Consider the following 57,671-nt stretch of genomic DNA (forward strand, 5'->3'; position numbering starts at 1 on the left):
CACCTAGCGAAGCTAGGCTAGGGGTGTGGGAGGACTTTTTCTATTTCTTTTATAAAGATGACAAAACACATCAAAACCATTTAAAACAAAAAAGCTTGTAGAAAAACATAGGTTTCTCTACAAGCTGGCTGTCCTGTAAAGGACAGCCATTTTGTATATTACAAACTCTCGCCATTCGTTTCGATCACTTTTTTATACCAGTAAAAGCTTTTCTTTCTCGTTCTTGCAAACGTGCCGTTTCCTTCATTGTCACGGTCGACATAAATATAGCCGTAGCGTTTTTTCATTTCGGCGGTGGACGCGCTGACCAGGTCGATCGGGCCCCATGATGTGTAGCCGATTAAGTCGACGCCGTCTGCGATCGCTTCTCTTACTTCTTTTATATGATCGCGCAAATAGTTGATTCTGTAGTCATCTTGAATCGAACCGTCTTCTTCGACGACATCGACGGCCCCGAGCCCGTTTTCAACAATGAAAAGCGGCTTTTGATAGCGGTCGTACAATGTATTCAGTGTAATCCGGATTCCTTTAGGATCGATCTGCCAGCCCCATTCGGACGATTCAAGGTACGGGTTTTTAACTCCTCCGAGTAAGTTGCCTCCCGTTTTTGCCAAGTCTTCCGGATTCGTGCTCGCAACCATTGACATGTAGTAGCTGAAACCGATATAGTCGACGGTGTTTTCCTTCAGTATGTCTTCATCACCTTCAGCCATTTCAATCGCAATTCCGTTTTCCTTAAAGTAGCGCTTCATATAGCCCGGATAAACTCCGCGTGCCTGTACGTCCGAGAAAAACAGCGTTCTTCTCTCATTCTCCATCGCGGCGAGCACATCTTCCGGTTTTGGCGTCATCGGATATGTCGTCGTTGCGGCAATCATACAGCCGATTTTAGCGTCCGGAATGATGTCGTGCCCAGCTTTAACGGCAAGGGCGCTTGCGACAAATAGATGATGCGCCGCTTGGTACATCGCGTTTAACTTGTTTTCGCCTTCTTCAAATACAAGGCCACCGCCTGTAAACGGCGCATGCAGGACCATGTTGATTTCATTGAACGTCATCCAATATTTCACTTTGTCTTTATAGCGGGTGAAAACCGTTTTCGCATAATGTTCATAACACTCGATCACTTTCCGGTTTTTCCAGCCGCCGTATTTTTTAATCAGACCGAGCGGCATTTCGTAGTGGGAAATCGTCACGACTGGCTCAATATTGTATTTTAATAGCTCATCAAAGAGGCGATCATAAAATTCGAGTCCCTCTTCATTCGGTTCAGCTTCATCGCCGTTAGGAAAAATCCGCGTCCAGGCAATCGATGTCCGAAACGCTTTAAATCCCATTTCGGCGAAAAGAGCGATATCTTCTTTGTAGCGGTGGTAAAAATCGATGCCTTCGTGATACAGGTTCAATGACTCCATCGACTCATCGAATGGATACATGACGCCGTTCGGCGACACATCGGCTGTCGAGAGCCCCTTGCCGCCGACATGATAGGCGCCTTCCACTTGGTTTGCGGCAACTGCTCCGCCCCATAAAAAACCATCAGGAAATTTTTTCGTTTGTTCAGTCATATCATTTCACCTCATCCAAATTTGTCGAGCTTTCCTCTCTCTACGCCAGCGCGATCAGCGCTTCCTCAATGTCAACGCTTTCATCTGATTTCAAAGGCTTGATCGACTGGTACCGGTCCGTATTCGTGATGATAACCGGCGTGATCAACTGATAGCCCGCATCCTTAATCGCATCCATATCAAATGAGACAAGCTGGTCTCCCGGCTTTACAGCGTCGCCTTTATTGACATGCACGGTAAAGTGCTCGCCGTTTAATTTCACCGTGTCAATTCCGATATGGATAATAATTTCCGCCCCATTGTCGCTTGTGATGCCGAGGGCGTGCTTCGTTTGAAAAACGGTTGTGATCGTGCCTGATACAGGCGACACCACTTTACCTTCTTCTGGCTCGATGGCGACGCCTTTTCCCATGACTTCTCCTGAAAATGTCGCATCATCCACTTCACTCAATGCTTTGACTTCGCCTTTCAGCGGGCTTTGAATAATTTCTCCCGCGCCCGCTTCAGATGGAGATGGAGCGGCCGCCGGTTCATCGGCTTCATCTGAAGGAATGTCTTCAAATCCCAATACAAAAGCAAACGCTGTTGCGGCAAAGAACGCGATGACGACTCCGATCACGGCCTGTATAAAAGTCGGGCCGATAAACGTCGTAATTCCCGGCAAACCGACGTTTCCGCCAATAATATATGCTGCTACGCCGGTGATGCCGTAGAATGCACCTCCGACAGCGGCGCCGAGAAGCGCAGAGACAAACGGCTTTTTCAGCCTCATGTTGACACCGTACATCGCCGGCTCTGTAATCCCCATCAAAGCCGTGATGCTTGTCGTCAGTGACAATGATTTGAATTTCTTATTTCTGGATCGCAGGAATACGGCAAATGACGCGCCAGCCTGCCCCATATTCGCCAAGAACATCGCAGGTATCAAATAATCGTAGCCGTTTTGCGTAATGTTGTTGAACATAACCGGAATGAAAGCATAGTGCATTCCTGTCATGACGATCAAAGAAAACGTTCCGGCTAAAAGAACCATCATGATTAAACCGGCATTTTCAAATAAACCGTTTACACCGACAGACAGATAGTTCCCTGCAATCGCACCGAGCGGACCGACTGTAATTAATGTGACAGGCACGACAATCAGCAGCGTCAGTGTCGGTACAAAAATCAGCTTCAACGAAGTCGGGGTGACTCTGTCAATCCATTTCTCAACGTAAGATGCAATCCAAATCGCGAGCAGGATCGGAATGACAGTTGACGAATAAGTGGCAGCGGTTACAGGCAATCCGACAAAGGAAATGCTTTTCCCTGAACCGAGAAGCGCTGTCAGATCGGGATGCAGAATCGCCGCTCCGATCGCCGCCGCAACATAAGGATTGCTGCCGAATTTTCTCGCTGCGCTGACCGCCAGCAAAATCGGCAGGAAGTAAAATGCTCCGTCGCCGATGGCCGATAAAATGGTGTGGACCTGGCTGTTTTCACTCATCCAGCCGAACGTGACGGCGATCGCAATGATCCCCTTGATCATACCAGCTCCGGCGATCGCCGGGAGAATCGGCGTAAATACGCCTGATATCACATCAAAGATGGCGGACAGCACGTTTTTCTTTTTGCCGGCTTGCTGCTCGCCCGCTTTTTCATCGCTGAGTCCGCTGTTGGCAATGATCGCTTTGTACACCTTAGGGACATCATTTCCAATGATGATTTGAAACTGCTGGCCGCTGATGTTGGTGCCCATTACAGCCGGCAGACTTTCCAGTTTCGCGCGGTCTGCCTTCGCATTGTCATAAAGGTTGAAACGCAGTCTTGTCATGCAGTGAATCACGCTCTGTACGTTCTCTTCACCGCCCACGAGTTGTAAAATGTCCTTCGATACTTTATTATAATCCATATGAGTACCTCCTCTTTTGGGGGAATCTGCCGGACTGAAGGTGGCCGCCTTCACCCGGCTTTTTTATTGACTTGCTGCCGCAATGAATCCTCGGAATCTCACATCACCTCCTCATTTTGGGTATAAAAAAAACCTAAATTACGCCGGCTTGACCGGGACGATGTCCCTGAAAGCTGTACGCAACTTAGGTTTTGCCTGCAAAAGCAGTAACAATCCTTAAGAAACTTGCTGATATTAGTTTGTAACTATACTGTAGCACCTGTTTTTGTTCATGTCAACGCTTTCATTACAAATGTCTCATAAAAACCAGAATACATGAAAACTAAAAACTAAGACTTTATACCTTTATTTCTATGTTTTCTAGCTTTCGCCGCCTTTTTCATAAGCAATGCGGGGTTTCGCCTTGCTTTCCTTCGCGCTGCCGGCTCTGCAACTGCGTCTTTCGGTTCTTGCTGCTTATGAAGAATGAATCCGGCAGCCATGAACGGAATCCCTGATAAGTTTGTGAAAATGTTTTTAATGCCCATCGCTAAAATAAAAGATCCCCATGGGGAAAACGGATCTTTTTTGATTTTCACGTAAGCGGTGATTTCCAGGGCAATAAAAATGACCGACTGTGCTAATATCACAATCAACAAGCCCAAAATGAACAAGAGGCCCAAATTAAATAATGTGCCTGAGTAGATCATCAATTTCAGCGTGGCTACGAAAGTTCCAGCCTCCATATATCCGTCCGTGACATTTGGATTCCAAACGGCATAAGCGTCAAGCTGATGTTTGAAATGAAAAAACAAAAATAATATAAACAACCAATAGATGCTATGTAAGCTAATGCCTAATAAAATGAGTCTGTTTGCTGCTTTGTTTTGCAATGTTGTTCCTTCTTTCGTTTATGGTTGAAGAGAATGAACCGTCTCTTCCTGCTTTGGCTGAAACGCCTTTAATTCGTTGCTGTCCAGGTCTTCCTGTAATAAGCAAACTTTTTGAATCTGCCTGTTTTGATAATGGTGAAAATAGTAGCTGCACGTCTCGCTGCACACCACCGCCGTATATTGGGTGTAATCGTCTTCGCCATTGTCGGTCATGACAATCCCTTTGGGAATATTCATATTGGAGAGAATATGAAACGCGGCAGAGACGCCTTCTGTTTCGTCAGACACGGGCTTCATGTGCTCTTTCAAAACTGCTGCCCTGACAAAACGGGATGGCGGTGTAAAGTCTCCCGGCAATCCGGACAGCCCGGAACCTTGGCCAAAAGCCGACAGCGTCAGGTCTCCCATCTTTTTCGCGGCAAACTGTCCCGGCTGAAGACCGATAAAGTTGCGCAAATTGGTCAAATGCCAAGGGAAATCCGGACTGTTCGTCAGCACGCCGACCGGATTATCATGAATTTGAATGCCGCCTGCCGCCGGTTCAACAACGATGCTCGCACCGGAGCGGTCCGTTAATAGCCAATGAAGCGGCGTCACTGTACTGAGCAAGCTGACCTCTCTCTCAACAATGTTGACGGAAACAGCCGCTTTTTTCACTTCCTCCAAATCGCCGCATTCCGACAGCACCCATGTCACAAATTCGTGCGGCGCAAGATTGCGGCAGTGCTCTTTAGTCTCGCTTTCATACACAGCATAACCCGGGAAATAAAGCGCCGCGCAAGACAATCCTTTTTCATTCACACCATCGGCAAACAGCGCATTCTTGAGCCTTCTGCCCATCCCGATAAACGCATACCGGCCGGCATGCTCGCTGCCGTCTGCTTCACTTTTCCATTTGTAGCGACGCGGATGCAACAGCACTTCCCCGTTAAGCTCAAAATCAAAATCCATCGTCCTCGCCAATAAATGCTCCCGACCCGCAGTCGTCAACGTGATACTTGTACACATTGCGTCTCATCCTTTTTGTTTGATATTACACTTCGTGAACTATTTTTATGTTATCGAATTGGAAAAGATTCGTCAAAATGAAAGGGGTTATGATAAAAATGACCTCCAAAACAGAGGTCACTTTTAATCACATCATTTACTCCCCCAAACCGCATCTCCCTCACGAGACAACGCACTAAACGTCATCACCTTCCGCTCAGAAGCCGCATCCCACTGGCGCAAAAATACACCGTCATATGTTTTTCCGTCGAGCTTGAGTTCGATTTTGTTGTCTCCCGTGTTCTTCCACGTTCCGTCTACTGCGCCGGTTATTTTGCCATTTTGATTTAAGCGAATTTCTTTCGATTCTTTAATATCTGCGGAGATGTCTTTGCCATGACGCACCAATTCGTAGGCGCCAATCACATCTGATGTTTTCACCTTGTCGAGCTTCTCTCCGGCATAGCGGTGAGGGGCGGCAACCGGCCAGCCTTGTTTGTTCATCAACAGTTGGTGGACGCGGACTTCGTGCTCCTCGCCCCGTCCCGGGAAGCGGGTGTGAAAGATTAAATAGGATTTGCCGCTTTTTTCATCGTAAAGGGCCGAGTTATGGCCCGGCGACACATAGCCGTTTTGATTGCTAAATGAGAAATTTCCCATCAGTTTGACACCGTACGGTTCGATTGAACGATCGTCAAAAAACGTTCCTTCTTTGCCGCGGACGTCAATCATCGCATGGCCTTCTGCGTCGTAATAAGGGCCGTCAGGATTTTTTGAGCGTGCGACGCGAATGTTGTACTCGCCGTCAGTGGCAAGCCCTCCGAAGGACATGTACAGGTAGTAATACTGTGTTTCAGGATTGTAGAGAATGTATGCGCCTTCAATCCGGCTGTGATTGCCGCCGATCAGCTTTTTGCCGTACCCCTGTCCCGGAAGCGGAAATCCGGTTTTCTTGTCCATTTCTAAAATAAAAATTCCCCCGGAATAGGAGCCATACACCATCCACAGCTTTCCGTTTTGATCAAAGAATGTGTGGGGATCGACGACATTTGGGTGCTTTGTCGCGTCATAAGGCGTCCCGTCATTGCTGATCCCGTCCATTCCCGACTTCAGGAAAATGCCTTTATTTTTGTACGGTCCTTCAATGTCGTCCGCGACAGCAAGCCCGAGGGCAGATCTCGGAGAATCCCCGCGGCAGGCATTGTAATACATATAAAACTTGCCGTCCTCAAGCTGGGTGACATCAGGCGCCCACAACGTATCAGATTCAGCCCATTCAAAGGTTTCTTTTAATTCTTCATATACGTTCGGAATCAAAGGATTCCCGTTATGGACACTCGAGGAAATTTGCGTCCATTTCATGAGGTCCGTCGATTTGGCCGAAGCTAAATGGGAGCCGAAGACATAGTATGTGCCATTCGCTTTAATAATCGATGGATCATGAACCGTCACTTCTGAAAATACAGGTTTTTGAGTTTGTGCGGAAGCTTGGTTTGGAGTGAAACAGGCAGCCATGATGAAAAGCAATGCAAGGACTTGGATGAAACACTTTTTCATATTCATTTGTTCTCCTTTCTTTTAAAACGCTTTCATTTTTTGACAGTCCATCATATGCTGCTTATCCAAGGTTTATTACGAACAAAAAAGCTCCCGACAAAGTCGGCAGCCTGAGTTTATTACCTCGCTTTATGCACTTTCAGCAATTTCCCTTTCACAGTCGTGTTCTTCATCGCCTCTAAGACGAGCGGACCTTTGCCGTTTAAAATTTCAACGAATGAACCTTGCTCTTGTATCGTGATAATCCCAATATCCTCAGCGGAGACGCCGTCAATTTTAGCAATCGTTCCGACGAAATCAACGGCTCTCAGTTTCTTCTTTTTTCCTCCGTTAAAGTAGAGCCTCATGATTTCTTTATTTAATGGTTCGCTCTTGTCCTGTTTAAGCTCCGGCTTCCTATTGATTTTCTTTTGAAACGCCGCTTTTGCCCGTGCAATTTCTCCTTTTGACGGCGCCTCAATCATAGGAATGGAAAAACCGATATAGTCTTCAATGTCAGCGATCATCCTTTTTTCACGCGGACTGGCAAGCGTAATCGCTTTTCCCCGGCTGCCGGCTCGGCCTGTTCTGCCGGTACGATGCACATAGCTTTCTTGATCTAATGGCAGCTCATAGTTGATGACATGTGTGATGTTCTCAATGTCGATGCCCCTTGCCGCCACATCTGTCGCGATTAAATAGCGAAACGCTCCCCGTCTAAAGCGGTTCATCACGGCAAAACGGTCCTCCTGAGGCATACCTCCGTGAATTTTCGAGCACGGATAACCCAAACCGGCTAAGCGCCGCTGCAACTCATTCACTTGCTCCTGTGTGCGGCAAAAGACGATGCAGCTGTCCGGGTTTTCAACAATGATCAGATCCACTAAAAGCGAAAATGGATCATTTTGATTTACAATGATCAGTTGATGCTCGATGTCTGCAGTTGTCATACCGCCTGCTTTAATCTCGATTTTCAAAGGGTCTTTCATATACTGAAGAGATAGCTGCTCCACATCCTCCGGAAAAGTTGCGGAAAACAGCATCGTCAGCCGTTCTTCAGGCAAATGGCGGATGATTGCTCCCACTTGATCGATAAATCCCATATTCAGCATTTCATCGGCCTCATCGATGACAAGGTATTTCAGTTTTTCTAATGGAAAGGTTCCTTTTTCAATGTGATCCAATACGCGGCCCGGCGTCCCGACAACGATATGGCATTTTTGCTTGAGCTCCGTTTTTTGCCGTTCAAAGGACGACTTCCCGTAAACAGCCGCTGCTTTTATTCTTTTATAGCGGCCGATGTTCGTCAAATCCTCCTTTACCTGAGCGGCAAGCTCGCGCGTCGGTGTCAAAATCAAGGCTTGCGGTTTGTTCTCTTCCCATTCGGTCAACTCGCAAAGCGGAATTCCGAACGCGGCCGTCTTCCCGCTCCCCGTCCGCGATTTCACAACAACATCCCGCTTTTTAAGCGCCGCGGGAATCACCTCGCTCTGCACCTCGGTCGGGTGCTTATACCCTAAATGATCGAGCGCTTTCGTAATATCGCCGCTTAATGCATATTCTTTAAAACTGGCTTTGCTCATGTATGGACTCCTTTTGGTCATATGATTTCCAGTGAATGATGGTGTTATGAATGTGATTATACGCGAATCATGACTGATTTCAAAAAGACATGAAAAAGAGGCTGCAATCAGTGCAGCCCTAAGAAACACCCTACAGTATCAATTGTTTTCAAAAATTAATCCGATCATAGTAAGCTCCCACAGCAAAACAGCGATGAAAATGACGCCCAGTAGACGCTGTAATACAAAAGGGAGGCGGGCTAAAACGATTTGGACTTCGTAATTTAAAGAGGAAACCAGAATGGCTACATATCGAAAAAAGTCGGTGATCAGCCCATTTGATTCGTCATATACGTTGACTTCATATAGCTTAATGATTAATGTTGGTACAAACAAAGAAACAAATGCAAACACCATGTTAATTGTTAAATATATGATAAGCGCAGAATTCGGATACGGTATATCCCCTGACATCGCAAATCCAAAAAATAAACTAAAAATAGAAAAAACAAATATACCTATTGGGATATTGGTCTTTCTTATAGCCCTTGAAGGAGGGCGCGTAACTGTCTTTTTTGTTTGAAAACCATATACCAACGAAAGTAAAATGATAAACAGCTCGGCAGTGCAAACAAACATAAAGAACATAACATTGGCGTCTTTTTCCCAATAAGGTTTATTCAACAACAATAAAGCAGTTAACAACAAAAGAATAAAATTGCTTCTCAGCCAAAGGAATCGGCTTTTTTCAAAAGAGAATTTAAACAGAAACCCCTTGTCCTCTAAATCAAAAAATTCATTCATTGTATCCACTATTTTCTCAAAATATTCATTTACAGCAACAGGCTGAAGATAAAGTGAACCGTTTTTTTTAATATTTTCATAACCTAAATGCCAAATGAAATTATCGTTTCTTAATAAAAACACAACTTGATCTAATCTCGACTGTCTTGTAATCGAGTCACTTTCAAAAAACGAAATATTATCCAGCTCTTGATCATTTGCCAAAAAGTCAAAAGAAAATTGGCTACTAGTCGGATTTGTTTTCGGATCTTCCGCCATTCTCTTGATGACTTCAGCTTCCACCTCATGAAACTCATCAAACGAATCTTCATCCATTTGAAATATGTCACACTCTGGTTTTTTATTACTATATGAATGATAAAATGTTTTCAACATTTCTAAAAACGGCTCTCTGCTTTTTAAAATTGAGATGCTATGATTTTGTTTCTCGATTTCTTCTACAACCATTTCATCTTTTTGGACATGATGAATGATCATCTCCTTTTTTCGATGAGTACAACGAACTTTTCGTTTTGATTGTACAAGGAGATGAATTATGCTTTCTAATCCTTCTTTCAAGTTGGATTCTGTATCATCATCCCAATGTCCTTTTTGCTTTAAAAGGTTTTCGGCGTGAATAGAGAATGGTTCAATGTCTTTTTCATCTCGAATCAGCTGCTGTTCATGAATAATGTCCTCAGCAGCTTTTTCATATCTGCATAATAGCAATGCAGCAACGAGTTCTTGTGTTGTTAAAGTAATTTTAGAATCTAACATTGATCTCCCTTTTGGATCGGGTTCACCTCGTTTTTCAGAAAATAAACGTCTGCACGTTACTATTCGCTTATTCCACAGTATTTCGGTTAGGTATATTGTTGCTCTCCGATTGAATCTAACGTTCTTATAAATCAGACCTTTTTCATATTACAATATCATCCAAAATAGGTAAATAGGATAATGGGCTTGGTTTTCTTGGATTTTCTTGAATTGATCCATTCAAGCTTCTCACAATGTTCTTTGAGGTGCTTAGTTCAAATGACCTTCTTCAAATCTTGCCATTAAACAAACAGCACACACCCAAGGTTTTCTCAAAATATCCGTTTTTAAAAACCGCCGGATTTTCCGGCGGTTCCCTTTTAACTGCTCCATTTCTTGAATTTTTTGAAATATATACAAAAGGAAATGATTCCGCCAATTATGCCTGTCAAAATTGCCAATATGAATGAAATAAACAACAAACCCAAATACCCCCATCCCAGCGCTTCATCCTGGGAAGGTTCGCCCGTCACAAAAGATTGCATGTAAAAATGCGACAGTATGGCGTATAGGATAAATGAGCATATACCTATAAGGATAAAGATTAAAACACTAATACCAGAAGATACTAGAATACGTTTGGCCACGTTTAAAAAAACCTCCTATTTATCTATACCTTTCCGTCCATGTAAAAAGATGACACCTAAGACGTATTCATGCTACAAGAAAGATTAAAATAGGTAAATGAGAAAAAAAGCCCATAAAAACAGCACACACCCAAGGGTATGTGCTGTTTCTGCATGTTCTTCTATTCCGTAATCACCGTATGCACCAGCTTCGGCGCTTCGGCTTTCTCAGCGATTTGAATGTTGTCGTAGACTTTTGCGATGACGTCATCGACATTTTCGCGGTTTGCGTATAGGGTAACCAATGGTTCGCCTTTTTCGACTGCGTCGCCGACTTTTTTGCGAAGCATGATGCCGACGGCGAGGTCGATTTTATCTTCTTTTGTTGCGCGGCCGGCGCCCAGCAGCATGGCCGCGACGCCGATTTGATCGGCGACGATTTCAGATACGACGCCAGCTTCTTTGGCAGGAACGTCGATTTTGTAGGTAGCCTGAGGCAACTTTTCGGGGTTATCCGCGACAGAGCTGTCGCCGCCTTGGTTCTGAAGGAAATCCTTGAATTTTTGCAGCGCTTTTCCGTTTTTCATTACATCGATCAGTTTCTCTCTTGCTTCGTCAAGGGTCTCTGCCTTTTTGGCGAGAACGACCATTTGGCTGCCCAATGTTAAGACAAGCTCAGTCAAGTCTTCCGGACCTTCCCCTTTTAATGTATCGATCGCCTCTTTCACCTCAAGGGCATTTCCGATGGCAAACCCCAGCGGCTGGGACATGTCGGAGATGACAGCCATCGTTTGGCGGCCGACATTGTTTCCGATGCGGACCATCGCTTTCGCAAGGTTGACGGCGTCTTCATCGGTTTTCATAAAGGCGCCGGCGCCTGTTTTGACGTCAAGGACAATCGCGTCCGCCCCTGCGGCGATTTTCTTACTCATAATCGAGCTGGCAATCAGCGGGATCGAATTGACCGTGCCTGTCACATCGCGAAGGGCGTACAGTTTTTTGTCAGCAGGCGTCAAGTTTCCGCTTTGGCCGATGACAGCAACCTTGTCGCGGTTGACAAGTTCGATGAATTCGTCTTTAGAAAGTTCCACGTGAAACCCTTTGATCGCTTCGAGCTTGTCAATTGTTCCCCCTGTGTGTCCAAGGCCGCGGCCCGACATTTTGGCGACCGGGACGTCGAGAGCCGCAACAAGCGGCGCAAGTACGAGCGTCGTCGTGTCGCCGACGCCTCCTGTTGAGTGTTTGTCGACTTTGATACCTTCAATCGCGGAAAGGTCAATCGTTTCGCCAGAGTTTACCATTGCCATTGTAAGGTCGGCCCGTTCTCTGTCCGTCATGTCCTGAAAATAGATGGCCATCGCCAGAGCACTCGCCTGATAGTCTGGAATGCTTCCGTCTGTGTAGCCTTTAATGAAAAATTGAATTTCTTCTGTTGTCAATTCTTCTCCATTTTGTTTTTTAGTGATGATATCAACCATTCTCATTGTGATCACCAGTCCTTTTTTCAATGTTTATCAATAGATCAATCCTACAACGGTCGCTGTCAAGAAACTGACGAGCGTTGCGCCGTACAGCAATTTCAAGCCAAAGCGTGCGACGACGTTTCCTTGTTTCTCATTTAGTCCTTTAACAGCGCCGGCGATAATACCGATCGATGAGAAATTGGCGAATGAGACGAGGAAGACAGAAACAATCGCTTCGGTACGGCCGCTGAAATGGAAGCTGCCTTGTGCGAGAGACTGCATCGCGACAAATTCATTTGAGACCATCTTGGTTGCCATGATACTTCCAGCATTCACCGCTTCATGCCATGGAATACCCATCAGGAAGGCAAACGGCGCAAAAATAAATCCGAGCAGTTCCTGGAATGATATGCCTAGTGCGGCGCTGAAAATGCCGTTAATCATTGCGATGATCGCGACAAATCCGATTAGCATGGCGGCCACGACGACGGCGACTTTAAAGCCGTCCATAATATATTCGCCCAGCATTTCAAAGAAGGATTGTTTTTCCTCTTCTTGTACCTCTACCATATCATGTTCTCGATCGACTTCATAAGGATTGATAATCGAAGCGATAATAAATCCGCCGAATAAGTTTAAGACGAGCGCGGTGACAACGTATTCTGGCTTCAGCATCGTCATATAGGCGCCGACGATAGACATCGAGACGGTTGACATCGCTGAAGCGCACAGCGTGTAAAGTCTGTGCTTAGGCAGCAGGCCCAGCTGTTTTTTTAACGAAATGAATACTTCAGATTGCCCCAGTATCGCCGAGGCCACGGCATTGTATGACTCAAGTTTACCCATCCCGTTGATTTTGCTAAGCGCAAGACCAATATATTTTATAATAAACGGAAGGATTCTCCAATATTGCAGAATACCGATTAAAGCAGAAATAAAAACAATTGGCAGAAGCACGCTGATGAAGAATGTGGATTCATTCACATTCACCAGTCCGCCAAAGACAAAATTGACACCTTCTGCGGCATATTCAAGCAAATACCCGAAGCCTTTGGCAAACCCGCCGACGAGATAGTTTCCGACGCCCGTGTTCAGCAAAACATATCCCAATGCGAATTGCAGCACGATCATGACAATAACCGGACGGTACTTCACTCTTTTCTTTCCGCTGCTGACCAGCCATGCAAGCCCTAAGACGACAAATAAACCAATGAGCCCGATAAGATATTTCATGTTTTGATCCTCCTGGGGATGTATTCGCTTACATTTTTGTGTCTGCGCACAGGAAGCTTCCGCTTCCCGCCGCACTGGATCTTAGTAGTTATCTTCATTTTTTCCTTCTGCTCCGCTGACGATGGAAACGCCTGCGCTTGCACCGATCCGGGTCGCTCCGGCTGAGATCATGCTTTCAACATCCTCTTTTGTTCGAATGCCTCCGGATGCTTTGACACCGATGTCGGGTCCGACTGTTTTCCGCATGAGAGCGATGTCTTCCGCTGTCGCTCCGCCGGTTGAGAACCCGGTTGAAGTTTTGACAAAGTCGGCACCGGCAGCAACAGCCAAGCGGCAAGCCCGCTCTTTTTCTTCGTCTGTCAACAGACACGTTTCAATGATGACTTTAACAAGCGCTTTACCTTTTGCGGCTTCAACGACACCGCGGATGTCCGCCTTGACAAAGTCATCGTCTCCGTCTTTTAATGCGGCGATGTTGATGACCATGTCCACCTCTGTCGCGCCTTTTCCGATAGCGTCTTTTGTTTCAAACGCTTTTGTCTCTGTCGTGTTGGCGCCCAGCGGAAAACCGATGACTGTGCAAACATCGATTTCCGTTCCTTTCAGCTCTTTGGCGGCGAATTCAACCCATGTCGGGTTGACGCAAACTGAAGCGAATTGGTGTGTTTTCGCTTCTTCTATTAATTTCTTAATCTCGGATTTTTGTGTATGCGGTTTCAATGCTGTATGATCAATGAGATTTGCAATCGTCATATACTAGCACTTCCTTTATATAAGATAGTTTCAGCATAACCGATTTTTGAACAAATGTAAATTATCATATGAAATTTTGTTCAATAGAAAATAAAGTAAAATCCAGGCTGTTTTTCCTGGACACTTTAATCATCTAGCAGTTCTTTCGCCGTATGCTGATCAATAATCAGCACATTGGCATACTTGCCTTTTAGTACTCCATGAATAGCGGCTTTTTTCCGGCTGCCGCCCGCTACGAGAATCGACCGTTCTTTTTCCCTCAAGTCAGCCAATTCAATGCCGATCGTCCGCGAGTCGATAGCATGGCTGCAAATGTTTCCCTCCGCATCAAAAAAGCGCGAACAAATATCGCCGACTCCACGTTCTTTCAGAAGGGCTTTTTCCTCTTCATGAAAATATCCCAGCCTGAACAGCAGGGCTTCATCACGGACCGTGCCGACTGTGAATAACGCAATGTTCGCCTGTTTGCCCATTTCTATGATCCGCTTAATGTGCCTGTCCCGCTCAACCATCTGTTTGACTTCCGGATTGTCAAACACGACCGGAAGCGGCAAATACCTCGGCATCGTTTGAAAGGCTTCGGCAAACAGCTGAATCGTTTCAGACGAATAGGTGTTGACACTGGAGTGGCTGATTCCGCCTTTCAGTTGGACGACCTCTGCGCCCTTCACCTGTTTGGGCTGCATATTTTGGGCGATTTGGTACATTGTCGTCCCCCAACTGACGCCGACAATGTCGCCGTCCTTGACTGCGCCGTGCATGTATTCGGCCCCGAAACGGCTGAGATAATGCGTGATGGTCGTATAATCCGCAGTCGGCGAAAAGACAACATGCGCTTCAAGGAGCCCGTATTTTTCCTCAAGCATCGCACCGAGCGCATCCATATCTTCAAACGGATCCATGACGCGAATTTGGACATACCCCTTTTCCTTGGCGAACTGCAGCAGCCTTGATACCGTCGGTCTTGAAATCTGCAGCTGTTCGGCGATTTGCTGCTGGCTGTAGTCAGACTGATAATAGAGCCTCGCAGCTTCAATGCTCAATTGCTGTTTTTCCTTGTCCATCACGTTCCTCCCCTTTAGTAACGCTTTAACCCATATTATATAGGTTCATGCTCCATCTCATCCAGCTGAATTGCAAAAAGACGGCCAGTATGCCGGCCCATGCGCCACTATATGTGTTCATATCATATCTTTATCCTTTATATATACATCTTTTTCTGCTGTCAGTTCTTCAGTTGCGCCTGTCCGCCGGTAAAACACGGTTTCATCTCATAGCTGAATCAATACCTCACCAAGATTTTTTCTGGTCGCTCTGGTCTCACACAGGCTATCCATTCACGTCCTCCGTTTATTTCTTTTGGTATTTCTCGTGAAAATCAATACAAAAATCCTACTATTGCTGGAAAAACATTTTATTATTGGACTTAAGACCTCTTTTTGGATAGTCCAAAAAGATCAAAAAATCTAGCAATCTCCATTTTTTCATTTATAATAAATAAGTCAAAATCATTCTCAAAAAAACATTCGGGGTGATCTATTGTGAAAGCACCCATGAGGTATATATGGATTGGTATGATCCTGTGCTTTTTATCCGTCAGTCTGGCCGTCGGTTGTATCAAAGCTGAAGATCAGTCAGATGGTGACAAAAATGATGAAGCGCTGCAGCCTGCCGAACACTTCGTTTACCATCATTTAATGAGCGATCAGGGGCTGATCAAAACCAGCTTTTCTGACCAGCCTGTTTACTTGTCGGAATCGCTTGGTTTGTGGATGGCGTTTTTGATCAGCAAAAAAGACGGCGAGCATTTTCATGAGCAATATCAGCACCTGACCGAATCCTTCCTGATAAAAAACAACCTGGTCTCATGGCAAATCCAAAACGGCCAGGCAAGCGGGGTAAACGCCTTGATCGACGATCTCAGAATCATGGTAAGCCTCGATCAAGCGGCAGCTCTATGGGGAAACAGCGAGTATAAACAAACCGCTCTGAACATCGGTTCCGCATTAAAAACGCACAACATGAACAACGGGATATTGACGGACTTTTACGACTCCGCCTCTCAATCCGCATCAAAGGATATCACGCTTTCCTATATCATGCCAGATGCGCTATCCGTCTTGAAAAAAAACGGAGTGATAGATAAGGAAACTGAAAGGCGGAACGCCAACATTCTTTACCGCGCCCCTTTGAAAAACGGTTTTCTCCCGAAAGTGTACAGTACAGAAACGAAAGCATACACCTATGACCATGAAGTTAATCTCATTGATCAGCTTTACACAGCTTGGCATTTACCGCCGAAGGATCAAAAAGCCGCTGTATTAGCGGATTGGCTCAAACAGACGTTTCAAACCGGCGGCAAACTGTATGGCCGGTACTCGATCGATACAAAAAAGCCGGCGGTTCAATACGAGTCTCCATCCGTCTACGCGTTGGCGATATTATTTTTCATCAACCAAAACGAAGATCAAGCCGTCATCAAAGCGCTGTATGATCGAATGAATGATTTTGAAATTCTTGATTCGTCCGCGACGTATTATGGGGGATATATGAGCGGAAATGATACGCATTCTTTTGATAATCTGCTGCCCCTATTAGCCGAAAGGAAGCTTTTAAATGAAAATATCATTCAATGATTCGCAAAAAATGTTCGCTTATATGACGGGGCTTGCAGCAGCTCTTGCGTTGTTCATCCATTATGTCTCAGCCCCGCAGTCCGAATCCATTCTCATCATTTGCATCACACTTGCCATCATCGCAGCGGGAATATGGCTCGGATCGATTTACGCACTGGCTGGGACGATCATCGTCCTGTTTGTTCTAGGAACTTTGATGATGTTTCTTCACACAGACGCTTCGTCAGAAACGGAATTGCAAACCCTCGTCATCTGGGGAATAGCGCTTTTGCTGTTCTCCTTCATGTCAGGGAGAATCCATGACATCGCGATCGGACTCCACCGCTCTGTCAAACACCTTCAAGACGAGATCAATAGCTTCGTTGCAATTGACAGGGTGACAGGCTTTGATAATAAACAGAGGATGAAGCTGGAGCTCTCGGAAGAAATCAAGCGGGCGGAGCGGTATGGCAACTCGTTTGTTTTTTTACTGCTTCAAATGCATTATTTCAAAGAGTTCAAATCCCTGTACGGAGAAAACGAAACCGACCGTCTCTTTCAATTTGTCAGCAGTCAAATCAGATCAAGTGTCCGGGAAACGGATAAAAAATTCCGTCCCGCCGAAGAGCGGTTCGGCATCCTGCTGACACACACGCCTGTTGAACATATGCCTGCCGTCCTTGAAAAACTGAAGAAACAGCTGGACACATACCAGCTGAAAAACGGCAAGTATGTCACCTTAACCTTCCACGTGTGCCACTTATCATATCAAAACGATTTAAAGACTGCTGAGCAATTTTTAGAAGAACTAGAAAACGAGATGATGATGAATGAACTGTAAGCGGATATTACTTCTATACGCAGCTGTACTTATCCTGGCTGCGGCTTTTCATGTTCCCGACACCGCCGAGGCAAAGCAGCAGGAGCGCGGCATTCTCATCGTCTATTCAACATTGGATGGCAAAAAATCAGCCGATGTGAAAATGCTCGACCTTATCGCCGGTCATTTTACATCCCATGTGACCGTTGTAAATGATGCGGATGTCAAAGCTGCCGATCTGGCAGGAAAAGACCGCGTCATCTATTACGGACAAACGAAAAGAAAGCTGAACAAGAAGCTCGCGCAGCTGATCAGCTCCTTCCAAAAACCTGTGACAGCGATCGGCTTTAACGCCGGGCAGTTCAGCCAATTTGCAGATCTTTCGCTGAAAAGCGAAGACAATGTGTATCAGATTCGCAGCATAAATGAGGAAAACGATACCTCTTTAGAAAGCGGAATTCGTGTCCTCGAGGTATCAGGATTGAAGGGAAAAGCGTTGTACACATACAAAGCTGACGACGGAAAAGCTCACCCTTTCGTATGGAAAACCGGCAAAAGTAACGTGTACATCGGTTTAACCGATTTGCTCAACAACAACCTCCTCGCCGCTAAGCAGCTCAGACAGGCATTTGGTGAAACCCCGGACAGCACGCTGTTATATTTGCGGCTTGAGGATATCAGCCCAATGTCGGATGAAAAACTGCTGCTTCAAGCCGGGGCTTATCTTCATAAACGAAATATTCCTTTTATCCTTTCTGTGATTCCGGTATATGTCAATCCTGAAACGGGCGACAAAGTCTATATGTCTGAAAAACCGAAGCTGGTCAAAGTGCTGAGGAAGCTGCAGGATATGGGTGGCAGTGTAATTGTTCACGGGTATACCCATACATACCGCTACAGCGAAACCGGTGAAGGATTCGAGTTTTGGGATGCTAAAGCCGATCAGCCGATCACATCGCAAAATGCGCAAGAGCCCGCGACCCTTTTGCAAAAGGAACAGAACTTTCCGAATGAAGAAGCATATCAAAACTATTTGAAGCCGTTCAGAAAAAATGAGGAAACGTACACGCGGCAGAAGCTGACGAACGCTATTGAAGATCTCACCGCGGAAGGGCTGTATCCGCTCGCGTTTGAAGCGCCGCACTATACGATGTCAGAGCACGGCTATCAGATCGCCTCACAGTATTTCACAAGCTTGTTCGGCCAGGTTCAGCTTAGCGATACAACATGGAAAACGTCAGGCGCCGGGCCTTTTGTTACGAATCCGGCTATGCTCCATGGGATGACGCTCTATCCTGAGACCATCGGCTATGTTGATCAATCGGAGCAAAATCCGCTCGGCAAAGTCGAGGAACGCATCTCTCAAATGATCGATTTTGAAGGCGGAGTAGCCGGCGCATTTTATCATCCTTACCTTGGAATGAAATATCTCCCTGAGCTGGTTGATCAAATGGAACGCATTCCGAACAGCGAATGGCTCGATATTAAAAAGACAAAGCAAACCGTGAAAACAGATAAAGTGGAAATTCACACAAGCGGAGATGGAACGATTCAAGTTAAAAGCAAAGTCAGCGCCATTGAAACGTTTTTCGATCATCACCAGCAAAGCCCCCTGGAAAAGGCGCTTTGGATTCTCTCCCTTATTGTGCTCTTGTTTGTTGTCATGTTTGTGAGCTATACCCTTTACTTGAGAGCCACATTAAAAAAACGAATCTTTAAGGAGAGAAAAAACCGTGGGTAATGTTCTGTTCCTAGTCTCGTTAAGCTTAATATGGGTCATGCTTCTGTATCACATGTTTCTGATGCAGGGCGGATTCCGCCACTATATGACATTCGAACGGAACATTCCGAAGTGGAAAGAGAACGTGAAGGATCTCCCGAAGGTCAGCGTTCTGATTCCGGCGCATAACGAAGAGGTCGTGATTCGGCAGACGCTGAAGGCGATGGTGAATCTTTATTATCCGAAGGACCTGCTGGAGATTATCGTTATCAACGACAATTCATCCGACCGGACGGGCGACATCGTAGATGAGTTTTCCAGACAATACGACTTTATTAAAATGGTCGTGACCAAACCCCCGCATGCCGGAAAGGGAAAATCGACGGCGCTCAATTGCGGTTTTGCCGAATCAAGCGGAGATGTCATTTGTGTATATGACGCCGACAACACGCCGGAAAAAATGGCGGTTTATTACCTTGTCCTCGGGCTCATGAATGATCAGAAAGCCGGAGCCGTGGTGGGAAAATTCCGCGTCATCAATGCGGCGAAAACATTGCTCACAAAATTTATCAATATCGAAACGATTTGTTTCCAATGGATGGCACAGGGCGGAAGATGGAAATGGTTCAAAATCGCCACGATCCCCGGCACCAATTTCGCCATCAGGAGAAGCATTATCGAACAGCTGGGCGGCTGGGACGATCAGGCGCTGGCCGAAGATACCGAGCTTACGATCCGGGTCTACAACCTCGGCTACCACATCCGCTTCTTCCCGGCGGCCGTCACTTGGGAACAGGAGCCGGAAACGTGGAAAGTCTGGTGGCGTCAACGGACAAGATGGGCGCGCGGCAACCAGTATGTCGTTCTGAAATTTTTGGCTCAATTTTTTAAGCTGAAGAGAAAACGGATTATTTTTGATTTGTTTTATTTCTTTTTTACGTATTTTTTGTTTTTCTTTGGCGTCATCATGTCAAATGCGCTTTTTGTGATCAATTTATTTTATAATCTGCATCTTTCATTCGGTTTTTTGTCTATCATCTTATGGGTTTTGGCTTTCTTTCTATTTATGACGGAGGTCATGATTACACTGAGCATCGAAAAAACAGAAATGAACAGGCAGAACTTTTTCATCGTTTTTCTGATGTACTTTACATACTCGCAGGCTTGGATTGCGCTCGTGATTTATTCTTTATTCGTAGAAATCAAGCACCGCCTGTTCAAGCAAGAGGTTAAATGGTACAAAACAGAACGATACAATCAAAAGAAAAGCGGGTGACTTTTTTGAAATATATCATCATATGTCTGGCAAGCCTTATGCTGATCACGGCGACGGGACAAGCTGCGGCGGCCAAAGACATTACAGTGGACGGCTCGATCCTCGGGGAAAACAGCCGGGAACAAGCCAAACAGCAAGTTCTCACAAACGATCTCTTGACCTTGTACGGGGCAAAAGACAGCGCCGAGCTGACGTATCAAATTCCAGCAGGCGCCTCCTCTGCCCATCAGCAGCTCACACTTGAATACGAGGCTTCAGACCTTTTAATTTCACCGTCTTCTTTAACAGCCGAGATTGATGGCGAACCGGTCAAAACGGTTAAGCTTGCAGGGAATGCCGGGAAGAAAACGCTGAAGCTCGCGCTAAACAAAAGCCAGTCGTCTCAAGGGTTTCACAGCTTATCACTGAAGTTCTACGGTGTGGTTCATGAAGGCGTCTGCGTCAGACAGGACTCTTCCGGGAACTGGATCAAAATTTACCCGGACAGCCGTCTGAATATCGGGGAAAAGAACGAATCTAAAGGAGTGGCGCTCGAACATTATCCTTATCCGTTCGCCCAGTCCGGCAGCTCCGTGGAAAAAACGGCAATCATCATTCCGGACCATCCAAGTTCGGCTGAAATCGAAGCTGCAGTTAAAACAGAAGCCTACCTCAAAACGGTTGACAATAGTATCAGTACGAAGATTTTGGGCGAATCTGACCTGACGAAAATCGACAGGCCGACGATTGTGATCGGCGTCCAGCATCACTGGAGCGGCAAAGTGAAAAAGCTGTTGAAACAAGCGAAGCTCGACGCAAAAGAAGACAAACTTTTGCTTGCGGAACGGATGCTCAAAGCAAAGGATAAGCAACAGCCTGTATTGTTTGCGGCTGCATCATCTGATGATGTTCTTTCTGAAAAAATCAGCGTCATCACCGACAAAACGTATGCCGCCCAGCTCAGCGGCGACACGCTGGCAATCGGCAAACTTCAGCAGCATAATAAACGGGACGGCGGCAAGCTGACACTCGAGGATTTCGGGACGGGGGATTTGACAATCGGTTCCGGACAGACATCTTCCGAGCACTTTTATTATCCAGCACCGGCGCTATTAGACAAGAATCAACCTGCAAAGCTGTCACTTACAATGAAAAAAGCGGAAACGATCCAAAAGCAGGCCCGTCAAAGCGACTTAGCTGCGAAACAGGCGGAGCTGAAGGTCATGATCAATGGTCAGCCTCATTCCGTCGGACTTGACGATTTAGGAAAAGAAGACAAAAACGGCTTTTACCATGTTTCTGTAAAAGTCGATCCGAAACTTTTGCAAAAAAATCGTTACATCGATATTCAATTTGTCACTTCAGGCTTGAAAGAGAACAACCCCTGCTATGCGGCAAACGATGACAAATGGATTTTTATCGATAAACAGAGTGCATTGTCTTACCATGTCAGCGACACGTCAGCTTCAGCCAACTTTCAAGAGTGGCCGCTTCCCTACGCGGGCGATCAGGACAACAAAACGCTGATGATCCTGCCCGACCACGCGGATCAGTCAAAGCTTCATGAACTTTCGCTTGTGGTCGGCTCCTTCGGCAGCGAAGCCAGGCAGGCATTCACAGTGAAAACATCCTCTGAAGTCAAACCGGATGACATGAAAGGAAGAAACATCATCTTCATCGGAAGTGTCGATCAATTCTCTCTGCTGAAGGAAAAAACATCCGAATTGGCTGTTCCGACGGCGAAAAACGGGGCATTTGATGTGTCATCTTTTCAAATGCTGAATGAAACGACGAAACAAATCGCGTTTACTCAAACATCGCTTTGGGATTCAAATTACTCGATGGCTGTTTTCGCGCCGTTTAAAGGGCAAGGCACAGCTGTCACAAAAGAAATGATCAACTTTTTAAACAGCAATGATTTCGCAGCAACCGTCGTTAATGAAACGGACAGCCATCAGCTGTTTACAAACCATCAACAGCTGACAGCAAAATCCGCTGAAACCAAAACGAATGATAAACAGGAAAGCAATCAGCAGCATGTGCTGTACATTGCGATCCTGATTGTGATCATAGCGGCAGCGGTTATTTTGATTTTGACAACGGCAAGGCGCAGAAAAAGAAAGGCCAATGCCGGCGGAAAGATTGACGAATAAACAGGGGCTTGCTTTAGCCCCTGTTTTTTTATAAGTATTCAACGTGCTTTTCATATACATCCTTCACAATTTTAGCTAAAACATCGATTCCCTTTATGATATCTTCATCCGCCGCGGTTAAGCTGATTCGTATACACTGGTGTGAATGCGCTATGTACCGGGATTGATGGTGAAAGAAAGATGAGCCGGGAACGATGATGACTCCGTCGGCTTTCATATACTCATACAGCGCCGCATCAGTCACCGGCAAGTCTTCAAACCACAGCCATCCGAAAAGCGCCCCTTCCCCTTGGTGCAAATACCATTTGATGTCTTCGGGCATCTTGCCTAAAAGCGTTTCCTTGAGCAGCTTGAATTTATTGCGGTAATACGGCCTGACTTCATTTAGCGACACGTCGGCGAGGCGCCCGTCATTCAATACAGATGCCGCCATATACTGCCCCAGCCTTGAAGAATGGATCGCCGCATTCGACTGAAAAGCTTCCATTGCCTGAATATACCGGGACGGCCCGATGGCGATTCCGATCCTTTCGCCAGGCAGGCCTGCTTTTGAAAGGCTCATACAGTGGATAATCTGATCGTTGAAAATCGGTTCCATGTCGATAAAATGAATCGCCGGAAAAGGCGGAGCATATGCGGAATCAATGAACAGCGGAACATTCGTTTCTCGGCAGGCGTCTGAAATGAATGCTACATGTTCACCAGGCAAGATGTTTCCGCAAGGATTGTTCGGCCGTGAAAGCAAGACAGCGCCAATGCACGGATCGGTCCGCATCCTCTCTAAAAACGCCTCACGGTCGAGCTCATATCGAAACGTATGTTCATCCAATACCGAAATGAGCGGAGGTATCCCCTCAATCATCTCCCGCTCCAACGCCGCTCCGCTGTATCCCGAATAGTCGGGAAGCATCGGTATCAAGGCTTTTTTCATCACAGACCCGCTTCCCATTCCGCAAAACGAATTAATCGCCAGAAAAAACAGCTGCTGGCTTCCGGCTGTAATCAGCACATTCTCTTTTCGAATGTCGGCGCGATACCGCTCTGAAAAGAAGCGGACAACACTTTCAATCAGTTCATCGGTACCATAGCTCGATCCGTATTGGCCGATTACCGAAGAAAACCTGTCATCGTCAAGCAGATTGGCAAGAGCCGACTTCCACATGGCTGACACGCCGGGCAGTATCATTGGATTGCCCGCACTTAAATTAATGTATGACCGCTCTCCGCCGGCCAGGACTTCCTGAATATCGTTCATCACAGCCCTGACCCCTGTCTTCTCATTCATTTTTTCTCCGATTTTGCTTAATGCCGGCTTCACGCTTCCAGTCTCTCCCGCTCAAACTGAAGACGGGCGGTGTCGATTTTCTTATTGATCTCGTCAATGAAATATTGTTCCGGAACGCTGAACCGCTCGCCTTCCCGCCCGGGAGGCAGGTATTGTCTGACATAGCGTTCCGCCGCCTCTTTGTACGCCGAGTCATCCTCGATCTCTTCCAGCTGTTCGATTTCAGCCACAAGCTTTTTTAAATCGTCCATGCATCGGGAAAGGTCAAGCGACACGGGTTTCTCTTCTCCTTTTTGAATGGAACGGCCATTTTCAATGATCCAGCTGAACAAAAAATAGCCTGTCCCGGAATCAAAGTTCTGCGTTGCATTATGCTGGCTCGGATAGCGCAGCAGCCGTTCATACAAAACAAATTCGATAATTTCCTCCCAGCCGTCATATTGCCGCTCCCACAAGGTGAGGATCGCTTGGCAATCGACCTTGACTTCTTCTAAAATACCTGCGAAAAAATTCATTTTCGCCTGAATATGCAGATGAAAAGGTTTTTGTCCGCAATGATGAAAATAGTCATGAAGGTAGCCCCACAGCACCCTTGCTTCATATGTGCGGTCGGGAGAAAGCAGAGCAGACTTGAAAGGCGCATGTTCAAAAATGGCCCTCGCTCTTTTCAGCGTGTCCTCATGGTAAATGTGATAAAACTTATTAAAATAGAAAATCGCGAATGTCTGTGATGTAATGTTCTCTTTTGTTTTCACATTTTCCGGGAAGAATACGATACATTTTTCTTCCGTGAACCCCTTTGTTCCGGCGAGAAGCTTGAGCGATTGACAGCCGTTTTCAGGATGGGGCAGCTCCTCTTCTATCGGCCGCATCATCGCAGGTTCTTCACGAACGGCCAAAAAGGCTTCAAAATAACAGCCTTTCGCATGCGGCCCATTCGGCGTCACGATCGGCGCCGCAAAAAAGGTCGTCTCCTGATCATTCGGAGCCCGGTAAGCCGTCAATAACCGGTCAAAATACGGCGTCTCCCCTAATCCGCGTCCGATCCAATCCAAGACGTCCTGTTTAAACGCCTCTTTTGCAGCTGTTAGGTGAACCGCTTCATAAATGGTTCCAGCGTCTTCTATCAATTGCAGCAGAAGTTGTTCCGCCCTTTCGTGATGCTCTGTAATCTGTCCTTTATCATTTTGGTACGTCTGCAATTCATGAATGTTCGGTACAATCTGCTCGTTGACCAAGTTTACAATGTCCCCTGTCAATGTCGTCATCGGCTTCCTCCTTCGATTGATTTAAGCCCGTGAATCGTAAAACACATCGGCACTTCCCCAAAATCTTGAATGACTTTCAAACCGTGTTCATCAGCTGCTTTAATCGTCGTGATACAGCCGTCAGCCGCGTTTGAAGCGCAGGCCAGGGCCGCTTGTGCATTGCTGGTGACAAATTGGACTTGGCTGCTGAACAGCTTCGCCAGATGGGCGGGAGCGGGGTGTGAAGCGACGGTTTGAATGTCTGATGCCATCGTGTGCTGTTTTGCGGCAAAAACCATGTTGTATGTCGGCATCACAAAACTGTCTATAATCTTTAAATCAGCGAGATTCTCAAATACGATTTGATGCAAAAACGGGTAAACGGCGCAGCCTAAAAGGACTGAATTTTCTGTCGATTTAACATGTGGCAGCGCTTCTTCCAGCGTTTCATAAAGCCTGACTTCCCCGCGGACCCCTTTGTTTTTGAGCCAAAGCAGGCCGGCTTTTTCGCAGTTCGTGCCTTTGGGACCGAGCGTATGGACAATCATCACGGCTTGCTCTTCCTGCACTTTAGTCGAGATCATCTTAACCTCCTATTGTACCCGTCAAATTATTTTGATATATGATATGAAGCTCATCATCCAGTTCCCGGTAGAAAGCTGCGCATTCTTCATATGAATGATGGCTTGTTAATATAAAACCGGGATAACCGGAAAAATGCGGGTACGGCAGAATTTTCGCGCCTCTTCTCATAAATTGAAACACCCGCTTTACCTCCGGCCTCTGTTTGACTTCTTCCAGTCCGTCGATTTTTTCAAAAGTGCCGGAGCCCTGTACAGGAATGATATAATTGCCAGCCGTCTTTACAGGCCGGATCTCTTCTTTAAACTCGCTGCTCTCCAGTGGCTTTATTGCGTTTTGCAAGACAAGCTGCATAAAGTTGATGCCCGTGCTCTCTTTGACGATGTAATGTGAAACCCCGGAACCGCCGATTCTGGCGCCCACCTCGATAACATAAGGTGTTCCGTCCTTGTCCAGCCTCAGCTCTGTATGAGCCGGCCCCTGATGAATGCCCAGCGCTGAGACGGCGCCTGTCACTTCCCTGACAATCGCAAGGCGCGCCTCTTCTTTCAATTGAGCCGGAGCAATATAAACACCTTCTTCAAAAAACGGACCTTTGCTGTTCCCTTTGTATCCAATCGAAAGAACATGTACGTTTCCTTGGATCGACAGCGTTTCAATCACAAATTCCGGCCCATCGATAAATTGCTCGGCTACGATGCCCGTTTTGCCGTGTACGAATCGATTAAGGTCCCTCTCGTTGACGGCCTCGACTTTCCGGACGGCCTCCTCAAGCTCCTTCCGATCATCAACACGGACGACGCCCTGGCTTGAAAAGCCGTTGACCGGCTTAACGACTAATGGATAAGTCAGTTTCCTGTCTTCCAGGTCAGCGAGCGTATGGAACTCGTGGAAAACCGGCGTATTCAGGCCGTTTTGCTGAAGGATGCTGCGGGTTTTATTTTTATTGCGGCAGTTTTCCATTGTTGTGAAAGGAAGCCCTGGCAGACTCAAAGCTTCAGCGGCTTTTGCCGTGAAAGGCAATGCCGGCTCAAACAGTGTCATAACGCCGTCAAACGGAAATTCGACAAATGTCTGTTTGACGATTTCCAACGCCGCTTCCTCATCTTCAAATAACGGCAGCGGCACACAGCGTTCCACAGCCGGAAGATTGCCCGGGAAATCTTCGGCTGAATTGTAAAAGAACGTGACCTTCAATCCTAAATGCTCAGCTTCTTCAAAAATAAATGGCAAGTGCTTATTTTGACAAATGATGGCCAAGTTTTTGTTTCGTATCGTCAATTTTCGCGATCCTCTCTTCTTTTTTTAAGTTGATGAACATCACACCGAATATGACAAACAGCGTTCCTAAATAAATATTCGCGTTCAGTTTTTCATCAAGAAACAGAAATCCGATATAAAGCGCAATGACAGGGGAGATAAACAAGTGGGAAGTCGCTTTTGAGATGTGCCATTTTTTAAGCAGATAAATGTTGATCCAAAAACCTAATATCGAGCCGACAACCGCTAAATAAAGCAGCGCATAAAGGCTCACGCCGGAAAACGTTCTTGTCCCGCTTTCAAAGATGAGGCTGCTGATGAGCAATACCGCTCCGCCGCTCAGCATTGAAAGGGAGTTAAAGCTTAAGATCGGAAGCGAACGAATTCTTTGCTGTACTTTGATTTGAATAAAAGCCGAGCCAAACATCGCGCACAAAATCACAATCATGGCGACGATTTCAATAACATCGACTTTGATCAACAGCTGATTGCCAAACACGATTGTAATGCCGAGCAAAGCAAGGCATATCCCCCATTTTTGCAATTTCGTCGCCGGTGTCCCCTTAACGAGGCGGTTGATCATCAGGGCAAAGACTGAAATGCTTGCCGCTAATATAGACACCAACCCGCTCGGCAAATAAAGAGAGGCCCAATAAACAGATCCGAACGGAACGGAAAAATACATGATACCGTTCAAAAACGACAGCACCAGCAGTTCCTTTGACAGCACAAACTGCCTCCGTATCAAAAGAAACGCCGCGATCAAAATGCTTGCGATCATAAATCGCATGCCGGCGGACCAAAATGGAAGGCTGTCACTCAACCCGGCTTTTTGAAAAGCCCATGTCGTCCCGCCGATCAAACATAACACGATAAATAAAATATGAACCCGATACTTTAAAACGTTTGTCCGCATAGCATTCACCTGATTTTGTTATTGTCTTGCTGTCATTTATTTTCAGAAAATAAAATCTTTTCTGATCAAAATGTATTATGAGGGAAATTATAACTATTATATCAATTACAGTCAATCATTCTTTTGAACCTTTAGAATATCTTTACAAATACTGCCCACAAAAAAACACTCACTTCGATAAGTGAGTGGAGGCGATATTGATCTAGATTATATTTCTATCTTTTGGATGCATACCGCTTTTCCGGATGACCCGAATTCTCTCATTTTATGTTTGACCGTTTCTTTGACTGCGCTGATCCCTGGCGTCATATAGGCGCGGGGTTCATATAAATCGGGATTGTCTTTAAACATGCTGCGCGTTTTCTCGGTCCAGGCCACCATGCATTCGGTATTAATGTTGATTTTCGCATGGCCCAGACGGATCGTTTTAGCGATTTGATCAGCCGGGATGCCCGAAGCTCCATGAAGAACAAGCGGAATGTCCGTTACCCGTGAGATTTCTTCCATTTCCTTAAATCCTAAATTAGGCTCGCCTTGATATTTTCCATGAACAGAGCCAAGCGCGGCTGCCAAAGCATCGATACCGGTTTCTTTGACAATGCGTTCGCATTCACCGATGTCGGCATACTGCACCCCGCCGATGAGCCCGTCTTCCATGCCCCCTACGGTGCCAACCTCTGCTTCAACCGAAACATTGCGAATTCTGGCGTATGACACGACCTCTTTTGTCATGGCGATATTTTCATCGATTGGTGAATGCGAGCCGTCGATCATGACTGAGCTAAAACCGGCGTCTATCGCTTGCTTGCAGCGCTCCGGATTTTTGCCATGGTCAAGGTGAAGCACGACGGGAACGGAGATCGACATTTCCTCAATCAAAGCCGCAACCATTGCGGAAACCGTCTTAAATCCGCCCAAATAATCGATGAGCCGGTCTGAGGCGGCTGCGATGACAGGTGACCGTTCTTCTTCCGCTGCCTGTAGAATCGCTTTTGTCCATTGAAGGCCGTTAATATTAAATTGACCGATTGCATAATGTTGTTCCTTTGCTTCTTGAAGAAGTTCTTTCATGGAAACGAAAGCCACGTTCACCCCTCCTATCCCGTATTAAATCTTGAAGTATTTTGAAACAACTTCAACTGTTGTTTCTTTGGCCGTTCGAATCGTTTCTTCCGCGCTCAGCTTATAGTATTCAGGTCTGAACAATTCAACTGATACGACATCCGAAAAACCGATGTCTTTCAAAGTTGATAAATGGGCATCCAAGTCGATGGCCCCCTGTCCCGGCCAAACACGGTCTTCATCTCTTAAAAAGCCGATTGGAAAGTCTTCCGTATCATCGATATGATAGATGAAAATCTTCTTGCCGTCCGCTTTTTTCAAATCCTCAATATCCGAACCCATTGCATGGAAGTGGAAGCTGTCAAAAACAAGGCCGACATTATCGCGGTTCACGGTCATGACGATGTCATAGGCCTGGCTGAACGTATTGACTGTGCACTCCGGATGACCGACAAACTCGACAGCGATCTTTACACCGTACGGCTCAGCGATGTCTGACAGCTCTGTCAGCACTTCGACGGAGCTTGCTTTAATATCTTCTTTTAAGATTTTTTGTTCGGTGACAAGCGGTACCGCGACCACATATTTCACACCAAGCGTTTTGCATGTTTCCATCATGCCTTTAAATTCTTCGATGATTTCACGGTGCCCTTTTTCATCGCGGTTGTTGAAAAAGACAAGGGCATTCAAGGCCAGCGGCTTAATATGATGCGTTTGAAAATACTCGGCTAACTCTGAGAGAGAATGGTCTTTTACATACTCAGGAAGCTTATCCATCGTCCGGATTTCGATATAATCGTATCCGTGCTTCTCACAGTATTCGAGGTCTTTTGCTAGGTTTGAATTTTCCAACGTCGTTGCTTCGTTAAAGCATAGCTTCATATTAGATTCTCCTTATCTAAATATCCTTGTGAAGAGCGAGTTCGGCAGGGCGCCGAACTCAGGGGCTTATCCTAGTAATTCCTGTTTCAATTTTTCAAGCATGAATCTGCTTGATTCATCCGCTCTTTCGTCAACCCAGGCAAAAACGGCGTTCGTCGCAATTCCATCGAACTTCATTTCTCTCAACTTTCTGAAAATCGTATCAAAATCGACCTCGCCTTGACCAATGTCCAAATGCTGGTGAACCGTTACTTTTGCGTCAGGCGGATTGACGATGTAGCGAAGGCCATGAGCCGCTTTATGATTATAAGTATCTGCGAATAAAACGTGTGTGAGGCGATCGCCGGCTTCGTGAAACATGGTCTCGATGTCGCCTTTTCCGTCGTCATAGAAGAATGTGTGCGCAGTCGAGTAGACAAGATTGATCCAGTCCTTGTCAAGCGCGCGGATCATATCCATCGCACCTTTGTGTGTTTCGATAAAATCGTATGGATGAGCTTGAAGATTGAGTTTAATGCCTTCTTTTTCAAAGACTGGCAAAAGCTCATCCATGGATTTAATAAATTTTTCTTCACTTGTTAAAGGATCGTATTTTGAACCGCTGAATTCGCTGTTCATCAAATCGACTTCAAGCTCAACCGCAATTTCGATCGCCCTTTTCCAATTGCGCACTGCTGCCTGACGGCGATCTTCATCAGGACCGGCCCAGTGGTAAAGCGGAAGGAGCGATGAAAGCTTAACACCGGTATCTCTTAAAAGCCGCTTTAATTGTTTGATTTTAGCTGAATCGACTTTCGGATATTTATAGAATGGACAAAAATCTTCGCGCGGCGATAGTTCGATATATTCGTAGCCAAGCTCCGCCGTTTTATAGACCGTTTCCTCCAAAGTTAAATCATCGCGATACATCGATGGATCCAATGCTAATTTCATACTTTTCACTCCTTGGGAAATTTTTATTTTTGAACAGTTGTAAATGTTTGATAGAATTCCGGTTTCTCTTGAAGCGCCACAGGTTCTTTCTGTCCGGATTCCTGAGCTTTTACACAGGCGTCCGTCGTCACGGCGGCGATATAGCCGTCCCATGCAGTCGGCCCGCTGACCTCGCCTTTCTGTTGGATCGAGTCAATGAAATCTTGGATTTCTACATCGTAAGCGTCTACAAAACGGCGCTGCCAATCCATAAGGATATCCGTCGAGAATTTGCCGGCTTTTCTGAGAGAGATGCTTGACGGTTCAGGAAGCTTCACGATTCCGTCTTCGCCGACGATTTCACACTGGATATCGTAGCCGTATTTGCAGTTGACATAGATTTCCGCATTGATCACGACTCCGCCTTTCGTTTCGATGATGACGATTTGCGGATCACGCAAATGAGGAAGCGCGTTTTTCGATTTTTTCGGATAAATGACCTGAACGGATTCGTAGTCGTCATTGATCAGCCAGTGCAGGGCGTCTATTTCATGGACAAGCGTATCGACAACAGCCATATCTGTCGTATAGTTGTCGCCTACAACCGGGTTGCGGTGCGCACAATGGATCATGAGAGGCTCGCCGATGACCCGGTTGTCGATCGCTTCTTTCAGCTGTACGTAACCGCTGTCATAACGGCGCATAAAGCCGACTTGAACGAGACGTTTGCCCGCTTTAATTTCTTCATTGACGATCTTCATGCATCCTTCCGCAGTGGTCGCCAGAGGCTTTTCGCAAAATACGAATTTGTTCGCTTTAATCGCTTTCAAAACGCTTGATTCATGTGCCGGTCCCCAGCTTGTGACTAAGACTGCGTCTACATTTTCGGCTGCGATGAGACTGTCGTCATCCGGATAGACCTTGGCGTTCAGGCTGTAGTCTGTTACAACTTGCTGAGCTGCCTCCTGGTTTACATCGGTGACCGCGACAATTTCGCCGCCGGCTAATTTATTCGTGATGCGGTTGATGTGTTCTTTTCCGATTGCTCCTGTACCAATAACACCAATGCGTAATTTCATTGATAGCCACTCCTTCAAAATAGTTACATAATTTTTCTTGTTTGCACTTGCCCAGCTTGAGCCGGAGGAGTCCCGTACAGCTCTTCCTGAATTTGTTCAAGCGACTTACCGGATGTATTCGGTGCAAAAAAGAGCCCGATGAGCATGCTGGCCGTTACACATCCAAGGAGAATGGCCGCCATAAATGCAATTCCAAAATTCGAGATGATCATTGGAACGAAAAGGCTCCAAGCTCCGATTGAAATACGAACGAGGAAGAACATCAAGCCTTGTGCAGACGCGCGATATTCCGTCGGGAAAATTTCACTCGCCCATAACTGATAGTTGGCCTGTTGCCCGGCCCCATTGTTCATGCCGATCATCACGATAAAGAGGATGAGGATCGGCATGCCTTCTGCCGGAAGCAGAAACAATGACCAGCCGATCACCGCTGCAAATGCGGAGATCCCAAACACTGTCTTCCTGTATTTGTCTGCAAACGGCATGAAGATAAAAGCGACGCCAAGCCCGGTGAAAATAAACAGCCCCATCTGTAAAATGTTTGCCATGGTCACTGACACACCGCCGACCTGCTGATAAATGTAAGGCATGAAAAAGCCCATGACACCTGCGGCCAGATTCCAAATTAAGTACACGCCCATTAAAAATAAAATGCTTTTCAAATACTTAGGCTGAAGCAAATCGAGATAAGACGTCTTCGGCTTTCTGACGGCTTGAGCCGATTCGGATTGATCCTGCCAGGCATCGGATTCCGGCAGCCTTTTCCGCAGAACATAGGTGATCAATGCGATAACGAGCAAATGCCCAAACACGATTTTATTGCCCAATAAGCCTAAATCACCGAGCAGGACCGACAGCAGCAGGACCACAACCGCTCCCGCAGCCCATGCGACCTGTGCAACACCGCAATGACGGGCCCTGTTTTTCTTAGGTGCGTTCTCCGCGATGATCGTCCAGGAAGCTGTAATATCAGCTCCTACCGATAAACCGATAATCATGTAACCGCTTAACAAAAAGGGGAAGCTGGTGCCGAACAATACTAAACAAATCCCCAGTGCATAAACCAGCATACTGTTCGTATAGACAGCCTTTCGGCCAATTTTATCGGCCAAAAAGCCTCCGAGCAGCGCTCCGATTGCTGCCGAGATGGCGTTGGCGCTAAATGCGCCGAGCAGTCCGATCTGTGTATCAGAAAGCTTCAGGTAACTGACCCATAAAGATAATCCTGCCGATCCTGCGACAATGGAGCCTGCATCAATGTAATTTGCCAAAGCTGCTGCGACGGTTCGTTTATTGAATGGTGAGACTGCTGCACTTCCATTGCTCAATTTAGAGCCCCCCTAATTGGTTGCTGGGACATTCAACAAGTGACGATCGATATACTTTCTGGCGATCAATGCGTATTCAAGCGGGTTGGCAACATCGGGATCCTGCTCGGCTTCCACTACGATCCAGCCGGAATAGCCGTGCTTTAGAAGCGTTTGATAGACTTCTCTAAAATCGATGCAGCCGTCGCCTGGAACTGTGAACATCCCTTGCAAAAACGCCTGTTGAAACGATTTTCCTTCCTGCTTGCATTTCTCCATGATCTTGAGGCGCGCGTCTTTAAAATGAACGTGCCCAATCCGGTCCATATGCTTCTCTAATATGTTCATATAATTTCCATCTGAAATGTAGGCATGCCCAGTATCATACAGAAGGTGCACGAGTGCCGGGTCAGTTCCCGCCATGAGCCGGTCCACCTCTTCCTCTGTCTGCACGCCTGTGCCGAGGTGATGATGGTAGACAAGCTTCAGGCCGTACCGGCCGGCGATTTCCCCGAGGTGATTTAAACCTGCAAATAGCCGCTGCCATTCTTCATCGTTGAAATAAGGCTTTTCTTTAAACACGTTTTTATCCAAGCCCTGCACACTGTACGTCTGTTCTGATACGACCGCAACATCGGCATGGACGTCTTTCAAGTACTGGCAGTGAGCCGCGAATTCCTTGGCTGCTTCTTCAATGCCGTCCCGAATGATATAGCTGCTGAACCACTTGCCGGCAATCCTTAGGTTCCTCAGCTCGAGCTCTTTATTGAGAATGGCCGGTTCCGGAAAAAAGCCGCCCACTTCTGTGCCTTGAAAGCCTGCAACAACAATGTCGCTCAACAAATGCTGAAGTGTGTTTCCCGCGCCGATTTCCGGAATATCATCGTTCCGCCATCCTATGGGGGCGATGCCCCATAGAATTTGTGTCTTGCCCATCCTGGTGCCTCCTTTAATACTGCTTTGCAGATTTCAGCATTTTTTCTTTTGCTTCATACGCCTTTTGCACGCTTTCCTGTTCGGAAACCTCTGCAACACCTACGTGCCACCAGCTGTCATAGCCGTCCGTCATCGTCTTCGGCAACACCTTCATTTCGATCAATGTTGAGACATCTTGTTTTTTGGCATCTTCCAGCGCCGCTTTTAATTCTTCGATCGTGTTCGCTTTGTAGGTTTTCGCTCCATAGCCTTCGGCCACTTTCGCGTAGTCGACGTTGAGAATCTGATTGTCTGCTGTTCTGAATTCGCAGTAGTAGCTGCCGCTTCCGTGATCCATTTGCAGGTTGTTGATACAGCCGAATCCTGAGTTGTCAAAGAGCAGTACGTTGATTTTTTTATGATATTGGATTGCGGTGATGAGCTCTGAGTGAAGCATCAGGAAGCTTCCGTCTCCGACCAGTGAATAAACTTCTCTATCAGGATGAGCCAATTTCAAGCCGAGTGTTCCCGATACTTCATATCCCATGCAGGAATAGCCGTATTCCAGGTGGTACGTATTCGGTACGTTTGAATGCCACAGCCGCTGCAGATCCCCCGGTAATGAGCCTGCTGAACAAATGACGACGCTGTCCGGATCAACTGTTTCATTGATGGCGAGCAATGCCGTTGTTTGCGGGAGCTCGGTTTGCAGTACATCCGCGTATTCGTTGAGTATGTCTTGAGAAAAATGATCTTTAATTTCAGGTGTGAAGTTTTCGCGCTTAAATGTTACCTTGCTCAAACGGTCACGCTCAGCAAGCCACTCGTCTTTCAGCTCCTTGATGATCGAACCGAATTCGCTCTTATAGCCTTCCAATAAACCGTGCAGCTTGCCGAGCGTTACTTTTGCATCTGCAACGACTTGGAAAGCATCCAGTTTATATGCCTGCATTCTGTTGACATTGATGTTTAAAAACTTTGAGTTGTCAAAGTCAAAAGCGGTTTTTGATGATGTCGCAAAATCGGTATAGCGCGTGCCGATTCCGATGATCAGGTCAGCCTCGCGAGCCGCTTTGTTTGCCGCCAGCGTACCGGTGATGCCCATTCCGCCCAAGTTGTTGGCAAAATCAGCTTCAACTGTGGATTTCCCGGCCTGGGTTTCCACCAGCGGAATATTGTACGCTTCAGACATGGCGATCAGTTCGTCGCGCGCTCCGGAATATTTCGCTCCGCCGCCGACCAAGATGAGCGGTTTTTTGCTCGACTTGATCAGCTCTGCCGCTCCCTTCAATTCACGCTCACTCGGCTCTTTGCGGTCAATATAGTGAACGCGTTTCTCAAAAAAGCTTTCATCGAAATCATAGGCTTCCCCTTCAACATCTTGAGAAATGCAAACCGTTGCAGGACCCGCTTTTGCAGGATCTGTCATCACTTCAAAAGCGCGAATCAGACTGCTCATCAACTGTTCAGGGCGCGTAATCCGGTCCCAATACCTCGAAACAGGCTTCAAAGCATCGTTCGTCGTAATCGCCGCACTGTATTCCTGTTCTACTTGCTGAAGAACAGGATCAGGCTGTCTCGTTGCAAATGTATCAGCCGGAATCAAGAGAACCGGAATATTGTTCGCAAGCGCCGTACCTGCGGCGGCCACAAGGTTAGCTGCTCCCGGTCCGACTGATGTTGATACAGCATAGATCTTCCTCCTCAGCATCTGCTTGCTGTAAGCCATTGCCGCATGTGCCATTCCCTGCTCATTCTTGCCTTGAAACACCTTTAAATGGCCCGCATCCTGTTCAAGCGCCTGGCCGATGCCAACGACGTTCCCATGGCCGAAAATCGTAAAGATCCCCTCGACAAACGGTGTTTCTTCACCATCTACATGGATGTACTGCTGATTTAAGAATTTAATTAACGCTTGTGCTGTGGTTAAACGTATTTTCTTGCCCACAAACGATCCCACCTTTATTCATATTCTTCATTTAAGACTGAGCCGCGATAAGCTCTTCAATCTCGGCGACTGTCGGCATCGCTTCAGATGAGCTGTGCTTGGAAACAACAATGGATGCGGAAGCGCTTCCGTATTTCAGCGCAGTTTCAATATCTTTGCCTGAAACGAGTCCGTAGAGGAAAGCGGAAGCGTATGAATCCCCCGCTCCAAACGTTTTTAAGACCTTCGTTTTGTATGCTTTCGCCCGGAAGATGTCTCCGGATTTGCTGTATGCATATGAACCTTCGACACCGTGCTTGATAACGACAAGATCTGCGGAATGTGCAAACAAATGCTGAACAGATTCTTCATTGCTGCCGCCGCTCTTATTTTCCATTACATCAAACTCATCACGCGTTCCGATGACAATGTCTGATTGTTCGGCAACAAGCGTATAGTAAACGGACGTTTCCTCCGCAGATGTCCACGTATATGGACGATAGTCAAGCTCAAAGACCACTTTCACTTGATGCTTTTTCGCCAACTGCACGGCTTTCAGCACCGCTTCGCGGGAAGGGCTTTTAGCCAGCGCCGTACCTGACACAAGAAGCATCTTCGATTTTGCAATATAGTCTTCGTTCACTTCAGAAGGGGCAAGGTAAAGATCTGCAACATCATCCCTGTACATTAAAATGCTGCATTCTTCAGGGCTTAAAATTTCTGTGAAAGCAAGCCCCGCTTTATGTCCGTCTTTATCGACCGCCATTTGTGACGTATCGACACCCGTATTTCTCATATAGGTTTCGATGAATCTGCCGTGCTGGTCATCCGGAATCTTGCCGATAAAGCCAGTCTTCAATCCTAATTTGGAACTGCCGATTGCAATATTAGCCGGGGAGCCGCCGACATATTTTGAAAATGTCATCGTCTGCTCCATCGGTCTGTTGTATTCGACTGCGTTTAAATCGATGCATGCGCGGCCGATCGCTACAATGTCAAATTCTTTCTCTTCATTAAACGTATACCTCATCTTCAACAGCCTCTCCTTGCCTTATTGTTAGCGTTCCAAAATCCATTCATGGTCAGGGTCGTTATGAAACTTCCATTTCCGCGTCGGCCCTGCCATCACGTTTAAATAATAGGATGTGTATCCGTCAGGCACCCCGACAGGATGGTATCCGGCCGGCACGATGACAACGTTTCCATTTTCAACAGTCATCGTCTCGTCGATAGAACGGTCATCTGTGTAGACGCGCTGAAATACAAAGCCTTGCTGCGGGTCAAGTTCATGGTAGTATGTTTCTTCTAAAAAGGACTCTTCAGGCAGGTTGTCTTGATCATGCTTGTGCGGCGGATAGCTGGACCAGTTTCCGCTTTCAGTGTAGACTTCGACGACTAAAAGGCTGTTCGCTGAAGGATCTGAATCCGGAAGTATGTTATGAACGGTTCGTTTATTGCTGAATTTCCCGCGGTTTTCAATACCGTTGTCTTCAGCTTTGATCAGTTTCGTCGGCAGCTGATTTTCAGAAGGGGAATAGCACAGGGCAACTCTTGCCTCTGTAACCGCGGTAATGCCGAACTTGCGGTCATTTGACACATACACGCTGTCGGTCGGCTTTCTTTCGAAAACGCTTTCTCTCGTGCCGATATTTTCAAATGTCTGTTCATGATCGGTTACGGTAATCTTTCCGGTAAGCGCGACGATGCAGCATTCTTGTTTGCTCAGCGATTCTTCATAGCTGGATCCCGGTGCGAGATCAAGGACTTTAAACTCGACATAACTGAGATCCGAATTCGATTTTTTCACTTCGTGTACAAGCTTCACGCCTTGTGACAGCTCATTCGCCTGCGGCTTGCGCAACAAATGACTCATGGATAAAGCCTCCTTTTCAAACTTGAAACATGATCCGAACAGCGCGGGAACCGCGCCGCTCGGTTTTTTCACAATTAATTGAAGTCAGGCGCCGGATATCTTGCAGTGACGACCTTTTTACGCGTATAGAAATCGACGCTGTCTTTTCCGTTCGCATGCAATGTGCCAAAGAACGAAGACTTCCATCCTGAGAACGGGAAGAATGCCATCGGAGCCGGTACGCCCAAGTTGATACCGAGCATTCCCGCATCAATGTTTTCACGGAAATAGCGGATCGCATTCGAATTCGATGTGAACAAACATGCGCCGTTTGCAAATTCGGATTGGTTGGCGATGTCAACCGCTTCTTTCAAGTTCTTCACACGGATGACTGACAATACAGGAGCAAAAATCTCGTCTTTCCAGATCGTCATATCAGTTGTGACATTGTCAAAGATTGTCGGGCCGACGAAATAGCCTTCATCTGTCACATTTTCACGTCCGTCGCAGACAAGTCTCGCACCCTCTTCAACTCCTTTTTGTATATAGCCGAGTGTGCGTTTCTTGTTGTCTTCGCGAATGACAGGTCCGAGGAATACACCGTCGTCAAGTCCGTTTCCGATTTTGACTTCAGATGCTTTCTGAACCAATTTCTCCATGAATTCATCTGCGATCCCTTCCTCAACCGTCACTACTGCACATGCCATACAGCGTTCGCCGGCAGATCCGAAAGCAGCGCCGATAATATTTGTTACCGTGTCTTCAAGATTGGCATCGTTCAGAACGATGGTGTGGTTTTTAGCGCCTGTCAGCGATTGAACGCGTTTCAGGTTTTCGCTTCCTTTTTTATAGACATATTCTCCGACCGGTTTTGAACCGACGAATGAAATCGCTTTAATTTCCGGGTGTTCGAGAATGCCGTTTACTACATCATGCGCACCGTATACGACATTGAAGACCCCTTTAGGAAGTCCGGCTTTTTCAAACAGTTCAACAAGCTTTTCCGTCAGGAGCGGCGTCCGCTCGGAAGGTTTCAGAATAAATGTGTTTCCTAACGCAATGGCCATCGGGAACATCCAGCACGGTACCATCATCGGGAAGTTAAATGGGGCAATTCCGCCGACGACTCCGATCGGGTAACGGTAGTTCGCCGCTTCAACATCGGTTGCAATTGAAGCAAGTGAATCTCCCATCATCAGGGATGGCGCTCCAGCTGCAAACTCGACATTCTCGATGCCGCGTCCAACTTCCCCCAACGCTTCTTTCGTGTTTTTTCCGTTTTCAATCGTGATGAGGTGGGCGAGCTCCTCTTTATGCTGAGTCAAAAGCTGCTGAAAGTTAAATAGAATTCTTGCCCGGCGCGGAACGGCCACTTTTGACCATGTCTTAAACGCTTCAGCCGCTGTTTGCGCTGCGTATTCGATATCCTCGCGCGTCGAAATCGGCACCTGGCAAAGCACTTCTTTCGTCGCAGGATTGACTACATCTTCGTATTTGTCGGTTTTGCTTTCAACCCATTCTCCATTAATATAGTTTCTTAACTTTCTGATTTCTGCCATTCTTATAACCTCCTTGAATATTAAACATCTCCTGGTACAGATGGGGCAGGTTCCAGCCATTATGTATGAATGCCGAACGGCTCTTCAGTGCATAACGGATTTTCGCAAAAAACAGGAATTAAACGCTTACAAAAGAAATTAATGAATAGAACAATGATTTTATCAAAAGAACCGCAACGCAATAAAACGTTTACACTCAGAAATTTCTCAACTTTATCACGTTTTGGTCACTTCTTGGTTATATTCTAATCCGGTCTTACCCATAAGTCAATCAAAATCATTAAATTTTTCTTTTGTAAGATTTATAGAAAACCTTAAAATGATTTAGAAAAACATTGTATAATAAAAAGAAACAGGACAAATCTTGCAAAAAATAGCCACTAATGTTATCATTTTTTAAGCAATTATTGGTTAACTTTTGGGTTTATTATATATATTTAGCCAAATATACTAGAAGGAGATACTTGGTATGAAGTTAATGCGGATCAAAGAAATGGAAGAATATATTTTGACCAATGGCACCGTTTCGCTTGATGAGCTTTGCCAGGTCTTTAATGTTTCCAAAAACACGGTCAGACGCGACATTAACAAGCTGACCGAGAAAGGAGTCATAAAAAAAGTCTACGGCGGCGTAACGGCGATCGAAAAAACGGCCTTAATCCCATTTGAAAACAGAACCATTCAAAACAAGGATGCCAAGATGAAAATCGCGCACTACGCTTCACGCTTTATTGAAGACCATGACCTGATCTTTATCGATTCCGGCACAACGACCCAATCCATATTGGAAACTCTTGATCCAAATAAAAATGTAACCGTTTTAACGAACAGCCTCGACATTATCAACGCTGCTGCAGCGATGCAAAATATAAACTTGATCATCATCGGCAGCAACTATAAACGGAAAACGCAGTCTTTCGTCGGCATGGATGATCCGGGAACATTGGATAAATATAATATTAATAAAGCTTTCATGTCGGCAACAGGAGCAACACTTACCCATGGACTGACGAACTCCGATCTGCTTGAATATGAAATTAAAAAGAAAATATCCGAAAAAGCAAAACAAGTATACTTGCTGGCCGACCATTCCAAATTCGGGAAGTCGACCTTGCTGACGTACGCGCCGTTTGACAGATTGCACGCGATCGTCACATCTCAGGCGCTGGATGAGGAATATCACGAGTACTGTAAAGAGCGCAACATTGAAATCCATTTGGCAAAACATGTATAGTTGAAGTGGACACCCTTGACCGGCTGTATCCAAGCGGCCGGCCAAGTTTATTGATCAACATATCATTTCAGGAGGGGAATCCAATGAAAAAAGTTAAAGTTGGCAAATCAGATTTGCACGTATTCCCGATTGGTTTGGGAACCAATGCCGTCGGAGGACATAACCTTTATCCGAATCTCAATGAAGAAACGGGAAAAGAATTGGTGCGGGAAGCGATCAGAAACGGCGTCACATTTTTAGATACCGCCTACATATACGGCATCGGCCGTTCCGAAGAATTAATCGGCGAAGTCCTCAAAGAATTCAACCGCGAGGATGTCGTGATTGCGACAAAAGCCGCCCATAAGAAAGAAGGCGACGATTTTGTCTTTGACAACTCCCCTGCATTTTTGAAAAAGTCAGTTGAAGAAAGCCTGAAGCGTCTGCAAACTGACTATATCGACCTTTTCTATATCCATTTCCCTGATGAGAACACGCCGAAAGACGAAGCGGTTCAAGCGCTCCATGAACTGAAGCAGGAAGGCAAAATCAGAGCGATCGGGGTATCCAACTTTTCACTTGAGCAGCTGAAAGAAGCGAACAAAGACGGATTGGTGGATGTGCTCCAAGGCGAATACAACCTGCTGAACAGGGAAGCTGAGACGACATTCTTCCCGTATACACAAGAGCATAACATCTCATTTGTTCCTTACTTCCCGCTCGTCTCCGGATTGCTCGCCGGAAAATACAGCGAAGATACAACGTTCCCGGAAGGCGACCTGAGAAGAGACATGGAAAACTTCCAAGGCGAACGCTTCAAAGAAAACATTAGAAAAGTGAACCAGCTTGCGCCGATCGCGGAAAAACACAATGTTGACATCGCCCATATCGTGTTGGCCTGGTACTTGGCGCGACCTGAAATCGATGTATTGATTCCGGGCGCCAAACGCGCTGATCAGCTGATCGACAACCTCAAAACGGCAGAAGTCAATCTGTCTCAAGAGGACATTGATTTCATCGATCGGCTGTTCGCCCGCTAAATGATCAGGAAACCTATCTTAAAAGATAGGTTTCTTTATTTTTAAAATCATGTTGACAGCGCTTCCATTTTTGGTATGATAGGAAAGAAGTTAATACAAGTGACGGAGAATGGGAGATTCACAATAAGACCCTCTTGTGCCAGGGGTTTTTTGTGGATCTCTCTTTTTATTCGTCACATAAGGAGGCGAATAAAACCGGAATGAATGAACCGGCACCAACATTCAGCATAACGACTTGAAAGGGGAAATCATTTGATGAAAAAACTTGTCCGCAGCATCTTCTTTATAACGGCTGCAATCGCTGCCGCCGGTTTTGGACTCAGCGGGCATGCGGAGGCGGCAAGCCATTCCCAGCCGCAGCTCAATCCGAGTCAGGTATTAAATGTCGCGCACCGCGGGGCTTCGGGTCATGCTCCCGAACATACGCTTTTGGCTTATAAGCTCGGGCAAAAAATGAAAGGCGATTACATAGAAATCGATCTTCAAATGACAAAAGACGGACATTTGGTCGCCATGCACGATGAGACATTGGATCGCACGACCAATGGTACGGGTTTTGTCAAAGACTATACGCTGAAAGAAATCAAACAGCTTGATGCAGGCTCCTGGTTTAACGAAGCATATCCTGAGCGGGCAAAACCGGAGTACGTTGGGCTGAAAGTGCCTACCCTTGAAGAAATCATCCAAACATTCGGGAGAAGCGCGCGCTACTATATCGAAACAAAATCACCGGAAGACTATGATCATATGGAAGAAAAGCTCCTGGACATTCTGAAGCAATACAAACTGACCGGGGCAAACATTCATTCAAGCAAAGTTATCATTCAATCTTTTAGTCCTGAAAGCTTACAAATCATTCATAACGCTAATCCAAACATTCCGCTTGTGCAATTATTATGGTACGACAAACCGGCTGCCATTACTGACACCGAATTAAAACAATATCAATCTTACAGCGTCGGACTCGGCATGAACTTTGACCGCATTGACCGGGCATATGTGCAAAAAATTCGAAGCACCGGCATGCTGGTCCATCCTTATACCGTGAATGAAAAAGAAGACATGAAGCGGCTGCTCGATTGGGGAGCGACCGGAATGTTCACCAACTTTCCGGACCGGCTGCGCGATGTTTTGCGTGAAAAGAAGTAAATGAATAAAGAAGGGGTATACCATGTTAAAACTGTTTAAGCCAGCACCGCCGATTGAGCGGATGCCGGACGATCAAATTGATTCGGAATATAAGAAATTCAGACTGCAAGTTTTTCTAGGCATCTTTATCGGTTATGCGGCATACTATTTAATTCGCAAAAATTTCTCGCTTGCCATGCCTTATTTAATCGAAGAGGGATTTTCAAAGTCGGCGCTCGGCTTTGCCTTATCCGCTCTATCCATCTCTTACGGGCTGAGCAAGTTCGTGATGGCCACGATATCAGACCGGAGCAATCCGCGGATGTTCCTGCCCGCCGGTTTGATCCTTTCCGCTGTCATCAGCTTATTGATGGGGTTTGTTCCTTTCTTCACCTCATCGATCGCCATTATGTTTATCATGCTCTTCTTAAACGGCTGGTTCCAAGGCATGGGATGGCCGCCGTCAGGGCGCGTCCTTGTCCACTGGTTCAGCGTCAGCGAAAGGGGAAATAAAACGGCCATATGGAATGTCGCCCACAATGTCGGCGGGGGACTGATGGCGCCTATAGCCGTTGCCGGCGTCGCCATCTTCTCAGGCATGACGGGTTCTGCTACAGGCTATGAAGGCGTATTTATTTTGCCCGCCTTGGTCGCCATCGCCGTTGCCGTCATTTCTTACTGGCTGATCCGGGATACGCCGCAGTCTGTCGGACTGCCTCCAATCGAGGAATACCGCAACGATTATTCAAGCAAGTCGAAGAAAACATTTGAAACGGAATTATCAACGAAAGAAATCCTCTTTAAATATGTATTAAATAATAAATGGGTGTGGGCGATCGCACTTGCCAACATTTTCGTGTACTTCGTCCGCTACGGCGTTCTGGATTGGGCGCCAACCTATTTAAGCGAAGAAAAAGGCTTTGATATGAGCAAATCAAGTGTCGCTTATTTTCTGTATGAATGGGCGGGGATTCCGGGGACATTGCTTTGCGGCTGGATCTCTGACAAATGGTTTAAAGGGCGCCGCGGACCGGCAGGCTTTGTCTTTATGGTAGGTGTTTTGATCGCGGTGCTTGTATACTGGTTCAATCCAGCCGGCAATCCGATGATCGACATGGCATCATTGATCGCGATCGGATTCCTCATTTACGGTCCAGTTATGCTGATCGGTCTTCAGGCGCTTGACTTTGTTCCGAAAAAAGCGGCAGGTACGGCTGCAGGATTGACGGGTCTGTTCGGATACCTGGGCGGAACCTTGACGGCAAATGCGCTGATGGGTGTTATCGTCGATGCATCCGGCTGGAATGCGGGCTTTACGCTCTTAACCGCTTCATGTGCAATCGCAGCACTCATCTTTGCGATGACATGGAATGTGCGGGGACAGGAAGTTGTGAAACATTAACATCAAAAAAAGATACATCTCGCCTAAAGCTGAGATGTATCTTTTTTATTTTTATGCCATCACTTTGCATATATCATTCGTAAATTCGACGGGGTCTTCGATTGGCAAGCCTTCTATCAGCAGCGCCTGGTTGTACAGGATGCCGGTGTACAGCTTGAATTTATCTTTGTCGTTTTCAAAAGCATCCTGCAGTGTTTTGAAGACTTCGTGATTTGTATTGATTTCCAATGCTTTATCAGCCTTTACGTGCTGGTTGTCAGGCATTGCGTTTAAGATTTTCTCCATCTCGATGGTGACTTCTCCGTCAGCGGCTAGGCATACAGAATGTGTCTTCAGCCGTTTTGACGCCCTTACGCTTTTCACTTTTCCATCCAGGGTCTTTTTCATCTCTTCAAAAAGGTCTTTGTATTGGCTGTCGTCCCCGTCTGATTGATTTTGCTCATCATCGTTTTCGATTCCGAGGTCGCCGCTGGATACCGACTTGAATTCTTTTTCTTGATAATTCGCCAGCATTTTGATGGCGAACTCATCGATGTCCTCGGTGAAATAAAGGATTTCATACCCTTTTTCCGAAACCAGCTCGGTTTGAGGAAGCTTTTCAATTCGGTCATACGAGTCGCCTGACGCATAGTAAATGTATTTTTGATCTTCAGGCATTCTGGATACATATTCATCAAGGGTGACCAGCTTTTTCTCTTTTGATGAATAGAAAAGCAGCAGGTCTTTCAGCATATCTTTATGAGCTCCAAAATCATTGTATACCCCAAATTTAAGCTGTCTACCAAACGATTGATAAAAAGACTCGTATTTTTCTCTGTCATTTTTCAGCAAGCTTTTCAGCTCATTCTTGATTTTTTTGCTGATGTTTTTGGCAATCAGCTTCAGCTGCCTGTCATGCTGGAGCATCTCCCTCGAAATGTTGAGCGATAAGTCTTCTGAATCGACCATTCCTTTGACAAAGCTGAAGTGGTCAGGCAGCAGGTCCGGACACTTTTCCATGATCAGCACACCGTTCGAATACAGTTCAAGACCCTTCTCAAATTCCTTCGTGTAGTAGTTGAACGGAATATTTTCAGGGATGAATAAAATCGCATGATATCTCACTGCGCCGTCCACGCTTGTATGGACGTGAGCGAGCGGCTTGTCAAAACCGTAACGCTTTTCCGTATAAAACGCCTCGTAATCTTCATCTTTCAGTTCGCTTTTGTTTTTTCGCCAAATCGGCACCATGCTGTTGACTGTCTGTTCTTCCTGAACTTCTTCAAATTCATTTTCAGCGTCTTCTTTCGGCTTGTTAACGGTGACATCCATCTTGATCGGATAGCGGATGAAATCAGAATATGTTTTGATGATCGCTTTTAAGCGATGAACATCCAAGTATTCATCATAGTTTTCGTCGTCTGTATTTTCTTTCAGCTTCAAAATGACATCGGTTCCCGCTGATTCTTTCGCAGCCGGTTCGATCGTATAGCCGTCGGCCCCCGCTGATTCCCATTGATACGCTTCATCGCTGCCATGGGCTTTTGTCATGACGGTGACGGTGTCCGCAACCATAAAAGCGGCGTAGAAACCGACGCCGAACTGGCCGATAATATCGTGCCCGTCTTTTAATTCGTTTTCTTGTTTAAACGCAAGCGAGCCGCTCTTGGCAATGGTTCCAAGATGTTCTTCAAGCTCTTCTTTCGTCATGCCGATCCCGGTGTCCGCAATCGTCAGCGTTCTGTTTTCTTTGTCTGCGGAGATTTTTATGTAGTAATCATCTTTGTTAAACGTCAGTGAATCGTCTGTCAGTGCTTTGTAGTAGATTTTATCGATGGCATCGCTCGCATTGGATATCAGCTCCCTTAAAAAGACTTCCTTTTGGGAATAAATCGAGTTGATCATGATGTCCAGCAATCTCTTGGATTCTGCTTTAAATTCTTTTTTAGCCATCTGTCTCTCTCCTCTTTTGCTCATATGATATACATATATCGTTCGATTCTGTTCACAAATTAAATAACACACTGCCTGCACGATGTCAATTCATATGGCAGCGGTTTGACAACCGGCACTCCGCTTCATATAATGTGTTGTGAAGGTAAATTTGACCAAAACGAGGTGGAAAGGAATGAAAATCTTATCAACTGTTCTTAAAAGAGAATTGGCTTAAAGACGGGAGAAGTCTGCCCTTTTTAGACAAGCCATCTCGGGAACAGTTTGATATGATTTGACATCCTTTCTTGCTGTATTTTAAATATGTAGCGGGTAAGGTGTAGTTTGCCTTACCCGTTTTTTTTTGCCGGACAGGATAGCGAGGCTTCACGCTGTTCTCTTTTGATGGCTTGTTTTTTCAAAAAAAATAAGCCTGAAGGAGAGAATCACCATGAGTATTGTTCATGTCACGAATCTGACCCATATATATGGAGACCGTATTATCTTTCAAGACGCCGGGTTCCGCCTGCTGAAAGGCGAACACGCCGGCCTTGTCGGTGCAAACGGAGCCGGAAAATCGACATTGCTGCGGATTTTGACAGGCAGCCTTCTGCCCGATCACGGAAACATTGAATGGCAGCCAAACATTCGGGCCGGCTTTCTTGAACAGCATGCCAAGCTGACGAAAGGCACAACCATCCTTCAGTACATGGAGCAAGCGTACGACCGGCTGTTTGAAATCGAAAAGCAACTGAATCGGCTTGCCGAAAAAATGGCCGACGCCGAAGACAATTTGGAGGCCATTTTGAAAAGATACGGAGAGCTCCAATCCGAACTGGAGAGTTCAGGATTTTACCAAATCGGAACGAAAATTGAGGATGCCGCTCAAGGCCTCGGCTTTACGGAAATCGGGCTTGATCAGGATGTCGCGGCTTTAAGCGGCGGGCAGCGTACGAAGCTCCTGTTGGCCAAACTGCTGCTTGAAGAACCTGATGTGCTCCTGTTGGATGAGCCGACCAACTATTTGGATGCGGCCCATATTGAGTGGCTGACGGGGTATTTGAAAAACTATAAGCACGCCTTTCTCGTGATCTCACATGACGAACACTTCTTAAATGAGATCACGACGGTGACATTCCATCTGGAGCATCAAACGATCAAACGGTACTCCGGCAGCTATCAATATTTTCTGAAGGAATATGTGCAAAGCAGGGCACAGGCTGAAGCCGCATATGCCAAACAACACAGGGAAATTAAAAAGCTAGAGGCGTTTATCGACCGGAACAGGGTCCGAAAGGCGAAGCAGGCCAAAAGCAGGGAGAAAGCATTAAGCAAAATCAAGCGAATCGAAAAACCGACAGATTCTTATGTCCCCAGCTTTTCATTTAAAACGGGGCGAAATCCGGCGATGACCGTACTCAAAACGGAAAATCTTGAGGCGGGCTACACCGTTCCATTATTTAAGCCTCTTTCTCTGACCGTAAAACGGGGCGATAAAATCGCCATTACCGGAGAAAACGGCGCCGGAAAATCGACGCTCATTAAAACGCTGCTCGGTGATCTCAAGCCGCTAAGCGGCACCGTCACGGCAGGACAGCATTTACAGGCGGCCTATTTCAGGCAGGAAAGTCCGGTTTCTCATGATACGCCGCTTGAAAAATTGCGGGCGTTCTTTCCTGATCTATCGGAAAAAGACATCAGGCAGACGCTCGCGATATCCGGTTTGACGCCAAAGCATATCAGCCAGCCCCTTGCTACGCTCAGCGGCGGTGAACAGGCAAAGGTCCGGCTGGCGGAACTGATGCTTTCAAACAGCAATTTGCTTGTTCTTGATGAACCGACAAACCATCTTGACACATCGGCAAAGCGTGCGTTAAAGCAAGCGCTCTGCGACTACAAGGGAACGATTTTGCTCGTTTCCCATGAACCGTCTTTTTATGAAGACTGGGTGACTCATATCTGGCGGATTGAAGCATGGCGCCGCAAATAGGTAAAAGCCGGCCTTTCGAAAGGCCGGCTTTTTTTATTTGGACAATACAAGCTCATGAATGGCGTGGGCAACGCCGTTTTCGTTATTCGTACGCGTTTCATAATCGGCCGAAGCTTTTACCTCAGGGATCGCATTCCCCATGGCGACTCCGCATCCCGCCCATTCGATCATCGACATGTCGTTTCCGTTGTCTCCAATACAGATCACTTCTTCTTGTGCGATGCCTAATATGTCGGCAAGCTGCTGAACGGCATTTCCTTTACTTGCCGCAGGGTGAAGAATTTCATAAAAGAACGGCGAGCTTTTCACCATTGTATAACGTTCCTTGACGTCTTCCGGTATTGCGGCGATCGTCCGGTCCAGCTTTTCCGGTTCATCAATGTACATCGCCTTTGGCGCGAGAAGGTCCTTCGGGATTTCTTCGATCGTCCGGAACCGGAGCGGCACTTTGGTAACGTATGATTCGTAAACGGTATACGGGCTGATTTCCCGATTTGGCGTATACAAATAAGCAGAATCAAAAAAATGCATCGGCGTATCAAGCTTTTGGCTGAGCTCATATAACGATTTCACATCATCATAGCTCAGTGTCAGCTCTGACACGACTTCCTGAGTGTGCGTATTTTGAACGAGCGCTCCGTTATAGGCGATGACATAATCGCCGTCTTCATTTAGATTCAGTTCTTCCAGATAGCGGCTTACACCGCCGAGGGGACGGCCCGTGCAAAGAACGATTTTGACGCCTTGCTTTTTTGCAGCATGCAGGGCATTCCGTACTTCCTCTGTTACTTCATGAAGATCATTCAACAATGTTCCATCCATATCTATCGCGATTAGTTTGTACATTTTACACTCTCCCTGATCAGAATCGAGCCCTAACGTCGTACTTATGACCCATACCTTCTTTATTGTATCACAGCTTTTCCCCGTCATTTTCGTCAGATGCCCACGGAAAAAACGCCTTACAGCAAATAAGGCGTTTTTCGGGCCGCTTAGCCTACTTAAAATATTTCCTGCAGAATCGGATCTTCATTAAGGATGCGAAGCGCTTTTTCGCGATAGCCGGCTTCATGCAAGTACGTATAACGGTTGGGCTTGACAGTGTGCGACAAATTGATCGCTTCGCGAAACTCATCTTTGTTCAGATTCAGCGTTTTCACATATTGAAAAAAGCCTGTTCTCGTAAACACCTTTTCAATCCGCTTGGCCCGATGATCCTGTACATGAGCCATGATGTAGGTGGCTACCCCGACTTGAATGCCGTGCATCTGCGGTTTTTCCGCAATTTTGTCCAACGCATGGGAAATCAGGTGCTCAGAACCGCTGATCGGCGCGCTGTTTCCGCTGATTTCCGTGGCGATGCCGCCCATTGTCAAAGAACTGACAAGCTCTTTTAAAAAGATCGGCTGTTTAATATCCTGCATCGGCGTACGGACAAAGCTGTTGACCGCTTTTTTGCTGAGCATCGACGCAAACGCATTGACATCGCTGACCCCGTGCCGCTCTTCAAACTCCCAATCATAAAGAGCCGTAATATTGGACATCAAATCGCCGATCCCCGCCAAAATAAAGTGCTCCGGCGCTTTTTGAATAATACTCAAATCAGCTATGATTCCGTACGGTACCCTTGCCGGCACGGTTGTTTTTTTCCCTTCGACCTGAAGCGAGCAATTGCTGCTCGCAAACCCGTCATTGGATGCCGACGTCGGAATGCTGATGAACGGGGTCCGCTTGGAAAAGGCGATGTATTTTCCGCAATCGACAACATACCCGCCGCCCATGGCAATGATGACATCGTAATTCCCGATTGAAAATGCCTGCTTTAAAAGCTCCTGTATGTCCAGGTTGGACGGCAGCAAAACAGCTTCTACTTTGACATGTTGAAAGGCGGCTTTTAATGAATGCTCATACTGCTGATAGGAAAAATCGTCAAAAAACATGATCGCCTTATCAAACTGATGTTTTCTCAATATCTCATCCAACCGGCCAAGCACGCCTTCACTAATGTCCAAAACCGCGGGGATGGCTATGCTGGTAACCTGGCGCGGCATTAGACGATCCGCCCTTTTTCTTTAAGATACTGTTCAATGTCTTCAAATGTTTCAACGGCTACAAATGGCACCTCCTGCTGACGCAGCAAATCCTGGAGCGCATCCTTTGCAAACGTTACATCCGCAAATTTAGCCGGGTGGGAATCCGGTTCACTGTCGCCTGCAAAATAAATCGTCTCGTACTCTTCTTTCAGCTTTTGAATGACCTTTGATTTATCAATCCCATAGCGCTCAGAGTAATGCCAATGATTCTCATCAATGTCCATATGAACATTGTCTTCTTTAAAAAAGCCTTTATTTGAAAAGACCTCAACGTCTGTAATCCCGTATTTCTTTAAAATATAATGAATGTAATAATCCGTGCCGGCGCTTAAAATATAGAAATCGCCGCCGTTTTTCTGGACATGCTGAATGAAGTCTGGCACATATTCATCAATCGGTATGGAATGAATGTCATCAATGATTTTTTGCTCGCTTTGATGAATTGAAGCAAAAACGGTTCCCAAAAATTCGATATCTTTTAATTCTCCGGCCTTCCACTTCTTGAACAATTCACGGCCTTCCGGAAAATATTTATCAATGACCATCCAGTAAAAATCCTGTTTGGAAATCGTCCCGTCAAAGTCTGATACAAATGCCCATTTCTTCAAGCTGCATACCTCTTTTCTATGGTATTTTAAAAGATTAGATTCATTATACAAAAAGTTTGTGAAACATTGAACATAATATTATTTCTTTTTTGTGTACTTTCGTTCACAAGCTGAATCATCTGCCTCTCTGAAAAGAGACATATATGATCATTCTTGATCTGTACGCTGTTTACCTTTTTCCGTCACGGCAAATTTACGCTTCATCGTTTTAATGTTTTCCGCCTTGCGAAATCTGAGCGCAGACCAGTCTTCATCTATTGCAATTTGCCGAACCGGTTCATAGCCCTGGTCCGCAAGCAGCCCGGCTACTGTGTCGCGGCTGCAGTCCGATCCTTTGTAGACTTTCGATGATTTTTTCGGGTAGCAAAGCCAAAACAGGCCGTCTTCCGCCAGATGACGCTCAGCCTCCTTGGCTAAAGCCTGCAACTTTGCGTTGGTCGCTGCGAATACCTGAACAAAATTGTATCGGTCAGCTTCGGCCTGATGATCGACATGGCCTTGGAATTCAGCCATGATGGCGCTGTATGCCTCTGGCGGATTTACGATCAGTACAGGCTGTCCATTATCCTTGAACTGCAGTTTTTTGATCACCGGGTTCGTTTCTGCCATACCTCATCAATCCTTTTTCTGTTTATAGTAACAAATTAACCAAAACAGCACGAATCATACTTAGCAAAAAAGTGATAGACGAAAGAGGGACTCATCTGCTATATTTACAGTGATAATGCGAATCATTATCACTTAGAGAATTTCATATGCTTTATATCAACAGGAGGGTCAAGTGAAAAAGAACTTATTGATAATCGGTTTAGTTATGCTGTTGTGTATCGTGGTCAGCGCCTGCGGAAGCGGTAATTCGTCAAACGGCAACAAAGAAAAAGCGGCTGAAGAAACGACAAGAACATATCAATCAACGCGTGGAAAAGTGGACATTCCAACACATCCAAAGCGCATCGTGACAGACTTTTATGCCGGTGAACTGTTCACGGTCGGCGCCAATGTCGTCGGCTCCGGCTCGTGGTCTTTCTCCAATCCGTTTTTAAAAGACCGCATGAAAGATGTGACAGATTTAGGCGACCCGATTAATGTGGAAAAAGTCATGAAACTGAAGCCTGATTTAATTGTCGTGATGAACGATGAAAACTACGACAAACTGTCCAAAATCGCACCGACCGTTGTGATTCCTTATAATACGGCGAAAAATGTTCAGGAAACCGTTAAGATGTTTGGCGACATTGCAGGAGCTAAAGATGAAGCTGAACAATTCCTAGCCGATTTCGAACAGAAATCGAAATCAGCAAGGAAAAAAATCGCTCAAGTCGTCGACAAAAATGCTACTTTCGGTATTTATGAAAACACAGAAAAAGGACAATTCTGGGTGTTCAATGACAACGGCGGCCGCGGAGGCCAAGCCGTGTACAACGCGCTCGGCTTAAAAGCGCCTGAAAAGATTCAAAAGGACATCTTCAAAAAAGGCGACATCAAAGAACTATCCTTGGAAGTCGTACCTGAATATGCTGCCGACTACATGTTTGTAACAGACTATAACCCGAACGGCGACAGCAAGACGCTGGACAAGCTCAAGCAGTCTTCCATTTGGAAAAACCTTGACGCCGTCAAAAATAACCGTGTATTTATCAACGACTTTGACACGTTCTACCCGTACGATCCGATCTCTGTCAGCAAACAGGTTGATTTGATTACGGAGATGCTGGTGAAGCGTGAGAAAGAGAATAAGTAAAAAAGCTGGAATTTCCAGCTTTTTTTATTGTTTTCTTTCTTGTATGCTTGAAAGCTTAAAAGCAAATTGAAAGATAAAAAAGAAAGGAATGTAGAAAAGAAAAAACATCAATATTTGAAATAATAACCCTTTCAAAGTGAATGGATAAGAAATGTCATGAAACAGAAAAGATAATGCCCTCCAAACGACAAAGGCATACAACGCGGCTTTAAAGCCAAGTCCCCTCTTTTTTCTCAACAGACCTTTGCTCACAAGCCTAATCGAATAATAGCCGCTGCCAATGAAAAAAAGAATGATCAGTAACAGATTGCTCGGTATCTCATATGAGGTCGTGATAAAGATGGAAATAAAGATGAGTGAAAGAAGAAGCACAAACCCTTCATATCCAACTTTTCTTTCCTGCTCAGCCTTTTGATTTTCACTTATTACCTTCGCCCCCTTTCTACTATTTTCCATTTAAACCAACGGAAGCCATGTACCAATAAACATCCATGAAAACAATGATTTAACACGCATGCCGCCGCTGTTTCACGTGAAACAAAAAACACAGCGAAAAATAGATATTTTGGAATCAATTGTGCAAAATGAAAATAATGACAAAAAAGGGAGCGATCATGATGGGAATCGAAAAGGTTCGACAAATTAGGGTACCGGTTCAAGACCTGGAGCGGGCTGCGGCATTTTATCAGGATGTATTAGGCCTGTCCCTTTTATTTCAGACAGATCGCATGGCTTTCTTTGAGTGCGGCGGGCTGCGGCTTCTTCTCAATCTCCCGGAAAAAGAAGAATTTGCTCATGCAAGCTCCGTCATCTATTTTCAAGTTGAAGATTTGCCGACAGTTTATAATGAAATCGCAACAAAAGGCGTTTCTTTTCCAATTGAGCCGCATGTGGCGGCGAAAATCGAGCAAACGGAAACCTGGATGGCCTTCTTTAAAGATACCGAAGGAAATACCCTCGCTTTGATGAGCGAAGTGCAAGTCTAAAAAACAAAAACAGCTGAGCACCTCAGCTGTTTTTCACATCATCACAAGCCGACTGACACGTTCGATTTAATTCACAGGCGGCGCATTTTCCTTTCCGGCTTCGTTTGACAAATTTTATAAGCGTCCATGCCGCATAACCGAAGATGAGCGCTCCGATCGTGATATTAAACAGCATGCTGTCACATCCTTCCTATGATAACCCAAGCAATCGTCCGCCCTGATAAATCAAGAACGCGATCACATATGCAATGGCCAATCCGTAAACAATGGACAGGAACATCCACTTTTTCGAGTTTGTTTCTTTTTTAATCACCGCGACTGTCGCGAGACATGGCACGTATAAAAGAACGAAAGCCATAAATCCGTAAGCGGCCAGCGGTGTAAATTGCTCAGCCATCATGCCTTGCAGCTGGGCTTCGGGTACGAAATAGATGATGCTCATTGAAGCGACGACAACTTCCTTCGCGAGAAAACCTGTTAATAGTGATGCCGCTGCCTGCCATGTGCCGAACCCCAGCGGCATCAACAACGGTGCGAGCACTCCGCCGATCATTGCTAAAAAGCTGTCATCCATCTCAACGCCCGTTCCACCGGGCCCTGTATACGATAAAAGCCAAATGAGGACAGAACCGCCAAAAATGTAAGTCCCGGCTTTGCGGACGAAACCTTTGCCCTTTTCCCATGTTGCCCGCCACAATGTACGCGCTTGAGGCAAACGATAAGGCGGCAGTTCAATCACGAAAAACGACTTTTCTTCTTTGAGCTTGGATGAGGATAAAAACTTCGCCAGCACCAGCGCCGCAGCAATGCCCAGCACATACAAGGTCAGGACGACGAAAGCCTGATGAGCCGCAAAAAAAGCCCCTGCAAACAAAGCATAAACCGGAAGTCTTGCCGAACAGGACATAAATGGCGTCAGCATAATCGTCAAAAGTCTTTCCTTAGGCTGCTCTACAGTTCGTGCAGCCATGACGCCCGGAACATTGCAGCCGAAGCCGATGATCAGCGGTATAAAGGCTTTACCGTTTAAACCGATCGCCTCCATCAGACGGTCCATCACCATGGCCACACGCGCCATATACCCGGAATCTTCGAGCACCGAAATGAAGAAAAACAGAATAAAAATCTGCGGGACGAAAACGAGGACACCGCCGACACCGGCAATGATCCCATCGAGAATGAGCGCCTCGATAAACGGGCTGGCTCCCATTGCCGACAGTGCCGAAGCCGTCCATTCCGTCAGCGGTCCGCCGATGAAACCGTCCAGTGTATCAGACAATGGAACACCAAGCCAGTCAAACGTCAGCATGAACATGAGATACATGAACAACAAAAAAATCGGAATGCCAAGCACCGGATGCGTAACGATCTGATCCACGCGTTCAGTCAGCGTCTGTTTTCGGTCTGACTGATATTCAACAGAGGATGACATGATGCGGTCAATCCATCGTTCTCTCTCATTGTAAATATGCTGATGCAGCGATTTTGCGGATTGTTCCTGAAGAAGGCGTTTTTCTGTCTCCTCGTAAATTTCCTTTAACCGTTCGCTGTCGGCCGCGTCTTCCAGCTGCTCTTTCATTTTCGAGTTGCCTTCCAAATATTGAAGAGCCATCCACCGTTTTAAAACGCCGGGACGTTCCGGTATGATCGACTCGATCCGGCCAATCGCTTCTTCTACTGTGCTTCCGTAATTGATGACGAGCGGCTTTGTTCTCTTTTCTTTTTCAAGAAGCAAATGCCGGCTCAGTTCATCACACCCTTTGCCGCTGCGGGCAATCACAGGAATCACCGGAACATCTAGCGCTGCAGACAACTTTTGATGATCAATGAAGACGCCTCGCTGTCCTGCGACATCGATCATATTTAAACCGATTGTGAGCGGATGACCAAATTCGAGGAGCTGCACAGTTAAGTGCAAATTCCGCTTTAATTGGGATGCATCGACAATATTCAATATGTCTGAAAATGATTCGTTGAGCAGGAAGTCAGTGACGACCCCTTCATCGCGGGACAGCGGGCTCAATGTATAAACGCCGGGGAGATCGACCATCATTCCTTGTTTATGGCGGAGCAGTCCCACCTTTTTCTCAACGGTCACCCCACTCCAGTTGCCGACATACTCATAGGAGCCTGTCAGCGCGTTAAACAATGACGTTTTCCCCGTATTCGGATTTCCGAAAAGGGCAATCTGCCGGCTGTTCATAGCTTTTCAATCCTGATCTTTTTTGCTTCTTCAAGCCGTATGCCGAGGCACTGTCCGCCTGACTCAAACATGAACGGTCCGCCAAACGGCAATTTCCGCTGCACGCAAATTTCAGCTTCTTCTTTCATCCCGAGCTGTATGAGCCTGCGCTGAACAAGTTCATTCACTTCTGAAAAATCTATGATTCTTGCTCTCTCTTTTTGTTTTAATTCAGCTAAAACCATTGTTGAGGCCTCCACATTATGAAAATGATAATCGTTATCATAATATGATTATAGGCAATAAGCCACCTTCCATTTAAAAGAAGATGTGTCAAAACCGGAACATTTTTGCGAGAATATAAAAAAGCGAAAAGCTCCGGCGGTGCAACCTGCCGTTCTGGCTTTTCGCTCTATCAATCTAAGTCGTTAACCGGCATGATGGCTCACTTTTTGCTCGATTCTCCTCTTTTTCGGCACGTAAATTTTTCCGACAAACATATAGCCATACTTCAATTTATTGACGGCCCAAGATATGAAAACCGCAACGCCTGTAGAGATCGAAAACAAGAGCAAAACAGCCGAAACCGTACCGATGCTTTCAAAGCTCGTTAAAATGACCAACCCGAAAATCAGGATAAAAGCGTGCAATAAATAAATAGAAAAAGAATAGTTGCTGATCATCATGATCAGCTTCGGCACCGACTTCAGTTTTGAAAACAGGTGAAAGCATAAGAAAATGATGCTTGTTGAATAAAGCAGGATATCCGGACGCTTTGACGTCACTGCGATGTCTTGTCCGAAGTAGGAAACCGCTACAATGAAACATCCGGTCACAGCAGCCGCTGCATATACCGCATGCCTGTATCGTTCCAGCAATGCCAAAAAGCGCTCGTAATTTTTGCCGCAATAATAGGCCAAACAAAAATAAAAGAGCCAGCCGGGAAACGGCACCCATGAAAAAGGAAACGGCGCCTCTTCCTGTACAACCGGAGGTTGAATGAACGTGAAATAGCTCAAATAAGCCGCTGTGACCGCAAAAGAAATCGAAAGCACCCATTTAGGCGACGCCTTTTGCAAAAATGAATGGAAGCACATGTGCAACAAGTAAAATTGAAAAATGACGAGGATGAAATAACCGATGAAATTCCCCAGGAAAATATTCGCCAACAGTTTTTTTAAAATGACCGATGCATGAAATTGCTGCATCATCAGACCAGCGGTCATAAAAGCATCCAAAACAGCGATAAATAGAAAAGGGATGAAAATCGTTTTAAACCGCTTTTTTAAAAACCCTTCCGGAACGCCGCCAGGGTAAGCATGCGCGAGCAAAAATTCGGAAATAAAAATAAACGCAGGCGTACTGAACATCAGAAGCGTCCTGAAAGATTCAACAACCCGGAAAACCGTATCTCCAAGCATGTCCGCCCGCACCATGAGCACCATCGATATCGCATGAAGCAAAACAACGCTTAAGCAGGAAATAAAGCGAATAACAAATATTTCTTTTACCTGCAAATCGATCACTCCTCTTTCAAATTTGAAATAATATCAAATTAACATAATCAACCAAATGAAGAAAGAGGCAAAATACATAGGTATGTTTATCCCAAATTTGCCGGCTGCAAGTATAAAAAAAGCTTGCAGAAAAACATGGGTTTTTCTACAAGCTGGGTTAGACGCAGTCTAATCTTTTTTAAATCGCCGCTTTTATCTGTTTCGTATAGTAGAAGCGGACGATGAAGTAATATATGACCTGGATAGCGAAGAATACGCCGAGCACCATTGCGGATTCCTTGAACAGATTGTACTGAAAGGCATGCGATAAAGCGGTCAGCGCTACGGCTCCATGGATAAGGGCAACAACGATAGGCGCGAAGAACAGGATGCCGATCTGCCTGTTCAGCACTTTATGCAGTTCGCGGTCTGTTAAACCCATTTTGGCAATCGATTTGAATTTCTGCTTATCATCGTCCAAATCAGTGTACAACCGGAAATAG

Annotated in this window: 48 protein-coding genes (1 of these 48 running past the window's edge); 12 read left to right on the plus strand and 36 right to left on the minus strand. The window is 46.0% G+C overall.

Annotated elements, in window-relative coordinates:
- Positions 1-158 precede the first annotated feature (158 nt).
- The 11 genes from bglH to KI350_RS15930 form a co-directional block, all read right to left on the minus strand.
- Positions 159-1,568 carry an aryl-phospho-beta-d-glucosidase gene (gene bglH / locus KI350_RS15875; RefSeq protein WP_065643523.1) on the minus strand — a complete coding sequence of 470 codons (1,410 nt, stop codon included), beginning with the start codon at positions 1,566-1,568 and terminating at the stop codon, positions 159-161.
- 40 nt (positions 1,569-1,608) lie between these two features.
- Positions 1,609-3,459 carry a beta-glucoside-specific PTS transporter subunit IIABC gene (locus tag KI350_RS15880; protein ID WP_065643522.1) on the minus strand — a complete coding sequence of 617 codons (1,851 nt, stop codon included), beginning with the start codon at positions 3,457-3,459 and terminating at the stop codon, positions 1,609-1,611.
- Between the two features lie 329 nt (positions 3,460-3,788).
- Positions 3,789-4,331 carry a hypothetical protein gene (locus KI350_RS15885; protein WP_065643521.1) on the minus strand — a complete coding sequence of 181 codons (543 nt, stop codon included), beginning with the start codon at positions 4,329-4,331 and terminating at the stop codon, positions 3,789-3,791.
- A gap of 18 nt (positions 4,332-4,349) precedes the next feature.
- Entirely contained in the window at positions 4,350-5,339 is a 990-nt protein-coding gene (locus KI350_RS15890; protein WP_065643520.1) for a choloylglycine hydrolase family protein, read from the minus strand.
- Between the two features lie 132 nt (positions 5,340-5,471).
- Positions 5,472-6,881, minus strand: a complete 1,410-nt coding sequence (abnB, locus tag KI350_RS15895) for an arabinan endo-1,5-alpha-L-arabinosidase AbnB (RefSeq protein ID WP_065643519.1) — start codon at positions 6,879-6,881, stop codon at positions 5,472-5,474.
- A 113-nt stretch (positions 6,882-6,994) separates the two neighbouring features.
- On the minus strand, positions 6,995-8,437 hold the full coding sequence (locus tag KI350_RS15900; RefSeq protein WP_065643518.1) for a DEAD/DEAH box helicase: 1,443 nt from the start codon (positions 8,435-8,437) through the stop codon (positions 6,995-6,997).
- 138 nt (positions 8,438-8,575) lie between these two features.
- Positions 8,576-9,976 carry a hypothetical protein gene (locus KI350_RS23080; protein ID WP_236808630.1) on the minus strand — a complete coding sequence of 467 codons (1,401 nt, stop codon included), beginning with the start codon at positions 9,974-9,976 and terminating at the stop codon, positions 8,576-8,578.
- Between the two features lie 787 nt (positions 9,977-10,763).
- Positions 10,764-12,065 (minus strand): pyrimidine-nucleoside phosphorylase, encoded by a 1,302-nt coding sequence (locus KI350_RS15915; protein WP_065643530.1) that lies wholly within the window; start codon positions 12,063-12,065, stop codon positions 10,764-10,766.
- A gap of 30 nt (positions 12,066-12,095) precedes the next feature.
- The gene (locus KI350_RS15920) at positions 12,096-13,277 is read right to left on the minus strand and encodes a NupC/NupG family nucleoside CNT transporter (protein ID WP_020453525.1); all 1,182 of its coding nucleotides are present in this window, start codon (positions 13,275-13,277) and stop codon (positions 12,096-12,098) included.
- Positions 13,278-13,358: 81 nt separating this feature from the next.
- Positions 13,359-14,030: a deoxyribose-phosphate aldolase gene (deoC, locus tag KI350_RS15925; RefSeq protein ID WP_065643516.1), complete on the minus strand. Its 672-nt coding sequence runs from the start codon at positions 14,028-14,030 to the stop codon at positions 13,359-13,361.
- Positions 14,031-14,155: 125 nt separating this feature from the next.
- A complete protein-coding gene (locus KI350_RS15930; protein WP_065643515.1) occupies positions 14,156-15,094 on the minus strand; it encodes a DNA-binding transcriptional repressor DeoR in 939 nt (312 codons plus the stop codon).
- A 489-nt stretch (positions 15,095-15,583) separates the two neighbouring features.
- Here KI350_RS15930 and KI350_RS15935 point away from each other — a divergent pair, with 489 nt between their 5' ends.
- From KI350_RS15935 to KI350_RS15955, 5 genes are read left to right on the plus strand one after another with little or no spacing between them, the layout of a single operon-like run.
- The gene (locus KI350_RS15935; protein ID WP_065643528.1) at positions 15,584-16,666 is read left to right on the plus strand and encodes a lipoprotein YdaJ; all 1,083 of its coding nucleotides are present in this window, start codon (positions 15,584-15,586) and stop codon (positions 16,664-16,666) included.
- Entirely contained in the window at positions 16,647-17,486 is an 840-nt protein-coding gene (locus tag KI350_RS15940) for a diguanylate cyclase domain-containing protein (RefSeq protein WP_065643514.1), read from the plus strand. Before KI350_RS15935 ends, KI350_RS15940 begins: the two co-directional genes overlap by 20 nt.
- On the plus strand, positions 17,476-19,206 hold the full coding sequence (locus KI350_RS15945) for a DUF2334 domain-containing protein (protein WP_065643513.1): 1,731 nt from the start codon (positions 17,476-17,478) through the stop codon (positions 19,204-19,206). Before KI350_RS15940 ends, KI350_RS15945 begins: the two co-directional genes overlap by 11 nt.
- Positions 19,199-20,461: a glycosyltransferase family 2 protein gene (locus KI350_RS15950; RefSeq protein WP_065643512.1), complete on the plus strand. Its 1,263-nt coding sequence runs from the start codon at positions 19,199-19,201 to the stop codon at positions 20,459-20,461. Before KI350_RS15945 ends, KI350_RS15950 begins: the two co-directional genes overlap by 8 nt.
- A 5-nt stretch (positions 20,462-20,466) precedes the next feature.
- The gene (locus KI350_RS15955; RefSeq protein WP_065643529.1) at positions 20,467-22,593 is read left to right on the plus strand and encodes a cellulose biosynthesis cyclic di-GMP-binding regulatory protein BcsB; all 2,127 of its coding nucleotides are present in this window, start codon (positions 20,467-20,469) and stop codon (positions 22,591-22,593) included.
- Between the two features lie 28 nt (positions 22,594-22,621).
- Here KI350_RS15955 and KI350_RS15960 read toward each other — a convergent pair whose 3' ends face one another.
- From KI350_RS15960 to iolA, 15 genes are all read right to left on the minus strand, one after another.
- Entirely contained in the window at positions 22,622-23,911 is a 1,290-nt protein-coding gene (locus KI350_RS15960) for a valine--pyruvate transaminase (RefSeq protein WP_065643511.1), read from the minus strand.
- Positions 23,908-25,146, minus strand: coding sequence for a DUF6421 family protein (locus tag KI350_RS15965; RefSeq protein WP_065643510.1), 1,239 nt, complete (start codon positions 25,144-25,146; stop codon positions 23,908-23,910). The genes KI350_RS15960 and KI350_RS15965 overlap by 4 nt, the downstream gene beginning before the upstream one ends.
- On the minus strand, positions 25,143-25,709 hold the full coding sequence (locus KI350_RS15970; protein WP_065643509.1) for a prephenate dehydratase domain-containing protein: 567 nt from the start codon (positions 25,707-25,709) through the stop codon (positions 25,143-25,145). The genes KI350_RS15965 and KI350_RS15970 overlap by 4 nt, the downstream gene beginning before the upstream one ends.
- 1 nt (position 25,710) lies before the next feature.
- Positions 25,711-26,988, minus strand: a complete 1,278-nt coding sequence (locus KI350_RS15975) for an ATP-grasp domain-containing protein (protein WP_106071161.1) — start codon at positions 26,986-26,988, stop codon at positions 25,711-25,713.
- The gene (locus tag KI350_RS15980) at positions 26,945-27,883 is read right to left on the minus strand and encodes a DMT family transporter (RefSeq protein ID WP_020453537.1); all 939 of its coding nucleotides are present in this window, start codon (positions 27,881-27,883) and stop codon (positions 26,945-26,947) included. Before KI350_RS15980 ends, KI350_RS15975 begins: the two co-directional genes overlap by 44 nt.
- 207 nt (positions 27,884-28,090) lie before the next feature.
- The gene (gene fba / locus KI350_RS15985; RefSeq protein ID WP_081303462.1) at positions 28,091-28,969 is read right to left on the minus strand and encodes a class II fructose-1,6-bisphosphate aldolase; all 879 of its coding nucleotides are present in this window, start codon (positions 28,967-28,969) and stop codon (positions 28,091-28,093) included.
- Positions 28,970-28,990: 21 nt separating this feature from the next.
- Complete coding sequence (iolI, locus tag KI350_RS15990; RefSeq protein ID WP_065643507.1) at positions 28,991-29,827, minus strand: 2-keto-myo-inositol isomerase; 837 nt, start codon at positions 29,825-29,827, stop codon at positions 28,991-28,993.
- A 66-nt stretch (positions 29,828-29,893) separates the two neighbouring features.
- Positions 29,894-30,760, minus strand: coding sequence for a sugar phosphate isomerase/epimerase family protein (locus KI350_RS15995; protein ID WP_065643506.1), 867 nt, complete (start codon positions 30,758-30,760; stop codon positions 29,894-29,896).
- A gap of 23 nt (positions 30,761-30,783) precedes the next feature.
- Positions 30,784-31,818 carry a bifunctional inositol 2-dehydrogenase/D-chiro-inositol 1-dehydrogenase gene (iolG, locus tag KI350_RS16000; protein ID WP_065643505.1) on the minus strand — a complete coding sequence of 345 codons (1,035 nt, stop codon included), beginning with the start codon at positions 31,816-31,818 and terminating at the stop codon, positions 30,784-30,786.
- A gap of 23 nt (positions 31,819-31,841) precedes the next feature.
- Positions 31,842-33,146, minus strand: coding sequence for an MFS transporter (locus KI350_RS16005; protein ID WP_106071162.1), 1,305 nt, complete (start codon positions 33,144-33,146; stop codon positions 31,842-31,844).
- A 12-nt stretch (positions 33,147-33,158) separates the two neighbouring features.
- Positions 33,159-34,061 carry a myo-inosose-2 dehydratase gene (iolE, locus tag KI350_RS16010; protein ID WP_106071163.1) on the minus strand — a complete coding sequence of 301 codons (903 nt, stop codon included), beginning with the start codon at positions 34,059-34,061 and terminating at the stop codon, positions 33,159-33,161.
- Positions 34,062-34,074: 13 nt separating this feature from the next.
- Complete coding sequence (iolD, locus tag KI350_RS16015) at positions 34,075-35,988, minus strand: 3D-(3,5/4)-trihydroxycyclohexane-1,2-dione acylhydrolase (decyclizing) (protein WP_106071164.1); 1,914 nt, start codon at positions 35,986-35,988, stop codon at positions 34,075-34,077.
- 31 nt (positions 35,989-36,019) lie between these two features.
- Positions 36,020-36,997, minus strand: a complete 978-nt coding sequence (gene iolC / locus KI350_RS16020; protein ID WP_025810535.1) for a 5-dehydro-2-deoxygluconokinase — start codon at positions 36,995-36,997, stop codon at positions 36,020-36,022.
- Between the two features lie 27 nt (positions 36,998-37,024).
- Positions 37,025-37,840, minus strand: coding sequence for a 5-deoxy-glucuronate isomerase (iolB, locus tag KI350_RS16025; protein WP_020453546.1), 816 nt, complete (start codon positions 37,838-37,840; stop codon positions 37,025-37,027).
- Positions 37,841-37,914: 74 nt separating this feature from the next.
- Positions 37,915-39,378: a methylmalonate-semialdehyde dehydrogenase gene (gene iolA, locus KI350_RS16030; protein ID WP_020453547.1), complete on the minus strand. Its 1,464-nt coding sequence runs from the start codon at positions 39,376-39,378 to the stop codon at positions 37,915-37,917.
- Positions 39,379-39,847: 469 nt separating this feature from the next.
- Here iolA and KI350_RS16035 point away from each other — a divergent pair, with 469 nt between their 5' ends.
- The 4 genes from KI350_RS16035 to glpT all read left to right on the plus strand — a co-directional run bounded on the left by KI350_RS16035 (position 39,848) and on the right by glpT (position 44,161).
- On the plus strand, positions 39,848-40,612 hold the full coding sequence (locus tag KI350_RS16035) for a DeoR/GlpR family DNA-binding transcription regulator (RefSeq protein ID WP_025810534.1): 765 nt from the start codon (positions 39,848-39,850) through the stop codon (positions 40,610-40,612).
- Positions 40,613-40,695: 83 nt separating this feature from the next.
- Positions 40,696-41,631 (plus strand): aldo/keto reductase, encoded by a 936-nt coding sequence (locus KI350_RS16040; RefSeq protein WP_065643503.1) that lies wholly within the window; start codon positions 40,696-40,698, stop codon positions 41,629-41,631.
- Between the two features lie 255 nt (positions 41,632-41,886).
- Positions 41,887-42,780 (plus strand): glycerophosphodiester phosphodiesterase, encoded by an 894-nt coding sequence (locus KI350_RS16045; protein ID WP_065643502.1) that lies wholly within the window; start codon positions 41,887-41,889, stop codon positions 42,778-42,780.
- Positions 42,781-42,802: 22 nt separating this feature from the next.
- Positions 42,803-44,161, plus strand: coding sequence for a glycerol-3-phosphate transporter (gene glpT / locus KI350_RS16050; RefSeq protein ID WP_065643501.1), 1,359 nt, complete (start codon positions 42,803-42,805; stop codon positions 44,159-44,161).
- 51 nt (positions 44,162-44,212) lie between these two features.
- On the opposite strand, the gene htpG is transcribed toward glpT, so the two are convergent.
- On the minus strand, positions 44,213-46,093 hold the full coding sequence (gene htpG, locus KI350_RS16055) for a molecular chaperone HtpG (RefSeq protein WP_023856871.1): 1,881 nt from the start codon (positions 46,091-46,093) through the stop codon (positions 44,213-44,215).
- A 430-nt stretch (positions 46,094-46,523) separates the two neighbouring features.
- On the opposite strand from htpG, the gene KI350_RS16060 reads away from it, so the two are divergent.
- Complete coding sequence (locus KI350_RS16060) at positions 46,524-48,062, plus strand: ABC-F family ATP-binding cassette domain-containing protein (RefSeq protein WP_065643500.1); 1,539 nt, start codon at positions 46,524-46,526, stop codon at positions 48,060-48,062.
- A 33-nt stretch (positions 48,063-48,095) separates the two neighbouring features.
- On the opposite strand, the gene yidA is transcribed toward KI350_RS16060, so the two are convergent.
- The 4 genes from yidA to KI350_RS16080 all read right to left on the minus strand — a co-directional run bounded on the left by yidA (position 48,096) and on the right by KI350_RS16080 (position 51,372).
- Positions 48,096-48,908: a sugar-phosphatase gene (yidA, locus tag KI350_RS16065; protein ID WP_065643499.1), complete on the minus strand. Its 813-nt coding sequence runs from the start codon at positions 48,906-48,908 to the stop codon at positions 48,096-48,098.
- Positions 48,909-49,063: 155 nt separating this feature from the next.
- Positions 49,064-50,113, minus strand: coding sequence for an iron-containing alcohol dehydrogenase family protein (locus KI350_RS16070; RefSeq protein WP_212930534.1), 1,050 nt, complete (start codon positions 50,111-50,113; stop codon positions 49,064-49,066).
- On the minus strand, positions 50,113-50,763 hold the full coding sequence (locus KI350_RS16075) for an MtnX-like HAD-IB family phosphatase (RefSeq protein WP_065643497.1): 651 nt from the start codon (positions 50,761-50,763) through the stop codon (positions 50,113-50,115). Before KI350_RS16075 ends, KI350_RS16070 begins: the two co-directional genes overlap by 1 nt.
- Positions 50,764-50,910: 147 nt before the next feature.
- The gene (locus KI350_RS16080) at positions 50,911-51,372 is read right to left on the minus strand and encodes a DUF3052 domain-containing protein (protein WP_065643496.1); all 462 of its coding nucleotides are present in this window, start codon (positions 51,370-51,372) and stop codon (positions 50,911-50,913) included.
- A 172-nt stretch (positions 51,373-51,544) separates the two neighbouring features.
- On the opposite strand from KI350_RS16080, the gene KI350_RS16085 reads away from it, so the two are divergent.
- Positions 51,545-52,504 carry an iron-hydroxamate ABC transporter substrate-binding protein gene (locus KI350_RS16085; protein ID WP_065643495.1) on the plus strand — a complete coding sequence of 320 codons (960 nt, stop codon included), beginning with the start codon at positions 51,545-51,547 and terminating at the stop codon, positions 52,502-52,504.
- Between the two features lie 617 nt (positions 52,505-53,121).
- On the plus strand, positions 53,122-53,490 hold the full coding sequence (locus KI350_RS16090; protein WP_065643525.1) for a VOC family protein: 369 nt from the start codon (positions 53,122-53,124) through the stop codon (positions 53,488-53,490).
- A gap of 22 nt (positions 53,491-53,512) precedes the next feature.
- On the opposite strand, the gene KI350_RS16095 is transcribed toward KI350_RS16090, so the two are convergent.
- The 5 genes from KI350_RS16095 to KI350_RS16115 all read right to left on the minus strand — a co-directional run.
- Complete coding sequence (locus tag KI350_RS16095; RefSeq protein ID WP_065643494.1) at positions 53,513-53,665, minus strand: FeoB-associated Cys-rich membrane protein; 153 nt, start codon at positions 53,663-53,665, stop codon at positions 53,513-53,515.
- 15 nt (positions 53,666-53,680) lie between these two features.
- Positions 53,681-55,693 carry a ferrous iron transport protein B gene (gene feoB / locus KI350_RS16100; protein WP_065643493.1) on the minus strand — a complete coding sequence of 671 codons (2,013 nt, stop codon included), beginning with the start codon at positions 55,691-55,693 and terminating at the stop codon, positions 53,681-53,683.
- The gene (locus tag KI350_RS16105; protein ID WP_020453562.1) at positions 55,690-55,917 is read right to left on the minus strand and encodes a FeoA family protein; all 228 of its coding nucleotides are present in this window, start codon (positions 55,915-55,917) and stop codon (positions 55,690-55,692) included. The genes feoB and KI350_RS16105 overlap by 4 nt, the downstream gene beginning before the upstream one ends.
- Before the next feature lie 183 nt (positions 55,918-56,100).
- Positions 56,101-57,189, minus strand: a complete 1,089-nt coding sequence (locus KI350_RS16110; protein ID WP_020453563.1) for an acyltransferase family protein — start codon at positions 57,187-57,189, stop codon at positions 56,101-56,103.
- A 178-nt stretch (positions 57,190-57,367) separates the two neighbouring features.
- Positions 57,368-57,671, minus strand: the 3' end of a protein-coding gene (locus KI350_RS16115) for an FtsX-like permease family protein (protein WP_065643491.1). The gene runs 1,583 nt beyond the window's last position; 304 of the gene's 1,887 nt are visible here — the last part of the coding sequence; its start codon lies beyond the right edge, outside the window; its stop codon occupies positions 57,368-57,370.

It is taken from the genome of Bacillus sp. J41TS8, from assembly GCF_018333035.1.
GTDB classification, from domain to species: Bacteria; Bacillota; Bacilli; order Bacillales; family Bacillaceae; genus Bacillus; species Bacillus paralicheniformis.

Coding starts and splice junctions, on each gene's coding strand:
- bglH (WP_065643523.1), bottom strand. CDS start 1,568: ATGACTGAACAAACGAAAAAATTTCCTGATGGTTTTTTATGGGGCGGA.
- KI350_RS15880 (WP_065643522.1), bottom strand. CDS start 3,459: ATGGATTATAATAAAGTATCGAAGGACATTTTACAACTCGTGGGCGGT.
- KI350_RS15890 (WP_065643520.1), bottom strand. CDS start 5,339: ATGTGTACAAGTATCACGTTGACGACTGCGGGTCGGGAGCATTTATTG.
- abnB (WP_065643519.1), bottom strand. CDS start 6,881: ATGAATATGAAAAAGTGTTTCATCCAAGTCCTTGCATTGCTTTTCATC.
- KI350_RS15900 (WP_065643518.1), bottom strand. CDS start 8,437: ATGAGCAAAGCCAGTTTTAAAGAATATGCATTAAGCGGCGATATTACG.
- KI350_RS23080 (WP_236808630.1), bottom strand. CDS start 9,976: ATGTTAGATTCTAAAATTACTTTAACAACACAAGAACTCGTTGCTGCA.
- KI350_RS15915 (WP_065643530.1), bottom strand. CDS start 12,065: ATGAGAATGGTTGATATCATCACTAAAAAACAAAATGGAGAAGAATTG.
- KI350_RS15920 (WP_020453525.1), bottom strand. CDS start 13,277: ATGAAATATCTTATCGGGCTCATTGGTTTATTTGTCGTCTTAGGGCTT.
- deoC (WP_065643516.1), bottom strand. CDS start 14,030: ATGACGATTGCAAATCTCATTGATCATACAGCATTGAAACCGCATACA.
- KI350_RS15930 (WP_065643515.1), bottom strand. CDS start 15,094: ATGGACAAGGAAAAACAGCAATTGAGCATTGAAGCTGCGAGGCTCTAT.
- KI350_RS15935 (WP_065643528.1), top strand. CDS start 15,584: ATGAGGTATATATGGATTGGTATGATCCTGTGCTTTTTATCCGTCAGT.
- KI350_RS15940 (WP_065643514.1), top strand. CDS start 16,647: ATGAAAATATCATTCAATGATTCGCAAAAAATGTTCGCTTATATGACG.
- KI350_RS15945 (WP_065643513.1), top strand. CDS start 17,476: ATGAACTGTAAGCGGATATTACTTCTATACGCAGCTGTACTTATCCTG.
- KI350_RS15965 (WP_065643510.1), bottom strand. CDS start 25,146: ATGACGACATTGACAGGGGACATTGTAAACTTGGTCAACGAGCAGATT.
- KI350_RS15970 (WP_065643509.1), bottom strand. CDS start 25,709: ATGATCTCGACTAAAGTGCAGGAAGAGCAAGCCGTGATGATTGTCCAT.
- KI350_RS15980 (WP_020453537.1), bottom strand. CDS start 27,883: ATGCGGACAAACGTTTTAAAGTATCGGGTTCATATTTTATTTATCGTG.
- iolI (WP_065643507.1), bottom strand. CDS start 29,827: ATGAAGCTATGCTTTAACGAAGCAACGACGTTGGAAAATTCAAACCTA.
- KI350_RS15995 (WP_065643506.1), bottom strand. CDS start 30,760: ATGAAATTAGCATTGGATCCATCGATGTATCGCGATGATTTAACTTTG.
- iolG (WP_065643505.1), bottom strand. CDS start 31,818: ATGAAATTACGCATTGGTGTTATTGGTACAGGAGCAATCGGAAAAGAA.
- iolE (WP_106071163.1), bottom strand. CDS start 34,061: ATGGGCAAGACACAAATTCTATGGGGCATCGCCCCCATAGGATGGCGG.
- iolC (WP_025810535.1), bottom strand. CDS start 36,997: ATGAGGTATACGTTTAATGAAGAGAAAGAATTTGACATTGTAGCGATC.
- iolB (WP_020453546.1), bottom strand. CDS start 37,840: ATGAGTCATTTGTTGCGCAAGCCGCAGGCGAATGAGCTGTCACAAGGC.
- iolA (WP_020453547.1), bottom strand. CDS start 39,378: ATGGCAGAAATCAGAAAGTTAAGAAACTATATTAATGGAGAATGGGTT.
- KI350_RS16035 (WP_025810534.1), top strand. CDS start 39,848: ATGAAGTTAATGCGGATCAAAGAAATGGAAGAATATATTTTGACCAAT.
- KI350_RS16040 (WP_065643503.1), top strand. CDS start 40,696: ATGAAAAAAGTTAAAGTTGGCAAATCAGATTTGCACGTATTCCCGATT.
- KI350_RS16045 (WP_065643502.1), top strand. CDS start 41,887: ATGAAAAAACTTGTCCGCAGCATCTTCTTTATAACGGCTGCAATCGCT.
- glpT (WP_065643501.1), top strand. CDS start 42,803: ATGTTAAAACTGTTTAAGCCAGCACCGCCGATTGAGCGGATGCCGGAC.
- htpG (WP_023856871.1), bottom strand. CDS start 46,093: ATGGCTAAAAAAGAATTTAAAGCAGAATCCAAGAGATTGCTGGACATC.
- KI350_RS16060 (WP_065643500.1), top strand. CDS start 46,524: ATGAGTATTGTTCATGTCACGAATCTGACCCATATATATGGAGACCGT.
- yidA (WP_065643499.1), bottom strand. CDS start 48,908: ATGTACAAACTAATCGCGATAGATATGGATGGAACATTGTTGAATGAT.
- KI350_RS16070 (WP_212930534.1), bottom strand. CDS start 50,113: ATGCCGCGCCAGGTTACCAGCATAGCCATCCCCGCGGTTTTGGACATT.
- KI350_RS16080 (WP_065643496.1), bottom strand. CDS start 51,372: ATGGCAGAAACGAACCCGGTGATCAAAAAACTGCAGTTCAAGGATAAT.
- KI350_RS16090 (WP_065643525.1), top strand. CDS start 53,122: ATGGGAATCGAAAAGGTTCGACAAATTAGGGTACCGGTTCAAGACCTG.
- KI350_RS16095 (WP_065643494.1), bottom strand. CDS start 53,665: ATGCTGTTTAATATCACGATCGGAGCGCTCATCTTCGGTTATGCGGCA.
- feoB (WP_065643493.1), bottom strand. CDS start 55,693: ATGAACAGCCGGCAGATTGCCCTTTTCGGAAATCCGAATACGGGGAAA.
- KI350_RS16105 (WP_020453562.1), bottom strand. CDS start 55,917: ATGGTTTTAGCTGAATTAAAACAAAAAGAGAGAGCAAGAATCATAGAT.